At 55.6% G+C, this 57,671-nt stretch carries 56 protein-coding genes and 1 pseudogene (2 of these 57 cut by a window edge); 50 read left to right on the top strand and 7 right to left on the bottom strand.

Going from position 1 to position 57,671, the window contains the following annotated elements; translation table 11 throughout:
• From HGBM_RS28765 to HGBM_RS26600, 13 genes are all read left to right on the top strand, one after another.
• Positions 1–926 carry the 3' portion of a molybdopterin-dependent oxidoreductase gene (locus tag HGBM_RS28765; protein ID WP_019119987.1) on the top strand. The gene continues 184 nt to the left of window position 1, outside the view, so the window shows 926 of its 1,110 coding nt (coding positions 185–1,110); the start codon falls outside the window, past its left edge; the stop codon is at positions 924–926.
• 15 nt (positions 927–941) lie between these two features.
• Positions 942–1,625 carry a hypothetical protein gene (locus HGBM_RS04970; RefSeq protein WP_019119986.1) on the top strand — a complete coding sequence of 228 codons (684 nt, stop codon included), beginning with the start codon at positions 942–944 and terminating at the stop codon, positions 1,623–1,625.
• A 202-nt stretch (positions 1,626–1,827) separates the two neighbouring features.
• On the top strand, positions 1,828–3,000 hold the full coding sequence (gene spoIIP, locus HGBM_RS04965) for a stage II sporulation protein P (protein ID WP_019119985.1): 1,173 nt from the start codon (positions 1,828–1,830) through the stop codon (positions 2,998–3,000).
• Positions 3,001–3,005: 5 nt separating this feature from the next.
• Positions 3,006–3,314 (top strand): DUF3679 domain-containing protein, encoded by a 309-nt coding sequence (locus HGBM_RS04960; RefSeq protein ID WP_026074222.1) that lies wholly within the window; start codon positions 3,006–3,008, stop codon positions 3,312–3,314.
• A gap of 190 nt (positions 3,315–3,504) precedes the next feature.
• Complete coding sequence (locus HGBM_RS04955; RefSeq protein WP_026074221.1) at positions 3,505–4,473, top strand: ABC transporter ATP-binding protein; 969 nt, start codon at positions 3,505–3,507, stop codon at positions 4,471–4,473.
• An 18-nt stretch (positions 4,474–4,491) separates the two neighbouring features.
• Complete coding sequence (locus HGBM_RS04950) at positions 4,492–5,463, top strand: ABC transporter ATP-binding protein (protein ID WP_019119982.1); 972 nt, start codon at positions 4,492–4,494, stop codon at positions 5,461–5,463.
• A gap of 97 nt (positions 5,464–5,560) precedes the next feature.
• On the top strand, positions 5,561–7,228 hold the full coding sequence (locus HGBM_RS04945; RefSeq protein WP_019119981.1) for an ABC transporter substrate-binding protein: 1,668 nt from the start codon (positions 5,561–5,563) through the stop codon (positions 7,226–7,228).
• 113 nt (positions 7,229–7,341) lie between these two features.
• Complete coding sequence (locus HGBM_RS04940; RefSeq protein WP_019119980.1) at positions 7,342–8,346, top strand: ABC transporter permease; 1,005 nt, start codon at positions 7,342–7,344, stop codon at positions 8,344–8,346.
• 15 nt (positions 8,347–8,361) lie between these two features.
• Entirely contained in the window at positions 8,362–9,255 is an 894-nt protein-coding gene (locus HGBM_RS04935) for an ABC transporter permease (protein ID WP_019119979.1), read from the top strand.
• A 69-nt stretch (positions 9,256–9,324) separates the two neighbouring features.
• Positions 9,325–10,416 carry a M24 family metallopeptidase gene (locus HGBM_RS04930; protein WP_019119978.1) on the top strand — a complete coding sequence of 364 codons (1,092 nt, stop codon included), beginning with the start codon at positions 9,325–9,327 and terminating at the stop codon, positions 10,414–10,416.
• Positions 10,417–10,560: 144 nt separating this feature from the next.
• A complete protein-coding gene (locus tag HGBM_RS04925; RefSeq protein WP_019119977.1) occupies positions 10,561–10,806 on the top strand; it encodes a hypothetical protein in 246 nt (81 codons plus the stop codon).
• Positions 10,807–10,870: 64 nt separating this feature from the next.
• Positions 10,871–11,398, top strand: a complete 528-nt coding sequence (locus HGBM_RS04920) for a sigma-70 family RNA polymerase sigma factor (RefSeq protein WP_019119976.1) — start codon at positions 10,871–10,873, stop codon at positions 11,396–11,398.
• Positions 11,389–12,432 carry a hypothetical protein gene (locus HGBM_RS26600; protein ID WP_019119975.1) on the top strand — a complete coding sequence of 348 codons (1,044 nt, stop codon included), beginning with the start codon at positions 11,389–11,391 and terminating at the stop codon, positions 12,430–12,432. Before HGBM_RS04920 ends, HGBM_RS26600 begins: the two co-directional genes overlap by 10 nt.
• Before the next feature lie 43 nt (positions 12,433–12,475).
• Here the strand turns inward: HGBM_RS26600 and HGBM_RS04910 are convergent, their stop codons facing one another.
• Positions 12,476–13,255, bottom strand: coding sequence for an HAD family hydrolase (locus HGBM_RS04910; RefSeq protein WP_019119974.1), 780 nt, complete (start codon positions 13,253–13,255; stop codon positions 12,476–12,478).
• Between the two features lie 130 nt (positions 13,256–13,385).
• Complete coding sequence (locus tag HGBM_RS04905; RefSeq protein ID WP_019119973.1) at positions 13,386–13,589, bottom strand: hypothetical protein; 204 nt, start codon at positions 13,587–13,589, stop codon at positions 13,386–13,388.
• A gap of 297 nt (positions 13,590–13,886) precedes the next feature.
• Here HGBM_RS04905 and HGBM_RS04900 point away from each other — a divergent pair, with 297 nt between their 5' ends.
• The 10 genes from HGBM_RS04900 (at position 13,887) to HGBM_RS04855 (ending at position 24,320) form a co-directional block, all read left to right on the top strand.
• Entirely contained in the window at positions 13,887–14,768 is an 882-nt protein-coding gene (locus HGBM_RS04900) for a MurR/RpiR family transcriptional regulator (protein ID WP_019119972.1), read from the top strand.
• Between the two features lie 102 nt (positions 14,769–14,870).
• The gene (locus HGBM_RS04895; RefSeq protein ID WP_019119971.1) at positions 14,871–16,178 is read left to right on the top strand and encodes an ABC transporter substrate-binding protein; all 1,308 of its coding nucleotides are present in this window, start codon (positions 14,871–14,873) and stop codon (positions 16,176–16,178) included.
• Between the two features lie 70 nt (positions 16,179–16,248).
• Positions 16,249–17,190, top strand: a complete 942-nt coding sequence (locus HGBM_RS04890; RefSeq protein WP_026074217.1) for a carbohydrate ABC transporter permease — start codon at positions 16,249–16,251, stop codon at positions 17,188–17,190.
• Positions 17,191–17,251: 61 nt separating this feature from the next.
• Positions 17,252–18,076 (top strand): carbohydrate ABC transporter permease, encoded by an 825-nt coding sequence (locus HGBM_RS04885; RefSeq protein ID WP_019119969.1) that lies wholly within the window; start codon positions 17,252–17,254, stop codon positions 18,074–18,076.
• Complete coding sequence (locus tag HGBM_RS04880; RefSeq protein WP_026074216.1) at positions 18,063–19,037, top strand: N-acetylglucosamine kinase; 975 nt, start codon at positions 18,063–18,065, stop codon at positions 19,035–19,037. Before HGBM_RS04885 ends, HGBM_RS04880 begins: the two co-directional genes overlap by 14 nt.
• 5 nt (positions 19,038–19,042) lie before the next feature.
• Positions 19,043–19,957, top strand: a complete 915-nt coding sequence (murQ, locus tag HGBM_RS04875) for an N-acetylmuramic acid 6-phosphate etherase (protein WP_019119967.1) — start codon at positions 19,043–19,045, stop codon at positions 19,955–19,957.
• Positions 19,958–20,280: 323 nt separating this feature from the next.
• Entirely contained in the window at positions 20,281–21,609 is a 1,329-nt protein-coding gene (locus HGBM_RS04870; RefSeq protein WP_019119966.1) for a serine hydroxymethyltransferase, read from the top strand.
• A 14-nt stretch (positions 21,610–21,623) separates the two neighbouring features.
• Positions 21,624–22,403 (top strand): alpha/beta hydrolase family protein, encoded by a 780-nt coding sequence (locus HGBM_RS04865; RefSeq protein WP_019119965.1) that lies wholly within the window; start codon positions 21,624–21,626, stop codon positions 22,401–22,403.
• Positions 22,404–22,462: 59 nt separating this feature from the next.
• Positions 22,463–23,689, top strand: coding sequence for a branched-chain amino acid ABC transporter substrate-binding protein (locus HGBM_RS04860; RefSeq protein ID WP_019119964.1), 1,227 nt, complete (start codon positions 22,463–22,465; stop codon positions 23,687–23,689).
• Between the two features lie 88 nt (positions 23,690–23,777).
• The gene (locus HGBM_RS04855) at positions 23,778–24,320 is read left to right on the top strand and encodes a cupin domain-containing protein (protein WP_026074214.1); all 543 of its coding nucleotides are present in this window, start codon (positions 23,778–23,780) and stop codon (positions 24,318–24,320) included.
• A gap of 68 nt (positions 24,321–24,388) precedes the next feature.
• Here HGBM_RS04855 and cyoE read toward each other — a convergent pair whose 3' ends face one another.
• Positions 24,389–25,306 carry a heme o synthase gene (gene cyoE, locus HGBM_RS04850; RefSeq protein WP_019119962.1) on the bottom strand — a complete coding sequence of 306 codons (918 nt, stop codon included), beginning with the start codon at positions 25,304–25,306 and terminating at the stop codon, positions 24,389–24,391.
• 107 nt (positions 25,307–25,413) lie between these two features.
• On the opposite strand from cyoE, the gene HGBM_RS04845 reads away from it, so the two are divergent.
• The 12 genes and pseudogenes from HGBM_RS04845 (at position 25,414) to deoC (ending at position 38,491) form a co-directional block, all read left to right on the top strand.
• Positions 25,414–26,019, top strand: coding sequence for a TetR/AcrR family transcriptional regulator (locus HGBM_RS04845; RefSeq protein WP_019119961.1), 606 nt, complete (start codon positions 25,414–25,416; stop codon positions 26,017–26,019).
• Positions 26,020–26,130: 111 nt separating this feature from the next.
• The gene (gene lepA, locus HGBM_RS04840; protein ID WP_019119960.1) at positions 26,131–27,948 is read left to right on the top strand and encodes a translation elongation factor 4; all 1,818 of its coding nucleotides are present in this window, start codon (positions 26,131–26,133) and stop codon (positions 27,946–27,948) included.
• Positions 27,949–28,027: 79 nt separating this feature from the next.
• Positions 28,028–29,173: a radical SAM family heme chaperone HemW gene (gene hemW / locus HGBM_RS04835; protein WP_019119959.1), complete on the top strand. Its 1,146-nt coding sequence runs from the start codon at positions 28,028–28,030 to the stop codon at positions 29,171–29,173.
• Between the two features lie 229 nt (positions 29,174–29,402).
• A complete protein-coding gene (hrcA, locus tag HGBM_RS04830) occupies positions 29,403–30,434 on the top strand; it encodes a heat-inducible transcriptional repressor HrcA (protein WP_019119958.1) in 1,032 nt (343 codons plus the stop codon).
• A 38-nt stretch (positions 30,435–30,472) separates the two neighbouring features.
• Entirely contained in the window at positions 30,473–31,051 is a 579-nt protein-coding gene (gene grpE / locus HGBM_RS04825; protein ID WP_019119957.1) for a nucleotide exchange factor GrpE, read from the top strand.
• Between the two features lie 117 nt (positions 31,052–31,168).
• The gene (dnaK, locus tag HGBM_RS04820) at positions 31,169–33,004 is read left to right on the top strand and encodes a molecular chaperone DnaK (protein WP_019119956.1); all 1,836 of its coding nucleotides are present in this window, start codon (positions 31,169–31,171) and stop codon (positions 33,002–33,004) included.
• Between the two features lie 141 nt (positions 33,005–33,145).
• On the top strand, positions 33,146–34,279 hold the full coding sequence (dnaJ, locus tag HGBM_RS04815; RefSeq protein WP_019119955.1) for a molecular chaperone DnaJ: 1,134 nt from the start codon (positions 33,146–33,148) through the stop codon (positions 34,277–34,279).
• Positions 34,280–34,317: 38 nt separating this feature from the next.
• Positions 34,318–35,253 carry a 50S ribosomal protein L11 methyltransferase gene (gene prmA / locus HGBM_RS04810; RefSeq protein WP_019119954.1) on the top strand — a complete coding sequence of 312 codons (936 nt, stop codon included), beginning with the start codon at positions 34,318–34,320 and terminating at the stop codon, positions 35,251–35,253.
• Positions 35,254–35,272: 19 nt separating this feature from the next.
• A complete protein-coding gene (locus HGBM_RS04805) occupies positions 35,273–36,043 on the top strand; it encodes a 16S rRNA (uracil(1498)-N(3))-methyltransferase (protein WP_019119953.1) in 771 nt (256 codons plus the stop codon).
• Positions 36,036–37,394, top strand: coding sequence for a tRNA (N(6)-L-threonylcarbamoyladenosine(37)-C(2))-methylthiotransferase MtaB (gene mtaB, locus HGBM_RS04800; protein WP_019119952.1), 1,359 nt, complete (start codon positions 36,036–36,038; stop codon positions 37,392–37,394). Before HGBM_RS04805 ends, mtaB begins: the two co-directional genes overlap by 8 nt.
• Positions 37,391–37,741 (top strand): annotated as a pseudogene (locus tag HGBM_RS31555) (NUDIX hydrolase); the annotation flags it as partial. The gene mtaB and the pseudogene HGBM_RS31555, both read left to right, overlap by 4 nt.
• An 81-nt stretch (positions 37,742–37,822) precedes the next feature.
• Entirely contained in the window at positions 37,823–38,491 is a 669-nt protein-coding gene (gene deoC / locus HGBM_RS31550; protein ID WP_245552892.1) for a deoxyribose-phosphate aldolase, read from the top strand.
• Between the two features lie 131 nt (positions 38,492–38,622).
• On the opposite strand, the gene HGBM_RS04790 is transcribed toward deoC, so the two are convergent.
• Positions 38,623–39,810 carry an RNA-guided endonuclease InsQ/TnpB family protein gene (locus HGBM_RS04790; RefSeq protein WP_019119950.1) on the bottom strand — a complete coding sequence of 396 codons (1,188 nt, stop codon included), beginning with the start codon at positions 39,808–39,810 and terminating at the stop codon, positions 38,623–38,625.
• A gap of 151 nt (positions 39,811–39,961) precedes the next feature.
• On the opposite strand from HGBM_RS04790, the gene HGBM_RS04785 reads away from it, so the two are divergent.
• Positions 39,962–40,327 (top strand): CidA/LrgA family protein, encoded by a 366-nt coding sequence (locus HGBM_RS04785; protein WP_019119949.1) that lies wholly within the window; start codon positions 39,962–39,964, stop codon positions 40,325–40,327.
• Position 40,328: 1 nt separating this feature from the next.
• Entirely contained in the window at positions 40,329–40,994 is a 666-nt protein-coding gene (locus tag HGBM_RS04780; RefSeq protein WP_019119948.1) for an LrgB family protein, read from the top strand.
• 7 nt (positions 40,995–41,001) lie between these two features.
• Here HGBM_RS04780 and HGBM_RS04775 read toward each other — a convergent pair whose 3' ends face one another.
• Positions 41,002–41,949: a Na/Pi cotransporter family protein gene (locus HGBM_RS04775; protein ID WP_019119947.1), complete on the bottom strand. Its 948-nt coding sequence runs from the start codon at positions 41,947–41,949 to the stop codon at positions 41,002–41,004.
• A gap of 90 nt (positions 41,950–42,039) precedes the next feature.
• On the opposite strand from HGBM_RS04775, the gene HGBM_RS04770 reads away from it, so the two are divergent.
• The 3 genes from HGBM_RS04770 (at position 42,040) to pbfA (ending at position 46,463) form a co-directional block, all read left to right on the top strand.
• Positions 42,040–43,335, top strand: coding sequence for a class I SAM-dependent rRNA methyltransferase (locus HGBM_RS04770; protein ID WP_019119946.1), 1,296 nt, complete (start codon positions 42,040–42,042; stop codon positions 43,333–43,335).
• A 273-nt stretch (positions 43,336–43,608) separates the two neighbouring features.
• A complete protein-coding gene (locus HGBM_RS04765; RefSeq protein ID WP_051029616.1) occupies positions 43,609–44,949 on the top strand; it encodes an MATE family efflux transporter in 1,341 nt (446 codons plus the stop codon).
• A 158-nt stretch (positions 44,950–45,107) separates the two neighbouring features.
• The gene (gene pbfA, locus HGBM_RS04760) at positions 45,108–46,463 is read left to right on the top strand and encodes a (R)-1-hydroxy-2-aminoethylphosphonate ammonia-lyase (protein WP_019119944.1); all 1,356 of its coding nucleotides are present in this window, start codon (positions 45,108–45,110) and stop codon (positions 46,461–46,463) included.
• A gap of 1 nt (position 46,464) precedes the next feature.
• Here the strand turns inward: pbfA and HGBM_RS04755 are convergent, their stop codons facing one another.
• Positions 46,465–46,956: a hypothetical protein gene (locus tag HGBM_RS04755; RefSeq protein WP_019119943.1), complete on the bottom strand. Its 492-nt coding sequence runs from the start codon at positions 46,954–46,956 to the stop codon at positions 46,465–46,467.
• A 275-nt stretch (positions 46,957–47,231) separates the two neighbouring features.
• Between HGBM_RS04755 and HGBM_RS04750 the strand changes: the two genes are divergently transcribed.
• The 3 genes from HGBM_RS04750 to HGBM_RS04740 all read left to right on the top strand — a co-directional run bounded on the left by HGBM_RS04750 (position 47,232) and on the right by HGBM_RS04740 (position 50,703).
• Positions 47,232–48,353, top strand: a complete 1,122-nt coding sequence (locus HGBM_RS04750) for a D-alanine--D-alanine ligase (RefSeq protein WP_026074210.1) — start codon at positions 47,232–47,234, stop codon at positions 48,351–48,353.
• 86 nt (positions 48,354–48,439) lie between these two features.
• Positions 48,440–49,930, top strand: a complete 1,491-nt coding sequence (gene glpK / locus HGBM_RS04745; RefSeq protein ID WP_019119941.1) for a glycerol kinase GlpK — start codon at positions 48,440–48,442, stop codon at positions 49,928–49,930.
• 170 nt (positions 49,931–50,100) lie between these two features.
• On the top strand, positions 50,101–50,703 hold the full coding sequence (locus HGBM_RS04740; RefSeq protein WP_019119940.1) for an undecaprenyl-diphosphatase: 603 nt from the start codon (positions 50,101–50,103) through the stop codon (positions 50,701–50,703).
• A 370-nt stretch (positions 50,704–51,073) separates the two neighbouring features.
• Here the strand turns inward: HGBM_RS04740 and HGBM_RS04730 are convergent, their stop codons facing one another.
• Positions 51,074–52,450: a UDP-N-acetylmuramoyl-tripeptide--D-alanyl-D-alanine ligase gene (locus tag HGBM_RS04730; RefSeq protein ID WP_019119938.1), complete on the bottom strand. Its 1,377-nt coding sequence runs from the start codon at positions 52,448–52,450 to the stop codon at positions 51,074–51,076.
• A 230-nt stretch (positions 52,451–52,680) separates the two neighbouring features.
• Between HGBM_RS04730 and rpsU the strand changes: the two genes are divergently transcribed.
• The 7 genes from rpsU to yqfD form a co-directional block, all read left to right on the top strand.
• The gene (gene rpsU / locus HGBM_RS04725; protein ID WP_019119937.1) at positions 52,681–52,854 is read left to right on the top strand and encodes a 30S ribosomal protein S21; all 174 of its coding nucleotides are present in this window, start codon (positions 52,681–52,683) and stop codon (positions 52,852–52,854) included.
• A 19-nt stretch (positions 52,855–52,873) separates the two neighbouring features.
• Positions 52,874–53,320, top strand: a complete 447-nt coding sequence (locus HGBM_RS04720) for a GatB/YqeY domain-containing protein (RefSeq protein WP_019119936.1) — start codon at positions 52,874–52,876, stop codon at positions 53,318–53,320.
• A 169-nt stretch (positions 53,321–53,489) separates the two neighbouring features.
• A complete protein-coding gene (locus tag HGBM_RS04715; RefSeq protein ID WP_019119935.1) occupies positions 53,490–54,836 on the top strand; it encodes an NfeD family protein in 1,347 nt (448 codons plus the stop codon).
• A 7-nt stretch (positions 54,837–54,843) separates the two neighbouring features.
• On the top strand, positions 54,844–55,857 hold the full coding sequence (gene floA, locus HGBM_RS04710; protein WP_019119934.1) for a flotillin-like protein FloA: 1,014 nt from the start codon (positions 54,844–54,846) through the stop codon (positions 55,855–55,857).
• 9 nt (positions 55,858–55,866) lie between these two features.
• On the top strand, positions 55,867–56,388 hold the full coding sequence (locus HGBM_RS04705) for a hypothetical protein (RefSeq protein ID WP_147512804.1): 522 nt from the start codon (positions 55,867–55,869) through the stop codon (positions 56,386–56,388).
• Positions 56,389–56,518: 130 nt separating this feature from the next.
• The gene (yqfC, locus tag HGBM_RS04700; RefSeq protein WP_019119932.1) at positions 56,519–56,803 is read left to right on the top strand and encodes a sporulation protein YqfC; all 285 of its coding nucleotides are present in this window, start codon (positions 56,519–56,521) and stop codon (positions 56,801–56,803) included.
• Positions 56,804–56,828: 25 nt separating this feature from the next.
• Positions 56,829–57,671 carry the 5' portion of a sporulation protein YqfD gene (yqfD, locus tag HGBM_RS04695; RefSeq protein ID WP_019119931.1) on the top strand. It continues 372 nt past the right edge of the window, so only the first 843 of its 1,215 coding nucleotides appear in the window; the start codon lies at positions 56,829–56,831; its stop codon lies beyond the right edge, outside the window.

The raw sequence follows: 57,671 nt of genomic DNA, 5'->3' as shown, positions 1-57,671 counted from the left end.
CAGTTGTTCCCACAGTCCAATACCTTCGCCGCGACCGGCGCTGGACGAAAACCTTTCATGTCTGTCTCCAGTACCTGCTCGGGGCAGGCTGGATCGCCACCGGCATCTATCTGTGGGGGAACAATACGGAGTACTTGCGGCTGCGCCAGTTGGCCTCGTCCATCCACGGCGGCTTGAGCCTGTTCATCATCCCCTGGGCACTGGGCCATATCGCCCTTTGGTACGTCGGAAAAATCAGACAAAGAGGGGCGCTCCGGGGCCCGCACGATCGGGGCGGGCAGTTGTTTACGAGGCGGGAGGTGCTGGTTTTATTTGCCGGGGGGCTTCTCGCGCTGATGGCAGGCGGGCTGTTGCGCTGGTTCCGGCCGTTGACGGATTCTTCTCTGGCCTCGCTGGACACCGGCAAGCGCAGGGGGTATTTCCGCATTTATTCGATGACGAGCGAGATTCCGCCCTTTGATCCAGACGAGTGGCGATTGACGGTGGACGGATTGGTAGAGCAAAAGAGAGACTTTACCTTTGCGGAATTGACCAGTCTGCCGTCCCATGTGATCGTCAGCGATTTTCACTGCTCGACAGGCTGGAGCGTGACACAGGTGAAGTGGAAGGGCGTGCCGTTTTCCAGCCTCCTGGAGCTGGTAAACCCGGAGGCAGCGGGGACGTATGTCAAGATGTACAGCGCAGACCGGATGTATACGGAGACGTATGAACTCTCTCAATTGCTGCAGCAAAATGTTCTGCTCGCCTACGAACTGGATGACAAGCCGCTTCTGCCCCAGCAGGGAGCGCCGCTGCGGCTGGTTCATCCCGACATGTACGGCTACAAGTCGATCAAATGGCTCAGCCGCATCGAATTCACCCAGCAGCGCGGGCTGGGCTACTGGGAAGAAAAAGAGGGGTATGACCTGAATGGCTACATTGCGTAAGGAGCGAAGATCGCCTTGTTTGCAAGCGTCTGGGCCTGCCTGTTTGCCCTCGCTTTTTGGGGGACCGCGAGCCGGCAGGAGGAGGAGGTGCTTCGGCTGCACCGGCTCCTCGTCAGTGCCCAGAACAGGGAAGCCTATGCACTGGAAGAGCGGCTGCGGGTAGACGGGCGGGAGGAGGTCAGCTTGTCCGCCGTGGCACAGGCCGCACCGCGTCTGGCGAGAGTCACATCCCGCGTGCGGTTGACCGATTCCGAGGATATTCGCTTTGCAGTCTACTTCTCCCCAGAAGCTTTGTACATTTACTCAAGGAACAGCGGCGTGTGGAACAGAGCGGCGTACAATCATCCTGCGGCGGCAGAATTGGAGGAGCTTCGCGATCCGTTTGCGTTTTGGCTGAGAATGCTGGCTCACGCCAGCGAAGTGCGCGCCCGGGGCGGCGGACGTTTTGAGGTAACCCTGCGGCCGTTTCGCGATGACATTCACGGAATGCACGTGGAAGATGTGCTTGAGGCCAACATGCTCATCAGCCTGGACGAAGGGTCGGGGCGGCTGGACACGCTGACTCTGCGCGCACGGCTAAAGCCCTCGATCATCAAAAACCGCCAGGAAATCGAGTATACTGCGAGAGTGGTCGGCGATGCCGGGGTGCCCGCGCTGACACTGCCGGAAGCGGCGCAATCGGCGATGCCGCTGCCGTAAAACGGCGCCTCGGCCGGTGACTGTCGAGTCAACGCCCGGCCGTTTTGATAGAAGTAGAAAAAGAGAAAAGGTTCCCCGTTCTAGCTACTCTATCGGCTGCATAGTCTTAAAACATAAGATTGATAACCAGGCTTCGCCGCATCGCGCCAGGCGGGGCTGTCGTTGCCTTATGTTTCAGACAAGCGCCAAAGGAGGAGTAGAGATGGCAGCTCTTTTGCAGCGGCAATTTGCGATTCTGTCAGTCGGTACCGCCCTGCTGTTCTTGCTAACGGGGTTTTTGGCGATCAATGGAAATCGTGCTGTACTCAGCTCTTCTACCATACAACTCGCCGTGTCGGAGATTTCGACGGTGACTTTTTTGCAGTTGATGGGCAAGGAGATTCCGCTGTTGAGTGAAAAAGTACAAGCCCCTGCGGGCGGTGAGGGAAACAGTATCTCCCACTCTGTCTTTCAGGTGTTGACGGGAATTTCCCCCGGCGATCTGCACGCCGTCATCGGACGGGAGCTGCCGGGAATGCTGGCGCTCGAGCAGACCGGGTTGAAAACGCCGGAGGCAGCCGAAGATCCGGCATTTGCGTATGCAGAGTCTGCGGCTCCTTTGGGTGCAGGGGAAACGGCTGCACTGCCTGCCGATTCTGCCGATGGCACGAAGCAGCCTGAGACGGGACAGCCGACTGATTCGGCAGCAGCGAAAAACCCGAAGAAGCAAGTCGTCTTTGTGTACAATACGCACAACCGGGAGTCCTGGCTTGACGTAGCGGAGCGAAAACCCGGTTCCACTGCTGTCGATCACCCTACCCAAAACATCTCCCTAGTGGGCAAGCATCTGGCCGAGGTTCTGAATGACCGGGGAATCGGCACACAGTTTAGCGGTCACGACATCTATCAGGAACTGTTGGATCAAGGGAAGAGCTACGGCTTGTCGTACGCCCAATCGCTGAAGGTCATAACCGCCGCCACCAAGCAAAACCGCGATTTGCATTACTTTTTCGACATTCATCGCGACGACTCTCCGCGCGAGAAAACCACGGTCACCATCAACGGCAAGACGTATGCCCGCCTGATGTTCGTCGTCGGGACTCGCAACGAGAACTATCGGGAAAACCGCAAGTTCGCCAGCGAATTAAACGCGCTGCTGGAGAAAAAGTATCCCGGCTTGTCGCGCGGTTTGGATGACAAAGGGGAAAATGAGGGCAACGGCGAGTACAATCAGCATGTCTCACCCGGCAGCATTCTGATCGAAGTGGGCGGCACGGAAAACAATTTGCAAGAGTGCAAGAACGCCATCGAGGCATTTGCCGAGGTCTTTGCCGACTATTACTGGCAAGCGGAGACGGTATCGGCTCCGGCTTCGTCTGCGGCAAACGAGGGGTGATGCGGGTGAACCTGACGCTGAAGCTGGCCGGCATGCTCTTTCTTCTCCTCGTCGGGGTCATCCTCGGACTGCAAACAGCCGAACGGGGCATACACAAGGTTGGCGGCACGCCGGCTGAAAAACAGCAGACCTACTACATTACAAAAGTGGACAAAGCGAAAACCGAGGTTGCTCCGGTAGGGAACCAAGGCGGCAAACAGAATCAAATCGAGAGTGCCAACTACATCAGTCAGATCGGCAACATGACGGGCGAGTGGCTGCGGGACAGCACCAATGCGATCGCAAAGTGGATATCCGGCTTTTTCGAACCGTAAAGTAGTTTATCCAGGGGCTTCCTTCCGCAAAGGATCTTTCGGATTCCCATGATGAGGTCAGCCAGAGTTTTCTGGCCGGCCTATTTTTGTCGGTTATGGTCGAATTTTTTTTATTGAACAGAAATTTTTTTAATGTGATAATAATATATATACAATTTTGAATTTTCGGTGATTGAGTGAGGTGCGTTTTTTGACACAACCGATTCTGGAAATAGAGAACCTGCAGACGTACTTTTTTACCGACCGCGGTGAAGTGCCTGCCGTAGATCGCGTCAGTTTGTCGATCAGCGAGGGCGAGATCCTCGGACTCGTAGGTGAATCCGGCTGCGGAAAAAGTGTTACCTCCCTGTCGATTATGGGGCTGATTCCAAGCCCTCCGGGAAGAATTGTCGGCGGGCAGATCAGGTTTAGAGGGGAAAACCTGGTCGGGGCAGGCGAGAGGCGAATGCGCAAGATTCGCGGAAATCAAATCGCGATGATTTTTCAAGAGCCGATGACCTCTCTGAATCCCGTCTACACGATTGGCGACCAGATCAGCGAAGTGGTTCGCATCCATACGAAGGCGACGAAGCGGGCTGCCCGATTGCGTTCCGTCGAGATGCTGAAAAAAGTGGGAATCCCGCGTGCGGAGGCGATTGTGGATGAGTATCCGCACCAGCTTTCCGGCGGTATGCGGCAGCGGGTTATGATCGCGTTGGCGATGGCATGCAATCCCAAGCTGTTGATCGCCGATGAGCCTACGACTGCACTGGACGTCACGATCCAGGCGCAGATTCTCGACTTGATGCGCGCTTTGAACCGGGAGTCGGGCACGGCGATCCTGCTGATTACGCACGACCTGGGAGTCGTCGCAGAAATTTGCGACCGGGTAGCCGTGATGTACGCCGGAAACATCGTCGAAGAAGGCGACGTCCGCACCATACTCAAGCATCCGGCCCATCCCTACACCATCGGCCTGATCAATTCCATCCCCAAACTGGAAGAAAAAAAACAGCGCCTCTATTCGATACCGGGGAATGTTCCGACTCCCGGTGAGCTTGCTGCCGGCTGCCGTTTTGCCCCTCGCTGCGAATCCGCGATGGAGAAGTGTTGCGTACAAATGCCCGAATTGACCCAGGCAGGGGCTGGACATATGTCCCGCTGTTGGTTGAACAACTAGGCGGAAAGGAGCTTGTCAGTGGCTGCAGAACTGCTCAGCGTACAGCAATTGAAAAAATACTACCCGATCACCGGCGGCGTGTTTGGCCGACAGGTCGGACAGGTCAAGGCGGTGGATGGGGTTACGTTTGCCGTAAACCAGGGTGAGACGCTCGGGCTGGTAGGGGAGAGCGGCTGCGGAAAATCGACGATCGGACGCACGATCCTGAGGCTGATCGAACCTACCGAAGGCGACATCCTCTTTGAAGGCCGCTCCATTACCAAGCTGGGGAAGGCGGACATGCGGCAGATCCGCCGCAACATGCAAATCGTCTTCCAGGATCCGTTCGCCTCGCTCAATCCCCGGAAAAACGTTGAGAAAATCCTCGAAGAACCGTTGATCGTCCACGGCATCGGCAGTGCCAAAGAACGCAAAAAACGCATGGAAGAGATGCTGGAGGTGGTCGGCTTGTCCAGCTACCACGCCAGCCGTTATCCGCATCAATTCAGCGGGGGCCAGCGGCAGCGCATCGGCATTGCCAGGGCGCTGATGCTGCATCCCAAGTTGATCATAGCCGATGAACCGGTCTCCGCTTTAGACGTGTCGATCCAATCCCAGGTGCTTAACCTGATGCAGGACCTGCAGCGGGATTTTGGCCTTACGTACATATTCATTGCCCACGACTTGAGTGTCGTTCGGCACGTCAGCGACCGGGTCGGTGTCATGTACCTGGGTCGGCTTGTTGAGCTCGCCGACAAGGACCGCCTGTACGAAAAACCGCTCCATCCCTACACCCAGGCATTGCTTTCGGCCGTTCCGAGCGCCGATCCGGACCTGAAGCGGGAGCGGATCATTTTACAGGGGGATGTGCCAAACCCGGCTGAGCCGCCGGCAGGCTGCACGTTTCACACCCGCTGTCCCCAAGTGAAGGAGGTGTGCCGCAGTGTTCCCCCAAAATTTCGCGACATCGGGGACGGACAACACGTGGCCTGCCATTTATACACATCATGAATGCTGCGAGCAGATGAGCAAAGGAGGCGTTGCCGGCGACAAACGGGAAGTAGGCGAGGGAGTTTCAACCATAGCCATGTGAAAAGGGGGAAAATGGATGAAAAAGAGAGTTCTTAGCGCAGCATTTTCCGGAATGCTGGCCCTTGCGCTGGCCCTTGCCGGATGCAGCGGCAGCCAACAGGCAGCCCAGCCGTCCGACAACCAGGGAGGGCAGCCGGAGCAGAAGCAGCCACAGCAGCCGGCCGAAACAGGCAAAACGGGTGAAAAAGTACTGATCTACGGCCGCGGCGGCGATACCGTCAGCCTCGATCCGGCTACCATCGATGACGGCGAATCCGCCCGTGTGACGGAAAACATCATGGAGACCTTGGTCGAATACGCGGACGGTACGATGGAGATCGTTCCCGGGCTGGCCGAGAAATGGGATATTGATCCCAGCGGCCTCAAGTACACCTTCCACCTGCGCAAGGGCGTAAAGTTCCACGATGGCACCGATTTTAATGCCGAAGCTGTCAAATTCAACTTCGAGCGCTGGATGGACAAGAACAACCCGCTGCACAGCCCGGAAGGATTTGCCTACTACAACGACATGTTTGGCGGCTACAAGGGCGATCCCGATCACGTGATCAAAGAAGTGAAGGTCGTCGACGAATACACCGTCGAATTTGATTTGAACCGCTCACAGGCGCCGTTCCTGGCCAACCTGGGCATGTTTCCGTTCGCGATCGCCTCGCCGAAGGCGCTGCAGGAGCAAAAGGAGAAGTTTGGCGAGCATCCGGTCGGCACCGGACCGTTTACATTCGTCGAGTGGCAGCGAAACGACCACATCACGATCGAGAAAAATCCGGATTACTGGAACAAAGATCTTCCGAAGCTGGACAAAGTGGTATTCAAGGTCATCCCCGACAACAGTGCCCGCTTGACGGCCTTGCAATCAGGCGAAATTGACGTCATGGACGGCCTTAACCCGGAAGACGCCGAAACGGTCAAGGCGAACAGCGACCTGCAGCTGATGACCCGGCCGCCGATGAACATCGGTTTCCTCAGCTTTAACGTAGAGAAGAAACCGTTTGACGACAAGCGGGTCCGGCAAGCGATCGCCTATGCCGTCAACAAGCCGGCGCTGGTCGAAGCCTTCTACTCCGGCTTGGCTATGCCGGCGGTCAACATAATGCCGCCGATCCTGCTCGGGTACAACGATCAGATCAAGGACCGCGAATTCAACCTCGAGAAGGCGAAGCAGCTTCTCGCCGAAGCGGGTTATCCCGATGGATTCAAGACGAAGTTCTGGGCGATGCCTGTTCCGCGTCCCTATATACCCAATGGGCAAAAGATGGCGGAAGCGATGCAGCAGGACTTCAAAAAAATCGGCATTGAGACCGAGATCGTCACGATGGACTGGGCGACCTACCTCGACAAGACGAAGAAGGGCGAGCAGGAGATGTACCTCCTCGGCTGGAACGGGGATAACGGCGACCCGGACAACTTCATTTACGTCCTGCTCGATAAAAACAACATCGGCGGCGGAAACCGCACCCGCTACGCCAATGAAGAAGTCCATCAGCTTCTGCTGAAAGCGCAGACCGAAGTGGACCCGGCCAAGCGCAGCGAGCTGTACAAAAAGGTGCAGGAGATCTTGTTTGATGAGGTGCCGGTCGTTCCGATCGCACACGCGGAGCCGGGTATAGCGGCAAAGGCGAGCGTCAAAAACTACATTCCTCATCCGAAAGGAACAGAGTACCTGAAAAAAGTGGATATGGAATAAGGCTGTAAAAACTGCGGGAGACGGGCAAGGGGGGTTCCTCTCCTTGCCCGCCATTGCTTCCCATGGCGATCTCTCACACGAAGCAATGCAAATAAGAGCGAGGAGATGGTCACTTGCTAGCGTATACAGCCCGTCGGCTGCTGATGTTGATCCCTGTCCTTTTGGGAATGTCCATCGTCGTTTTTTCGATCATTCACGCCATCCCCGGAGATCCGGCGCTGACCATTCTCGGCGAGAAAGCAAGTCCAAAAGCAATCGCTGAACTCCGGGAAAGCCTCGGTTTGAACAACCCCTGGTACATTCAATACTTCGCCTATCTCAAAGATATTTTGACGGGAAACCTGGGCACCTCGCTGCACACGAAGGCGCCCATTTCCGCTGAAATCGTCCCATACCTGGCCGCAACCGCAGAATTGACGGCGGTCAGCATGTTTTTTGCGGTGTTTATCGGCGTGAATGCGGGCATCATTTCCGCCTGGAAACAGAATTCATGGTTTGACTATATCGCCATGCTGATCGCCCTGATCGGCGTCTCGATGCCGGTCTTTTGGCTTGGCTTGATGGAACAGTGGTATTTCGCCCAGGAGCTGAAATGGCTGCCTTCGATTGGAAGGGATAATCCGCGCGATCCGGTTGTCACCGTCACGCACTTTTATCTACTTGATTCGCTTCTCGCCGGCCGCTTTGACCAGTTTAAAGATGTGATCCAGCACCTGATCCTGCCCGGTGTTGCGCTCGGAACCATCCCGATGGCGATCATCGCCCGCATCACCCGGTCAAGCATGCTGGAGGTGATGCGGTCTGACTTCATCCGCACGGCGAGGGCCAAAGGGGTCGGGCAATTCCTTGTCGTGTACAAGCACGGCTTGAAGAATGCCTTTATTCCCGTCCTCACGGTAATCGGATTGCAGACGGGCCTGCTGCTGGGGGGCGCCGTGCTGACGGAGACGATCTTCGGCTGGCCGGGCGTCGGCAGGTACATCTACTCGGCGATCCTCAACCGCGATTACACCGTGATCCAATCCGGGATCCTCGTCATTGCAACCATCTTCGTCATGATCAATCTAGTGGTCGACTTGCTGTACGCCTACATCGATCCGCGCATTAAATACCGGTAAAGGAGGAGGATGGACATGGCCGAAGTAGAAACAACGACGGTCCCGCTAAACCGGGCAGCCGAGGAAGTATCTTCCCCGTGGCGGGACGCGTGGCGCACGCTGCGGAAAAACAGGATGGCGATGCTCGGTTTGGGAATTATCGTTTTTTTTGTGGCGGTCGCCCTGCTCGCCCCCGTTATCGCCAGGTATCCCTATGACGAAGGAGAACTGCTGAACCGCAACAAGCCGCCGTCCGCCGAACATTGGTTTGGGACCGATTACAACGGGCGGGACATGTTTTCCCGGATCGTCTACGGAGCGCGTATCTCCCTTTGGGTAGGCACATCCTCCGTGATCGGCTCGATCGTCGTCGGCTCGCTGCTCGGGCTGCTCGCCGGATTTTACGGCAGGTGGATTGACATGCTGATCTCGCGGATTTTTGACATCATGCTGGCCTTCCCCAGCATTCTTCTCGCTATCGCGATCGTTGCGATCCTGGGGCCCTCCCTGCGAAACGCCCTGCTGGCGATCGCCATCATCAATGTGCCTACGTTTGGGCGGTTGATCCGGTCCAGGGTGATGAGCTTGAAGGAAGAGGAATTTGTGATGGCAGCCAAAGCGCTCGGGATGACCGATGCCCGGATCATCTTCCATCACCTGCTGCCCAACAGCCTGGCGCCGATCATTGTAACCGGGACGCTGTGTGTGGCGACGGCCATCATCGAGGCGGCAGCCCTGGGATTTTTGGGATTGGGCGCCCAACCGCCGGAGCCGGAGTGGGGGAAAATGCTGTCAGATGCCAAAGAGTACATTCAAAAGGCGCCCTGGACGATGATTTTCCCGGGAATTTCGATCATGCTGACCGTCCTCGGGTTTAACCTGGTCGGGGACGGGCTGCGCGACGCCATCGATCCCCGCATGAAAAACTAGCCTTACTTCTCATCCGGGCAAGATCGTGATATGCTCGAAGTGAGTACGGAGAAAGACAGGTGAGTGCAAATGAGCGAACAGCGGATTCTCACGCTGCAATCATGGATGGAACAAAATGGGTTGGATGCGGCTGTCGTGACAGACCCGCGACACGTCTACTATCTTACGGGATTTTTGACAGACCCGCACGAACGGTTTTTGGGTTTGGTCATACCGGGCGAGGGAGAGCCGGTGCTGATCGTGCCGGCGCTTGAGCGCGAAGCGGCAGCGGCTGTCTCCTCCGTTCAGAAGATCATGACCCATACGGATACACAAGACCCCTATGCCGTGTTGAAACAGGCTTTGCCTGATCGGCTAAAACGGTTGGGCGTGGAAAAGAACCAACTGACTGTCAAGCGGTTTGAAGCGATTGCCGCGGCAGTCGGGGCGGATGCCTACATCGACGTTGAGGCGCCGCTGCAGGCGATGCGGCTGAAAAAAAGCCCGGATGAGGTACAGCGCATCAAGCGGGCGATTGAAGTGATCGAAGAGGTGCTGCGCCGCGGACTGCAAAAAGTAAAAGCCGGGGTAAGCGAACTGGAGATCGTCGCTGAGCTGGAGTACCAGATGAAAATGCTCGGAGCCGACGGCCCGTCGTTTATTACGACGGTGCTGGCGGGTGAAAAAGCGGCACTGCCGCACGGCAACCCGGGAGAGCGGAAAATCCGGCAGGGCGAACTGCTGCTGTTCGATTTAGGCGTGTATGTGGACGGATATGCGTCCGACATCTCCCGCACGTTTGCCGTAGGCGATGTGGATGACCGGCAAAAAGCCATCTATGACGCCGTGCTTGCCGCAAATCTGGCGGCGATTGAAGCGACCCGGCCGGGAGTGACGCTGGCCAGCCTGGATCAGGCAGCCCGCGATGTCATCACCGAACGCGGCTACGGTGAATACTTCATCCACCGCCTGGGACACGGCCTTGGCATCGATGTGCACGAGTACCCGTCTGTTCACGGGGAGAACCAGGAACTGACATCGGCAGGGATGGTCTTCACCATCGAGCCCGGCATCTACCTGCCCGGGGTGGGCGGCGTCCGCATCGAAGACGACGTTCTGGTGACAGACGAGGGAGTAGAGGTATTGACCCGTTTTCCGAAAGAGCTTACCGTGATCGGTTGACGGCAGCCGGCATTGCGGCATGCCGATTGAAGAATTGAATGACAGAGGCAGTTCCAAAATGGATTTTATTTCCATTCGGGAGCTGCCTCTTTTCCGGTTAATCGGCTGTCTCCCCAAACCTTGCAAAGACGTAAGGGAAATGTAATGAAAACCGATTTTTCTCCGTATTGGGGGATATCGGAGAAACCGATCGAGACAAAGAAGCCAATCGATACGCCCGATTACCTGAGGGGCTTTGCATTGCTCGGGATTGCCGGCCGCTTGTTCCATTTATTTGGCAGCATCATTACTTTCAGTTTGGTCCGCTGGAGTGGCTTTGGCAACGGGCAAAAGGCTGACAGGTACATCCCTCAATACAAAAAGTTGGGGGATATTTCTGCATTTCTGTAACCAAATCTCTGCCTGCCGCATCTAAAGTGTGAGGGCTTCGAAGGGAGTGAGAGGGCTGAACAGGTTGGAAGCGCGATTGGAGCAGACGAAGGAGGCAAGATTATCTGCGCTGATGCAGGAGTACGGGACCAAAGTGCTCCGGCTCGTCTACCTGCTGGTCGGAGACCGCAGCGCAGCGGAGGACATTACGCAGGATGTATTTGTCAAGGTATACCGCAGCCTGGACGGATTTCGCGGGGAATCGGCCATCCAGACCTGGCTGTATAAGATTGCTGTCAACGAGTCCAAGGGATATCTGCGTTCGTGGGCCCTTCGCCGGGTGTTTCCGGTTTCTAGAGTATTCAGGCAAAGCCAGACCACGGTGGAAGCGGAGGCGTTGGAAAAACTGGGCAGGGAAAATGTCGCCCAGTTGGTGATGAGCCTGCCTGCCGCCTATCGGGAAGTGATCCTCTTGTACTATTACGGAGGGCTGTCGATCGCCGAGGCCGCCGAAGTCCTTGGCGTGTCGGAAGGGACGGTGCGCACCCGGCTTCATCGCGCACGGCAGCAGCTGAAGCCGCTGCTCATCGAGGAGGGATTGGGATGGACGTAGACAAATCGCTGCAGCAGCTGCGTGACACGGCAGACCGTACACTGCTGCAAGACGTCGTCTTTTCTGCGGATTTGGAGAGGCAGGTGCTTGAGCGGGTGCGAAGAACCGGCGGCAGGCGGGGCTGGTTTTCCGGAGGGTGGATAGCGGCTGCCGCGATCCTCCTTTGTCTGATCGGTTGGGCCGGTTCTGGCAGCATCTCTGAGTGGCTGGGGCAGTCCGGCCGGGCAGCGGGCTCGCCATCTGAAACATGGCAGCCGTCCCGGTCCGTCACTGCCATATACGAGGGCAACCCATTCAGCTATGTCGGTGAAAAACCGGTCCGAATCATCGCCGGAGAGATGTATGAAGGGCAGGCCCAGAAAGTATTGTGGTTGTTGAACGGTAGTTTTGCATCGTCCGTACAGATCGTCGGCACCAGTGCTGCCGGAGAAAAGGTGGAACTGGGAAGTTGGCGTGTAGGGGGGCCGGTTTACGATGCTGACGGCAGCTTCCCGTCATCCATCGCGCTGCCTGACGCAGGCGTCTGGAAGCTGGAGGTGATCTCTGACGGTGTGCCGCTCGGCCACGTGTTTGTCAAAGTGAAGGGCGGGGTTAGCGACTCCTCAAAAGAGTGGCTGGAACCGCTGCTGATCCAATACCTGACACGCGACAAAGCATTTGACTGGATTGGCTCGCCGCGCTTTGCCAGCGTCGATATTTTCGGTGTGGAAGGCAATGCCGAGCGAAAAACGGTCTACGCCTGGGCTTTGGTCGAGTCGATCGGCAAAGAGGGAGATGAGTACGTCTCGAAGGCGGGTGTAAGCCTGCCGCTGGCGTTTCAAATTGAATACGGCTACCAACTGGCATCAAAGGGGAGCGATTACCGGGTAGTGAGCCACCAAGAGCCGAAAGACGGGAATTTGTACTGGTCCAGCATCGAGCAGATCTTTCCGGCCAAATACCTGGACAAAATCAGTGAGCGGCAAGGAAATGTGGAAGATCTGCACCAGCAGAATATAGAGAGGTACCGCCAAAGCGTGGAATCGGGCAAGTAAGGTGATGAAGGTATGCAGGCAGGAGTGAGAAACTCCTGCCTGTTTATTGTTTCTCTATGCAATCTGCCAGTTCCTTGAGCGAGCCGATTACCGCTTTTGGAAGCAGCGGGTCCGACAGCCCGGTTTTGGCGGAAGTGAGTTCAGCCTGTGCCTTCCTTGCACAATACTGTTTTCCGGCCTCGCAATTTGCCCGGACAACCGGGTTCATGTCTGCCAACTCCGGCGGCAGTCGCCGATCGATCAGCACGGAGCAGGTGCCAAACCGATTTGCCAGACAGACATCGTGGTCGATCCGGTCGCCGACGTGGGCGGCGATGCCCCCTTGCCTGCGCAGTGTCTCAAAGATCCGCACGTCAGGCTTGGCAAAGCCGACGCGATCAGGGGTGACGACGGCGTCAAACAGGTCTGCCAGCCCAAGCGCCTGCATCACCGGATACTGAAACTTGAAAAAGCCGTTGGTCACAGCAGCCAAAGCGTAGCCTTCCGCTTTCAGCCCAGCCAGCACGTCCAGCACGCCATCCTCCAAAAGGTAAACCTTTGGCGCGCAGGAGTGCTTAATCACCAACTGTTCGATGTCGATGGCCAGCGTAAGGCCTAGCCGCTCAAGCAGCCCGCAGAGGATGTCATCCCAGTCATAGGCCTCCACGTACATGTGCCGGGCCAGACGCCGCTCATGTTCGGCCACCATCTCGCCCCTGGCGTCGCACGCAATCGCGGAGCCGGACTTGGCCGCGACAGCCGCAGCGATTTCAGGAAATACCCATTCCTGGAAAGGATTTTGCATCAGGGTTCCATCCAGGTCAAACGTAATCCATCTCTTCACCCGTAAAATCTCCTATCCTCAAAGACTCTGGTATCATTCTACCATCATTTGACCTGAAGGATAGGAAAATTTCGAAAAATGCGCAAGGACCGCCGCCGGCAAAACCCCCGCTGGGCACGGGGGGTTCGAATCAGGGAAAAGCAGCGCTGAGCTTATACGGAGCGGCCCAACCACTGCTCGTAGAAGGAATGCTGTACAAGGTCTCCTGTGTGGTGTTCAACCAGAGAATTGTTCCAGCTCCGTCGGTAATCATGATCTCGTCAGACGCTTGACCCAGAGTACGGATCAGATCCGCTGGCGACAAGCTGGGCCGTTTTTCTTCCTTTTTCAGCACGGCAATCACCTCCTAAAAAAGGAACCACACTTTGTGATTCCCCCCTCAAACCGACCAATCTTACAGCGTTGCATGTGATGAAAAAACGCAATGTTCCACGGTTTGCCTGCAGACTGCCTTGTTATATCAGAATTTTCAGATGAATAAATTCCATTAGTCCGTGCTTGAATCCTCCTTACATGACGAAACATACGCAAGAAATGTGCCGATTGGCCCGAATATCAGGTTAAATGATGTAGCGAAATTTTCTGATTTTTATTGACATTTGAAATATTGTTTCATAAAATGAGCCTATGAATGATGATGAAAGCGGTGTTTTCGATGCTGAACGGGTGTCTTGCCAGCCTGCAGGCCATACTTGACGACTTGAAGCCATCACAGCAAAAAGTAGCGGAATACATATTGGCCCACCCCGAGGAAGTGGTCACGCTGTCGGTGCAGAGATTGGCCAAACGGAGCGGCGTGTCGGAAGCGACAGTGGTCCGGTTGGCCCAGTTGTTGAACTTTGCAGGGTACCAGGAGTTGAAGCTTCGGATTGCCGGAGATTTGACGAGAAGTGTCGCGATTGGAAGCTATCAGGAAATTATGATCGGGGGGTCAGTCGAATCGATCGTTCAGGCCGTCAGCACCAACAACATTCAGTCGGTACAGGATACGGTCAGCGTGTTGTCGGTTGAGGAAGTGAAGAAAGCGGCGGACGCGCTGGCTGCTGCCCGCAAGATCGACGTCTACGGAGTCGGCGCGTCTGCCGTGATAGCGTCCGACCTGAAGCAAAAGCTTACACGCATCAACATGTGGTGCGAGGCCCATTCCGATTTTCACGCTCAGCTCACCTCGGCCGTCAATTTGACCAAAGATGACGTCGCCTTTGGGATCTCGTATTCGGGCCAGACGGAAGATGTGATCCAGTCCCTTTCGGAAGCGAAACAGCAAGGAGCCCTGATTATTACCCTGACCAAATTCGGTCCTTCTCCAGTGGCAGACCTGGCGGATATCCGGCTCCATACCAGTTCCGTCGAAAAGAGCATTCGCAGCGGCGCCATGGCCTCCCGCATTGCCCAATTGAATGTGATCGACATTCTGTTCATCACGATCGTAAGCAAGCTGAACGAAAAAGTAATTCCGCTCTTGGAAAAGACCAGGGGAGCCGTCAGCCGCAGAAAGCGCGGCACAGAGTAGCCGCACATCCGGGCAATCGATTTGCGTGCCGTGGAAGTGATGTGACGAAAGTCCACTGGGCTCTACCTTAGCGGTTGTCCAAATGAAAAGGGGGAAGAAGAGATGAAGAAAAAACGCGTGTCCGTGTTCCTTTCCACGCTGCTGGTCGCATCGGCGCTGCTGGGTGCCTGCAGCAGCAATACCTCGTCTCCTGACACCGGCAGCCAAGGGGGAAAAGAAAATCTGGGCAGCCAGGGAAATCAGGAACAGGTCGTGCTCAGCATGCACAGCTGGCGGGTGGAGGACGGGGATGGCTACAAGAAGATCATCAAAGAGTTTGAACAGACAAACCCCGGCGTCAAAATCGAATTCAAGGCGTTTAAGTCCACAGAGTACAACACGATTTTGAACACCGCTCTGCAAGGAGACAGCGGTCCGGACATCATGCAGCTCCGCCCGTACCAGGCGGGGATGTCGCTCGCGGATTCCGGCTACCTCGAACCGCTTGACTCTGTGCCCGGCATCAACCATTTTGCGCCGGATGTGCTGAAGGCGGCGACAGCCAAGGACGGCAAGGTATACGGCGTGCCGCTGTCGCTCAACTCGACGCAAATTTACTACAACAAGAAAATGTTTGTCGATCAGGGCATCCAGGAGCCGAAAACCTGGGATGAACTGCTCCAGACGGCCAAGGCGCTTAAAGACAAAGGCGTTACGCCATTCGCTTTCGGAGCCAAGGAAGCCTGGCTGCTGTCGCTCAGCCACGGCGTCATCGCACCTGCCGAATACGGCGGCAACGAGTTCGTCGACAAAGTGCAAAAAGGCGAGGCGAACTTCCTCAGTCCGGAGTTCAAAAAGTCGATCGAACAAATGAAGGAACTGGCGCCTTACTTCCCGGATAACTTCGTCGGCCTGGATCAAAACGATACCCGGGCGCTGTTTGCCACGGAAAAGGCGGCGATGTACATCCACGGCAGCTTTGACCTCGACCCGATGCACAAGCTGAATCCGAATCTTGATGTCGACTTCTTCACGCTGCAGGGCCAAGACGGCAATCCGCTGATCACGACCTGGGTCGACGGTTCCTGGGGCGTCAATGCCAAGTCGCCTCATAAGGAAGCGGCGCTGAAGTTCATGGAATTCATGGCGACGCAAAAATTTGGCGAGATGTTTGCGAACGAGTTCAAGCGAATCAGCGCTGTCCCCGGCGTCAAGGTAGACGATCCGCTGGTCAACAAAATGGCGGAACGAACGGAGAAGAACGCGACGCCCTACCTGATTCTCGTGTATTTCGGGGAGGGGAACCCGACCACCAAGGCGGAATTGGAGAACAGCCTGCAGGGCATGTACCTGGATAAAATGACGCCGGATCAAGTGGCCGAGACCGTTCAAAAATCTGCTGAAAGCTGGTTTGCGCCGTTCAAAAAGTAAAGCAGACGAGGGGGAGTAAAACATCTGTTTTACTCCCCTCCCATTCTACAGGTGAAAGTTGGTGAACCACATGCAAAAAGCGACGGAGCGAGCCGGCAGGTCGAAGCCGAGACGGCGCTGGCTCATCCACCTGTTTCCGCTCCCCGCCCTGCTCGTCTACGCGGCGTTTGTCATCTATCCGATCTTCTCCGCGTTTACTTACAGTCTGTACGACTGGGAAGGGATCTCCCGCAAAGGGTTTGCCGGATTCCAGAATTTCGTCACGCTGTTTACGGTGGAGCCGTTTAACGAAATGTTCTGGAATGCAATCAAGCACAACCTGGTCTACTTCATCGTGGAAATGGTCGTCCAAAACGGGATCGCCTTTGGACTTGCGTACGTCATCTATCGGAAGATCAGGGGTTCCGGAGTGCTGAAGGCGGCTTATTTCCTGCCCAGGCTGCTGTCGGTCATCATCGTCGGTTTTTTGTGGAAGCTGATCCTCAATCCCAATTTCGGGGCGCTTAATGCCCTGCTGACCCACTTGGGGCTGGAAGCGTGGGCCCGGCCGTGGCTGGGGGATCCCAATACCGCACTCATGACCATTATCTTGATCAACTGTTGGTTCGGCATCGGTTTTGCCGTGCTGATCTTCCTCGCCGGATTGCAATCCATACCGGAGGAATTGGTGGAGGCGGCCCGCCTGGATGGTGCCAGCGGCTTGACGCTGCTGCGCAAGATTATCCTCCCGCTGGTGATGCCGTCTGTGACGATCATGACGATTCTCACGTTCATCCAGGCGTTTGAAGCGTTCGAACTGATTTACGCGATGGAGGGTTCACAGGGGGAACCGTTCCGTTCCACCGACACACTGGCCGTCTATTTCTACCGCCTGGCATTCGGCGGGCCAAGCGGCACAGGCTCCGTAGCGATCGGACTCGGCTCGGCTCTGTCCGTCATTTTGTTCTTCATCGTCGCCTCCGTGTCAGCCATCTCAGTGTTCCTCTTGCGCAAAAAGGAAATCCAGCATTAGAACAGGGGCGCGTTCTCCCGTTCCCAATCTGCCGTTGAAACGGAGATAAGGAGGGTCAAAAGTGAAAACGAGCGTCGGGGCGAGGTCTCTGCAGTACCTCTTCGCCTATTTGTTTGGGTTGATCGCCATCTATCCGATCTTCCTGATGATCGTCTCATCGTTTAAGACGAATGCGGAAATCCTTGCGGCTCCGCTCAGCCTGCCGGCTTCGTTCGGCTTTGAGTCGTACGTGAGCTTGTGGGAATCCGTGCCGTTTGCCGATTTTTTCTGGAACAGCGTGTTCGTCAGCGTCGTTTCCGTCCTGCTCATTTTGCTGTTCTCCGCGCTGGCAGCCTTTTACCTTGCGAGATATTCCTTCAAATGGAACGGGCTGCTCTACTTTTTCTTCCTGATCGGCTTGATGATTCCGATCAAGCTGGGGATCGTCCCGCTGTTCCTACTGATGAAACAGTTGGGGCTGTTAAACTCGCTGTGGTCACTGATCCTCATCAACACAGCGGGCGGCATTCCCATTTCCGTCTTTATCCTGACCGGTTTTTTTCGCACGTTGCCCGTACAGTTGGAAGAGGCGGCCCGAATCGACGGCTGCAACGACTTTCAGGTCTTTTGGCGGGTGCTGCTGCCATTGATCAGACCGGCCCTGGGTACGGTGATGATCATTAACTTTATTCAGGCGTGGAACGACTTCTTTTTCCCGCTGATCTTTATCCAAGAAGACGTCAAGAAGACGATCCCCGCCGGCATGCTCAGCCTGTTTGGAGAATACGAAACCGATTGGAGCATGCTGTTCGCCGGTTTGACCCTGTCGGCGCTGCCGATGATCATCGTCTTCTTGCTGGCGTCCAAACAATTTATGGAAGGACTGACGGCAGGTGCAGTCAAGTAACAGTGTGTTTATTGGAATTGACGGCGGCGGGACGAAGACGACAGCCGCCCTCTGTACGGCAAAGGGAGAGATTTTGGCTGCCGCCACTTCGGATGCATCCAACCCACTCTCCCGCCCGTGGTCGCATGTTGAACAGACGCTGCGGCAGCTGATCGAAGGGCTGCTGCTTTCGTCCGGCAGACAGAGGGAAGAGGTGGAGACGATCGTATTCGGCCTGGCGGGCGCCGATCGTGAAGAGGTGAAGGAGCTGATCGCCTCTGCTTTTGACGCAGAGTTCGAAGGCAGGCTGGTGCTGGACAACGACGCGATGACGGCACTGTACGCGGGTACCTGGGGGGAGCCGGGGGTAGTGCTGATCGTCGGCACCGGATCGATCGCATACGGTGTGTCACGGGATGAAAAACGCTGCCGCGTGGGGGGGTGGGGCTACCTTTTGGGCGACGAAGGGAGCGGGTTTTCCCTGGGCCGGGATGCCCTGATCGCCTGCTTGCGCCACTATGATGGAAGGGGCCCGAAGACCCTGCTGACAGAGCTGCTGCTTAGCCACTACGGCGTAAGCGACCCCGGCAAGCTGATTCACCTGGTATACAGTGCAGAAAATCAGCGGAAGCAAATCAGCGAGTTAAGCCGCGTGCTGCTGACAGCGGCCGAACAAGGTGACGAGGCGGCATGCAGGCTGGTCGAGCAGGCGGCGGACGCGCTGGCGGAGTTGGCTTCGACCTGCCTCGCCAAACTGGCGGAGCCGCTGCCGGTTGTCCTCGCCGGCGGGCTGCTCTCCTCGGACAACCCGCTCCAGCGGCAGGTGAAAGCGCGGCTGTCGACCATGGCCGCCGTCGTTTTGCCGTCTGTTCCGCCGGTGGCGGGTGCGCTTGTGATGGCCTTGAAGAGCCGCAGGCTGGCAGTTGACGAGGCGTGCAGAGAGCGCATCAGGTGCAGTTGGCCCAAACAAGGGAAAGGATGAAGGATATGCTGGAAAAGCTGCAGGAACTGACGACAGAGATGAAGAACGAGCTGGCGGAGGATCTGGACAACCTGTCTATACCGCAAATCGTAAAGCTGATGAATGAAGAAGATAAAAAGGTGGCCGGTGCAGTGGAAAAAGTGCTTCCAGATGTCGCGAAGGCTGCCGAGTTGATTGTGGTTTCGCTCAAGAACGGCGGCCGGCTCTTCTACTTTGGCGCCGGCACGAGCGGCCGGTTGGGCGTGCTTGACGCCGCCGAGTGTCCGCCGACCTTCGGCACGGACCCGTCGCTAGTCACTGGAGTCATCGCCGGCGGCCCGTCAGCACTGGTCAGGGCAGTCGAAGGGGCAGAAGACAACCGGAGCCTTGGTCAGGAAGACGTACGCAAATTCGGCGTGCGGGCGGGTGATGTTGTCGTGGGGATCGCTGCCAGCGGCCGGACGCCGTATGTGATCGGGGCACTGACGGAAGCGAAAGCAAGACAAGCCGCTACCATCTCGCTTTCCTGCAACAGCGGCTCGCTGATCGATCAGGATGTCGATGCCAGCATCAACGTTGTCGTCGGCCCGGAAGTGGTTGCGGGTTCGACCCGATTAAAGGCAGGCACGGCGCAAAAGATGGTGCTCAACATGCTGACGACCACCGCGATGATCAAATTGGGCAAAGTCTACGGAAACCTGATGGTGAACGTCCAGGCGACCAACGGAAAGCTGAGGGAGCGGGTCAAGCGCATCGTGATGGAAGTCACCGAGCTTGGCTATCGCGAGGCGGAGAGGCTCGCAGATGCCGCGGACGGGGATGCCCGCGTGGCCATCGTCATGCACAAGACGGGCCTTTGCAGATCGGAAGCGAGTCAGCTGTTGCTCCAGTCCGGGGGAAGCGTTCGCCAGGCGTTGGAGAGGTGGGCGAAGATGGGGTGATTGCGGGCATCCGCTATATTCATTTTGGGCGACGTGCCGTTTCTTGGAGTGTAGACGGACAGTTCAGCTTCCTTTTTGGCGTGCCACGAACGGAGCGAGCCCATTTTTTCTCGGGTCCACGGACAATGTTATCCAAACCAAAATGACACAGGGCTATGTACTGCACCACATTTGTTAGACATATCTAACATTTGGGGGTGCAGTTTTTTTTATTCTCAAGTATTATTCTATATTTTCAAAAAATTTTGTTGATTACCTCAGAGAGGTATTGTATTAATTATAGTATAGTAAAAATATTTTCATTTTAGTAATGGGGGGAACGTATGGATACAGCATTGACGAAGCGCTTTTTTTGGATGGAGGAAGACTCCAGAACGTATGCCGATCAGATTCAACAAACCATTCACGGCTTTTCCAATCGGGACTACGTCCGGGAAGTGCAGCACAGCATCCGGCGTTTTGCCGAGGAGATCAGTCAGAACAGCCTGCAGCTGTACGCCGGCACCAACGTGATGAGTCCGGCGGCAGAGGCCGCCCTGTCGGCCCGGATCGGAAGCCTGCCCAGCATGGGACATCCCGGAAACAAGTACCAGACCGGCCTCGCCCACACAGAGAAGGTCGAAGTCATCACGTATGAGCTGATCAACCGGGTCTTTGGCTCCGTTCATGGCGAATTTCGCCTGTTTTCCGGCACGCTGGCCAATGCAGCGGTGATTTTCTCGTATGTAAAGCCGGGTGAATCGATCATGGTGCTGCCGGAATGGGCAGGAGGCCATGCCAGCCATCACCAGGTTGGGGTAGCGGGACATATGCGGCTCGACATTCAAGAGATACCCTACGATGCGGCCAACATGACTGTCGATGTCACAGCGTTTGCCGCCAAGGTGAAGGAAGTGCAGCCGAAGCTGGTCATCGTCGGCGGCAGCCTGGCTCTGACCCGCTACCCCGTAAGGGAGATGAAAGAAATCTGCCAGAGACAGGGGGCGATTCTGCTGTACGACGCGGCCCACTTGTCCGGACTGATCGCCGGGAGGGAGTACCAGCTGCCGCTGGAAGAAGGGGCAGATGTCATGACCATGTCCACGTATAAAAGCCTGGGAGGGCCGCCCGGAGGACTGATTGTAACCAAAAACCCAGAGGTTGCCCGGCGAATCGACCGCGTCACCTATCCCGGATTTGTGGCCAACTACGATGCCAACCGGGTATGTTCGCTGGCGATTTCTCTGGCGGAAACCGCTGAGTTCGGCCAGGCGTACGCGAAAGAATGCATTAAAAACGCCCAGTCGCTGGCAGCCCATCTGGCGGACAACGGGCTGCCGGTTCTGCAGCCGGTCGCCGAATACACACAGACTCATCACGTGGCGATTGACGCCCGTCCGTTTGGCGGCGGCGGGAAGGTGGCGCGGGATGTGGAGCCTTCCGGGATTTTATTCAGCGGCATCGAACTGCCCGGCGAAAAAGCGGCAGGAGACATCAACGGCATCCGCATCGGGGTGCAGGAAGTCACCAGATGGGGCATGAAAGCGGACGAAATGAAGCTGATCGCGGAGTGGACGGCAGATGCCGTTTTCGGCCGCCGGCCCAAAGAAGAGATCAAGAAGGATGTCATGACGCTGCGGAAATCATTCCAGCAGGTTCACTACTGTTTTTAAGCGGGGGGATGCAGATGGAATCACCTATCGCGATCGAAAACAGGCAGGGGCAGAAGATGATCGGCGTGCTGCATCTTCCTGACGCCTCTGCAGCAGGACCGGCTGTCGTCTTTGCCCACGGTTTTTTGGGGGTCAAGTCTGCCCCCCACCGGTTGTTCGTCAAGATGGCGAGAGCCTTGACCCGCCAGGGAATCGCCTGCCTGCGGTTTGACTACATTGGCTCGGGGGATTCCGAAGGGGATTTCTCCGAGGTGACGATCACCGGTGAAGTAAACGACCTGATCGATGCGATCTCGCATATGGCAGTGCTGAAAGAGTACCGCGTACAGGAGCTTGGGCTGATCGGATACAGCCTGGGGGGATGTGTTGCCTCCCTGGCTGCTCCCGCCGCGCCCATTCCCGTGACGGGTCTCGTTTTGTGGGCACCTGTCTCCGATCCCTTGGATAATTTTACGCATTTGTTGGGGGAAGAGCGGATTACCCGGGGACTTCGCGGCGAATTTGTTGAATTTCAAGGGGAAATCATCAGCTCGGCCTTCATCCGAGAACTTCCCTCCCTGCGCCCCGTAGACGGCATCAGCCGTTTTCCCGCCCCCGTTCTGGTCATTCACGGTGAAGACGACCGGGATGTTTTGTTTGCAAATGGCTTGTCCTATGGGCGGGCGTTTCGCCATCCGAAAAGCCGGCTGCTCCCGCATCCCGCCGCGGGCCACCTCTTTGACAGTTTTCACAGCGAGTCGCTTCTCATCCGGCAAACGCTTGATTGGTTGAGCGAAATTTTCAAAAGCAGATGAGGTGAGGACGTTTTGTATTTTACTGAAAATTTTAACAATTAAAAAGGAGTTGGTAGTTTATGAGGAAGAAAGTCGCGATTTTCGTTGCAGCCGCCCTTTCAACCGCGCTGGTGCTCGCAGGATGCGGGGGCACAGCCGACAACGCCGGCGGAGCTTCCCCGGCACCGCCCCCGCAAGCGAGTGAAAACAGCGAAAGCCCGTCCGCCGGCGGCGAAAAAATTCTCATTGCCACGCAAAGTCCGCTGTCCGGCCCGCAGGCGGCGCTTGGGGATGCCATCAAGTCCGGGGCGGAATTTGCCCTGAACCTGAAGAAAAAAGAGTTTCAGGAGCTGGGGTTTGATCTGCAGCTGTTTCCCCAGGACGATCAGGCCGATGCAAAACAAGGCGTGGCGAATGCGGAGCTGCTCGTCTCCAACCCGGATGTGCTGGGCGTCATCGGCCACTACAATTCGGGTGTCACGATCGCCGCTTCGGTCAAATACGATTCGGCCAATCTGGTGATGATTGCGCCAACTGCTTCCAGCGTGCAGCTGACGGAGGAGGGGAAAAAGGTCGTCCACCGCATCTGTGCGCGTGACGATTCGCAAGGGCCCAGCGGAGCCAGGTACGCCCAAAACCAACTGGGCGTAAAAACCGCCTTCCTCATTCACGACAAATCGGCTTACGGACAGGGGATCGCCGACGAGGTAAAGAAGGCATTCGGGGAACTGGGAGTAGAGGTGCTCGGTTACGAAGGCATCACCCAGGGCGAAAAGGACTACAGTGCGGTGATCAACCAGGTGGTCGCCAAAGGGCCCGATCTGCTCTACTTTGGCGGGATTTACCCGGAAGGCGGCATCCTGGTCAAGCAGGCCCGCGATAAAGGCTTTCAAGGCGTGTTTATGGGCGGCGACGGGATAGACTCGGGGGAGATGATCAAGATCGCCGGTCCGGCGGCGGAAGGGGTCGTCTTCACATCGGTAGCAGGCGACGTGACGCAGACGGAGGAGGGCAAAGAGTGGGTGGCGGAGTACGGAAAAGCGCTGGGCAAAAAGCCGGAGTCGATCTCTGTCTACGGCTTTGACGCGATGAACGTGCTGCTGAATGGTCTCAAGGAAGCGATCAAGGCAAATGGCGGGAAAAAGCCGACGCGGGAGCAGGTGTTGGAAGCCGTGCACCAGACGAAGGACTTCAAGGGCCAGTTTACCACCGTTACTTTTGACGAGAAGGGCGACAACAAGTATTCCGATGTTTTTATCTACAGATATGACAAGGACAAATCGGTCTTCGTCGGCAAAGCGGAATAAAAAGGGCGGTAAAAAAATTCCTCAATTCTGATAAAATAAGGAGCGAAGATAAAGTTGAAACCAGACCAAAGGATGAAGTACCGTGGTGATGGATATTGGAGCAAAGTTGAAGGAGATTCGGCAGGGGCAGCGGATGACCCTTTCCGAGCTGGCCAAAAAAACAGGCTTGTCCACCGGATATCTGAGCAATGTAGAGCGCAATATCAACAGTCCGACGATCGAGTCGCTCAGGAAGATCGTCGATGCCCTCTCTATTTCGTTCGTCGACCTGCTGCATGACGAAAAAGAAGAAGGCGTCGTCGTCAGGAAGGACGAGCGGGTTGCGATGATCAGGGCAAAGGACGACTCGATCCTCTATGAATTGCTCTCCCCGTCGCGGAACAAAGCGCTGGAAGCGATGCTGCTCACCCTGAAGCCGGGTGCGGCATCGGGCAAAAAATCGCACGCCCACTCTGGAGAGGAGATCGGTTACATCATTACCGGCAGGCTGCTCTACACCGTCGGCCAGACGACGTATACGCTGGAAGCAGGGGATGCGATCTACTACGACGCATCGCTTCCCCACCATTACAAGAACATTGGGGATACGGATTGCGTCAGCATCTGGGTAGTCACTCCTCCCTCATTTTAAGAAGGAGCCGCCGTGCAGCGGGTTTGCACGTTCCGGCTCCTTTTTCCTGTTTTTTGAAGATCAATTTTTTATGCGTGAAAAATAACGCCCATAAGCGAATAGATAATGACCGTCGAAAACAAGACCGTCATATGAAAGAGGGAGAAAACAAACATTGATCTTGCCCATTTCTCCGAATCCATCTTTTTATAACCGAAAATGCTTAAAAGAAGCCAGGAAACACTTAAAAGCAGGGCTACCAACATAAGGCCGAGGCTTAAAGTCCCAAAAAGAAAACTTATGGCAATTAAAACGATTAAATACATGTTCGTTTGTCTATATGTTCTTCTCACACCTTTGACTACCGGAAGCATAGGAACCTTTGCAGCCTTGTACTCGTCGTGCTTCCGAATCGCTATGGCATAGAAATGCGGCATTTGCCAAATGACTGTAATCACAAAAAGGCCAAGAATGACAGGATGTGTGATATCCGGATAAATAGCAGCCCATCCGATGAGAGGCGGCATTGCTCCAGAAATACTTCCAATCTCCGTATTGTAAATGGTTCTTCTCTTGCTCCACATCGTATAGGGGACAACATAAAAAAACAAACCTAGAAACCCCAGGAATGCTGCTAGAGGAGTTGTTAATGCAAGCGCTGCTATTCCGAAGACAGACGTGAAGATCCCAAGCCATAACACTGCTTTGGGCTTTATTTCTCCTGTCACGGTTGGTCTGTTTTTGGTTCTTTCCATGAGAGAATCTATATCTCGGTCATACAAGTTGTTGAAAGCTCCAGCTGCACCCATTACCAAAATCGAACCAATCAAGGCAAAGATGATTTCTGAAAGCTTCTCAACAAGGCTGATTTGATATGTATATAATGCCAATGTTAATCCCGCAAACATCGGAATAAGGTTTGATTTAATAATCCCTGTTTTAACCGTTTGCGACAAAATTTTTGACAAACTCTGCTTCTGGGCAGCAAGGTTTTCTTCCCTTCGCATTATTCCCCTCTTTCCTTAAATGATAATTTTCATACTGAATAGAATTTATATACTATTTGGTATGTTAATTCTATATGGTATGATTGTCAAGAGAGGGAGGAAGAAGCATGGTCAGACGAAGATTAACCCAAGAGGAGCGAAAAAGGGAAACACGGCAGTTGCTCTTGGAATCCGCTGCCAGGACCTTTGCCGAGTCAGGCTTTCACGGAGCTTCTGTTGATAAAATTGCTGAAAACGCTGGATTTAGCAAAGGGGCGGTTTATGCTCATTTTCACTCCAAAGAAGAGCTCTTTCTGGCCATATTGGAACAACAAATGCGGCTGCATGTGGAGCAAATCCATCAAATCATAGAGCAGCAGCATTCCCTTTCCCATTTTATCGAAACAATGGACGAATACTTCCTTTCTGTCAGGCAGGAAAATCAAACGTGGAGCATGCTTAACATGGAATTTCTTCTTTATGCGATGCGTGAAGAACCGGTTCGCCAAAAATGGTCTAACATGATAACAGAATCGGTAGAACAAATTTCCAAGGCCATTGAGAAATTGAGGTCGAAAGAGAATCATGAGTCAAACTTGACTGCAGATGAGATGGCATGGGCGATTCTTTCGTTAGAAAATGGTATGGCCATATTTTCTTATATTAGTGAAGACTGTGTGCCCCTTCATTTATATGGAAAAGCGCTGCAAAATCTGTTTCTGTCGCCATCTTAGGCTTCCGGTATGGAAGCTTATATTGCTGTCATTTTTTTGCTTTGTTATAATCGATCATAGTGCATTTTTTGCAAAGCTTATTGTCCACAGCGTGTGGGAGGGAATTGACATATGGATCGCCGAGAAAGACAAAAACACATTCGCAACTTCTCTATCATAGCCCACATCGACCATGGGAAGTCAACGTTGGCCGACCGGATCCTGGAGTTGACGGGGGCTCTCTCGTCACGCGAGATGGAGGCGCAATTTCTTGATTCGATGGATTTGGAGCGAGAGCGCGGGATTACGATCAAGTTGAATGCCGTGCGTTTGCAATACAAGGCAAAAGACGGGCAGGAGTACATCCTGCACCTGATCGACACACCGGGACACGTCGATTTTACCTATGAAGTCTCCCGAAGCCTGGCAGCCTGCGAGGGCGCGCTGCTGGTGGTCGACGCGGCGCAGGGGATCGAAGCGCAGACCCTGGCCAACGTCTACCTGGCGCTGGACAACAACCTGGAGATCATCCCGATCATCAATAAAATCGACCTGCCCAGTGCAGAGCCGGAACGCGTCAAGCAGGAAGTGGAAGACGTCATCGGCCTGGACGCCAGTGACGCCTGCCTGACCTCGGCCAAGGCCGGCATCGGCATCGAGGACGTACTGGAAGCGGTTGTGACGAAGATCCCTGCTCCAGAGGGCGATCCCGATGCCCCACTGCAGGCTTTGATCTTCGACTCTTACTTTGACCCTTACCGCGGCGTTATCGCTTCCGTGCGGATCGTCAACGGAACCATGCGCAAGGGCATGAAGATCAAGATGATGGCGACGAACAAGACATTCGAGGTCACTGAAGTAGGCACCTCGACTCCGCACCAGACGCCTGTGGAAGAATTGACGGTGGGAGATGTCGGCTACGTTGCCGCGTCGATCAAGACGGTCGGCGACACCCGCGTCGGCGATACGATTACCGATGCGAGCCGGCCGGCAGCCGAACCGCTGCCCGGTTACCGGAAGATCAACCCGATGGTCTTCTGCGGATTGTATCCGATCGACACGAGCGAGTACAACGATCTGCGCGAGGCGCTGGAAAAACTGCAGCTGAACGATGCCTCGCTGCAGTTCGAACCGGAGACGTCGCAAGCGCTCGGCTTTGGCTTCCGCTGCGGCTTCCTGGGACTTTTGCACATGGAGATCATCCAGGAGCGGATCGAACGGGAGTTCAACATCGACCTGATCACGACGGCGCCCAGTGTCATCTACCGCGTCACCCAGACGAACGGGGAGGTGCTGGAGATCGACAATCCGTCGAAGATGCCGCCCGTGCAGAAGATCGAGCAGATCGAAGAGCCATATGTGACGGCTACCGTGATGGTGCCCAAGGACTACGTAGGCGACGTCATGCAGCTCTGCCAGGGAAAGCGGGGAGAGTTCCTGGACATGCAGTACCTGGGCGAAAACCGCGTCCAGCTGAAGTACGACATCCCGCTGTCGGAGATCGTCTACGACTTTTTCGACCTGCTGAAATCAGGGACCAAGGGCTACGCTTCCTTTGACTACGAGATGGCGGGCTACAAGCCGTCGAAACTGGTGAAAATGGATATTCTGCTGAACGGCGAAGTTGTGGACGCCCTCTCCTTTATCGTGCACAAAGACAGCGCATACGGGCGCGGCAAGGTCATCTGCGAGAAATTGAAGGAACTGATTCCGCGCCAGCAGTTTGAAGTGCCCATCCAGGCGGCGATCGGCCATAAGATCGTGGCTCGCGAGACAATCAGCGCACTGCGCAAAAACGTGCTGGCCAAGTGTTACGGCGGGGATATCAGCCGGAAGCGCAAACTCCTCGAAAAGCAAAAAGAGGGGAAAAAGCGGATGAAAGCAGTCGGTTCGGTAGAAGTGCCGCAAGAAGCCTTCATGGCTGTCCTGCGGATGGACGACAAAAAATAGGATTGGTGCGACCTGGCGAACGAAACGGCGTCAGGTCTTTGTACGTCTGTTTTTGTTTAACGGAAAGGAGCGGAGTGCAATGCCCCCCAAGTCGGTTTACATTCACATCCCGTTTTGCACCAACAAGTGCTACTACTGCGACTTCAACTCCTTTGTGACCAACAATCCGCAGCTCATCTGGGACTACCTGGATGCCTTGCGGGCAGAGATGGAGCTGACATTTGCCCGGACGCCGGCGGAGGAGATCGAGACGATCTTCGTCGGCGGCGGTACGCCCACCTTCCTGGACCAAAGACAGATGCAAGCGTTTTTGGAGATCGTACAGGCACACCTGGGCGATCGGCTGGCCCCAGGCTACGAGTGGAGCATGGAAGCCAACCCCGGCACGACCGATTACGACAAGCTGTCCCTGATGCGCTCTTTTGGGGTAAATCGGCTCAGCTTCGGCGTCCAGTCGTTTGATGACCGTCTGCTCAAGCGGCTCGGCCGGATCCACGACGTCAGCGATGTCTATGCCAGCCTGGAAAACGCCGTGCGTGCCGGGTTTGACAACCTTTCCATCGACCTGATGTTCGGCCTGCCGGACCAGACCCTAGAGATGTTTCGCGAATCGCTGGGCAAGGCGCTGGAACTGCCCCTCTCCCATCTCTCCGTCTACAGTTTAAAGGTAGAGGAAAATACGTTGTTTCATACTTTATATCAAAAAGACCAGCTCCCCCTGCCGACAGAAGAGGTGGAACTGGAGATGTACCTCACCCTGATCGACACGATGGAGAAAAGCGGCCTGCACATGTACGAGATCAGCAATTTCGCCAGGCCGGGAAAAGAAAGCCGGCACAACAAAACCTACTGGCTCAATAACGACTACTACGGGCTCGGAGCGGGAGCACACGGGTATGTGGACGGCTGGCGGCACGTCAACGCCGGACCGTTGGCCATCTACACCAGGATGGCCCATGAGGGGCTGCCGCGCGTGGAGGGGTTTGCCGTGAGCGATAGCGAGGCGATGGAAGATCAGATGATTTTGGGCCTGCGGCTGCGCGAAGGTGTCGACAAGGCGCGTTTTGCCGCCCGGTTTGGACGGACGATTGAAGCCGAGTTCGGAAGCATCGTTGCAGAGGAATTGGCCAAAGGCATGCTGGAGGAGACGGCCAGCCATCTGCGGCTGAGCAAGCGTGCCCTGCCGCTCGGCAACGAGGTGTTCGCCCGCTTCCTGCGCGACTGACGGCACCCCGGAAGCGATACATTTCCCTGTTTGAAGAAGTTGACAAACACGCAATATGCTGATAATTTATATAGTATATTTAGCACTCGATCGCTTGGAGTGCTAACAAACCGGCCGCTCTATGTTGCTTGCCTGGATACGCTCATGGTTTGCCGTTGTTTTAGCGGCCGCATCCGAGAATTGTGTTTGTGAGCGTTGGAACGTTTTCATCAAAAGGGGGCGTAACAGCATGCTGTCTGAACGACAACGCTTGATTTTGAATGCGATTGTGGATAACTACATTAGCTCCGCCGAACCGGTTGGCTCCCGGACGATTTCAAAACGCGAAGATATCGGATTCAGTTCCGCCACAATCCGCAATGAAATGGCCGATCTGGAAGAATTGGGATATCTTGAGCAGCCCCATACCTCGGCGGGCCGGGTGCCTTCGACCAAGGGGTACCGTTTTTATGTTGATCACCTGGTAAAGCAGCAGATGCTGACCAGCGAAGAGATGGGCAAGCTGAAGCAGCTGTTTACGGACCAAATCAGCCACGTCGAACGCGTGATCGAAGAGACGGCGGCGATTCTTTCGCAGTTGACCAACTACACGGCGGTTGTGCTCGGGCCGGAGATATTCGAGCACCGCTTGAAACACGTACAGATCATTCCGCTGAGTGATGCCCAAGCAGTAGCGATCATCGTGACGAACACAGGGCACGTGGAAAATAAACTGATAGACCTGCCCCACGGAATATCCGCCTCGGAGATTGAGAAGCTGGTGAACATCCTCAACAGCAAGCTGATCGACGTGCCGCTTTGGCAGCTTCGCTGCCGCATGTACGAGGAAATCGCGCAAGAAATGCGGCGCAATGTGGAACAGTATGAGGAAATGCTGCACATCCTAGAAGGGACGTTCAAAAATGAACCGACCGATCGCGTTTTCCTCAGCGGCGCGACGAAGATCATGGCTCAGCCCGAGTTTCGGGACGTGGAAAAGGTGAAGGATATACTGGAGCTCTTGGAGCAAAACGATCAACTGATCCGATTGTTTGGCGAGGTTCACACTGGTACGCAGATCCGCATCGGCCAGGAGAATGTCGTTGATGCCGTCAAGCAGTGCACTATCATTACGACCCCCTACTACCTGGATGGGAAGCCCGTCGGCATGGTGGGGATACTCGGCCCGACACGGATGGAGTACGGAAAGGTGTTTACGGTTCTCGACCATCTGGCTGTAGGGTTGAGCAAAATCCTGACCAATCAGTTTGAAGGAAAGTAAAAAGCGGGCGCTTGTCCGCTTACATAGGAGGTAAGATCGTGGCTGAAAAAGAACCAACAGTAGAAGCCCAAGAGGAGCAGATTGCCGAAGAGAAGGCAGAAGCACAAGCGGATGAAGCAAACCAGGCCGCCGAAACCGCTGAAGAAGCGGCGGAACAAACAGATCTGGCCAGCGAGCTTCAGCGCTACAAGGCTCTGGCCGAAGAAACCCAAAATCGGCTGCTGCGGGCAATGGCCGATATGGACAATATGCGCCGCCGCATGCGCAAGGAACAAGAAGACCTGGCGAAATACGCTTCCATGAACCTGGTAGAGGCCATGCTGCCGACACTGGATAATTTCGAGCGTGCGCTTTCCGTTGATAAAGAATCGCTGACTGTGGATACCCTATTAGAGGGAGTAAACATGATCTACCGCCAGATGGTGCAACTGCTGGAGAAAGAAGGCCTGTCCCCGATTGAGTCGGTCGGCAAGCCATTCGATCTCAACGTTCACCAGGCCGTGATGCAGGTGGAAGACCCTGAATTCGAATCAGGTGTCGTCGTGGAAGAACTGCAGAAAGGCTATCTGTTCAAAGACAGGGTCATTCGTCCCGCGATGGTAAAGGTAAACGCGTAGACCCGCAGCCAGGCATGTGTGCCTGTTGCCTTGTCTTGGCTGCGGCCAGAATGAAGCTTGGCACGGGTCCTGGTTTTCCAAGAAACGGTTTGAACTTTTGAAGGAGGAAATGTAGATATGAGTCGCGTAATCGGCATTGACTTAGGAACAACCAACTCTTGTGTAGCTATCATGGAAGGCGGCGAACCTGTCGTCATTCCCAACCCGGAAGGCAACCGCACGACCCCGTCAGTCGTCGCTTTTAAAAATGGCGAGCGGATCGTCGGCGAGGCCGCAAAACGGCAAGCGATTACCAACCCTGACAACACCGTGATCTCGATCAAGCGATGGATGGGAACCAACCATAAAGTAACGCTGGAAGGCAAAGAGTACACGCCGCAAGAGATCTCCGCGATGATTCTGCAGAAGCTCAAATCCGACGCGGAAGCGTACCTCGGCCAACCGGTCACGCAGGCAGTCATCACCGTACCGGCCTACTTCAACGACAGCCAGCGACAGGCGACCAAGGACGCCGGGAAAATCGCCGGGCTGGAAGTGCTGCGGATCGTCAACGAACCGACTGCTGCCGCGCTCGCTTACGGGATCGAAAAGTCTGAGGACCACACCGTGCTCGTGTACGACCTCGGTGGCGGTACGTTCGACGTCTCCATCCTGGAGCTGTCGGAAGGCTTCTTTGAAGTAAAAGCCACTTCTGGTGACAACAAGCTGGGCGGCGACGACTTCGACCAGGCGATCATCGACTATCTGGTCAGCGAATTCAAGAAGGAACACGGTATCGACCTGTCCAAAGACCGCATGGCGATGCAGCGCTTGAAAGACGCAGCGGAGAAGGCGAAGAAAGACTTGTCCGGCGTGCTGACCACGACCATTTCGCTGCCGTTCATCACGGCCGATGCCAGCGGTCCGAAACACCTGGAGCTGAACCTGACCCGCGCCAAATTTGAAGAACTCACCGCACACTTGGTAGAGCGGACGATGGGTCCTACCCGTCAAGCCCTGCAAGACGCCGGCCTGTCGCCGAACCAAATCGACCGCGTGATTCTGGTGGGCGGCTCGACGCGCATCCCGGCCGTACAGGAAGCCATCAGGAAGTTTATCGGCAAGGAACCGCATAAAGGGGTCAACCCGGACGAAGTCGTGGCCCTGGGTGCAGCTGTTCAGGCCGGCGTGCTCACCGGTGATGTCAAAGACGTGGTACTGCTTGACGTTACCCCGCTTTCACTCGGGATTGAGACCCTGGGCGGCGTATTCACCAAGCTGATCGAACGCAATACGACCATCCCGACCAGCAAGTCGCAGGTCTTCTCCACAGCAGCCGACAACCAGACAGCGGTAGACATTCACGTTCTGCAAGGGGAAAGACAGATGGCGGCAGACAATAAAACGCTTGGCCGCTTCCAGTTGACCGATATTCCTCCGGCACCGCGCGGCATCCCGCAGATCGAGGTCACCTTTGACATCGATGCCAACGGGATTGTCAACGTGCGGGCGAAGGATCTCGGCACCGGCAAGGAACAGCGGATTACGATTACTTCCAATTCCGGACTGTCGGATGAAGAGATCGAGCGTATGGTAAAAGAAGCGGAACTCAACGCCGAAGCCGACAAGAAACGCAAGGAAGAGGCAGAGACTCGCAACGAAGCCGACCAACTCGTCTTCACTACTGAAAAGACGTTGAAAGAGCTGGAAGGCAAGGTCGACCAAGCGGAAATCGACAAGGCCAACGAGGCGAAGGAAAAAGTGAAGAAAGCGCTTGAGAGCGGCAGCATCGACGAAATCAAGAGCGCGAAAGAGGAACTCTCGCAGATCGTTCAGCAGCTTTCGGTGAAACTGTACGAACAGGCCGCACAAGCCGCACAAAACGCCGGCGGCGCGGATGCGGCAGGCGGCAGCGAACCGAAGAAAGACAATGTGGTCGACGCTGATTACGAAGTCGTAGACGACAAAAAATAAGCCGAATGCAGCAGGTAAAAAGTCAAAGTCAGGGTTTGCTTGACTTTGACTTTTTTCGCTGACGAATCCAATCATTGAAGCATCGCCATCGACGTGATATAGTTACTTTTGATTTGTTTCGATACGGGAGTGATTTTATCGATGAAGCGGGATTACTATGAGGTGCTAGGCCTGGGGAAAGATGCCGGCCCGGAGGAAATCAAGAAGGCCTACCGGAAGTTGGCCCGCCAGTACCACCCCGATGTCAATAAAGAACCGGATGCGGCGGAAAAGTTTAAAGAAGTAAAAGAAGCGTACGACGTATTGTCCGATCCGCAAAAGAAAGCAAATTACGACCGGTTTGGGCACCAGGATCCGGGCCAGGGCTTTGGTGGCGGCGGCTTTGGCGGATTCGACGCCTCCGATATGGGCGGATTCGGCGATATTTTTGATATGTTTTTCGGCGGCGGACGTCGCGCCAATCCGAATGCGCCGCGGAAAGGGGCCGACCTGCAGTTTGCGCTGAAGATCGACTTCAAAGAGGCGATCTTCGGCAAGGAAGCGGAGATCGAAATTCCCAAAGAGGACGAATGCGGCACCTGCCACGGTACAGGGGCGAAACCCGGAACGGGCGTGGAGACCTGTCAGACATGCAACGGCACGGGACAGCAGGAAGTGGTGGCGAACACGCCTTTCGGGCGGATCGTCAACCGTCGCGTCTGTCAGACCTGTGGGGGAAAAGGCAAAGTGGTGAAGGAAAAGTGCGCCCATTGCCGCGGTACGGGCCGCGTCAAGGTGCGGCGGAAAATCCACCTCAACATCCCTGCTGGCGTTGACGACGGCGCCCAACTGCGCGTAGCAGGAGAAGGCGAACCGGGGGTAAACGGCGGACCGCCCGGGGACTTGTACGTCGTGCTGCGGGTCAAACCCCATGAGTTCTTCGAGCGGGAAGGAAACGATATCTACTGCGAAATGCCGATCAATTTTGCCCAGGCGGCGCTGGGGGACGAGATTGAGGTGCCGACCGTGGACGGCAGGGTCAAGCTGAAGATTCCGGCTGGCACGCAGACGGAGACGTATTTTAGGCTGAGGGGCAAGGGCGTGCCGCATCTGCGCGGCAGCGGACGCGGCGACCAGCACGTGAAGGTGAGGGTCGTAACGCCGACCAAACTGTCCGAGAAGCAAAAGGAACTGCTGCGCGAGTTTGCCGACCTCGGCAGCGGTGTACCTCAGGAAGTGCCGCACAACGACGAGAGTTTTTTTGACAAAGTGAAGCGGGCCTTTCGCGGTGAGTGACTTCGTGTAAAGAGAGCCAAGGGGAGAGTGGGAGTTTTATGTTATGGTCCGAAATCTGCATCCATACGACTGCAGAGGCGGTCGAGGCAGTATCCAATATTTTGCACGAAGCAGGTGCCAACGGGGTTGTGATCGAAGACCCGGAAGTGTTGTTTCGCGACTGGGATACGCCGTACGGTGAGATCTACCAGCTCTCCCCGGACGATTTCCCGACAGAAGGGGTATACGTAAAAGGGTATTTGCCCGTCAACAGTTACCTTGGCGAGACGGTGGAAGAGATTAAAAACCAGCTCAACCAGCTGCTCTTGTACGGTCTCGATCTGGGAAAAGGAACGGTGACGCTGACGGAGATTCACGAAGACGAATGGGCCTCGGCCTGGAAAAAGTACTACAAGCCGATCAAAGTCTCCGAGCGGATCGCCATCACGCCGATCTGGGAGGAGTATTCCCCAGAAGGCGATGAACTGGTGATTGAGATGGACCCGGGGATGGCGTTTGGTACGGGCACACACCCTACCACCGTATTGTGCATTCGTTCGCTCGAGAAGTATCTGCAGACGGGAGACAGGGTGTACGATGTCGGCACAGGCACCGGTATCCTCAGTATTGCCGCGGCCAAATTGGGCGCATCCAGGGTGCTTGCCTTTGATTTGGACGAAGTGGCGGTCCGTTCGGCCCAGGAGAATGTAAAGATCAACAAGGTAGGCGGCATCGTCACCGTCAAACAGAACAATCTGCTCGACAACGTGTCTGAACCGGCGGAGCTGGTCGTCGCCAACATTTTGGCGGAAGTGATCATTCGCTGCACGGACGATGTAGCTGGTGTGCTCACCCCGAACGGCACGTTTATCGCTTCCGGGATTATCAGTGCGAGAGAGGCCGATGTCAAGCGGCAGCTTGAGCAGACAGGACTGGAAGTAATTGAAACGATTTACATGGACGACTGGGTAGCAATTATCGCAAAAAAAAGGTAGAATAGTGGGGTTACAACTCATGCAGCGTTACTTTGTCGAGCCTCATCAAATATCAGGCCACCTCGTGACGATTACGGGCGATGATGTCCACCATATCGTCAAAGTGATGCGAAGTCGTACAGGGCAGGAAATTGTGGTCAGTGATGGGCAGTCGCGCACAGCCAGGGCGCGGCTTTCTCAGTTGGATGCTGGCCGCAATCTGGTGCAGGCAGAGGTCGTCGAATGGCTCGACGAACAGCGCGAATTGCCGATTGACGTGACGATTGCGCAGGGGCTGCCAAAGGGCGACAAATGGGAGTGGATTCTACAGAAGGGGACGGAGCTTGGAGCGTCCGCCTTTTTCCCGTTTTCATCAGAACGGGCTGTCGCCAAGCTGGATGAGAAAAAGGAACCAAAAAAACGGGAGCGCTGGCAGAAGATCGTCAAGGAAGCGGCAGAGCAGTCACACCGGACGAGACTGCCTGTAGTACTGCCGGCGCGGTCTTTTCAGCAGACGATAGAGGAGATACCGCGCTATACGGCCTGTGCGATTGCCTATGAGCAGTCGAGCGGATTCGGTCTGCACGCTGTACTGGACAGCCTTGGGCCAGGGGATTCCCTGCTCGTGTTGATCGGTCCGGAGGGCGGCTTCTCGGCAGAGGAAGCGGCCCAGGCGACAGCGGCCGGTGCTGTGGCCGTCTCGCTTGGCCCGCGCATCCTGCGCACCGAAACGGCCAGTCAGTACGTGCTTGCGGCGGTTTCTTATCACTTTGAACAGACAAACGGCGAAAGGAGGGAGAGCAATGGCTAGCGTTGCTTTCTACACATTGGGTTGCAAGGTAAACAGTTATGAAACGGAAGCGATTTGGCAGTTGTTCCAGTCAAACGGCTACCAGCGTGTCGACTTTGAAGCGGATTCGGCCGACGTCTACGTGATCAACACCTGCACCGTGACCAACACGGGTGACAAGAAGAGCCGCCAAGTGATCCGGCGGGCGATACGCCACAATCCCGAGGCGATTATTGCCGTGACCGGCTGCTACGCACAGACATCCCCAAACGAAATCGCAGAAATTCCCGGTGTCGATATTATCGTTGGAACCCAGGGAAGGGAAAAATTGGTAGAATACGTGGAGCAAATCCGCCGGGAAAGACAGCCGATCAACGCGGTGGGCAACATCATGAAAGCGCGTGAATTTGAAGAGCTGGACGTGCCGTCGTTTACCGACCGGACGCGCGCTTCCCTGAAAATTCAAGAAGGCTGCAACAACTTCTGCACGTTCTGCATCATTCCATGGGCGCGCGGACTGATGCGTTCGCGCAAACCGGAGAGCGTCATCGAGCAGGCGGAAAAACTGGTCAAAGCCGGTTACCTGGAGATCGTCCTGACGGGGATTCACACCGGCGGGTACGGCGAGGATCTGGACAACTACAATCTGGCTAAGCTGCTCGTAGACCTGCACCAGGTAGAGGGACTGAAGCGAATTCGCATCAGTTCGATCGAGGCAAGTCAGATCACGGATGAAGTGATCGCCGTCATCGATGGTTCCGACAAGGTTTGCCGCCATCTGCACGTGCCGCTGCAAGCGGGTGACGACGAGGTGCTGAAACGGATGCGCCGCAAGTACACCACTGCCCAGTTCCGCGAGCGCATGGTAAAAGTGCGGGAGGCGCTCCCTGGAGTGGCGCTGACGACAGACGTGATCGTCGGCTTCCCGGGCGAGACGGACGAGCAGTTCCAAAATACCTACAACTTTATTAAAGAGGTCGGATTTTCCGAGCTGCACGTCTTCCCGTACTCGATGCGGACAGGAACTCCGGCGGCCCGGATGACCGATCAGATCCCGGACGAGATCAAAAAAGAGCGGGTCGATCGGCTGCTGGAGCTGAATACAGAGCTGACCGTCAACTACTCGAAGCAATTTGTCGGCGACGTGCTGGAGGTCATTCCGGAGCGGCCGTTTAAAGAGGACCCGGAAAGCGGCCTATTGATGGGGTACTCCGATAACTACTTGAACGTCGTCTTCCCGGGAACCCCCCACATGATCGGCAAAGTGTGCAAGGTGCGCCTCGATGAACCGGGGTCCGAGTACTGCCACGGAACGTTCGTCCGCGTTTTGGACGACGGCAAACTCCCATTGATCAAGGAAAAAGTGGTATGAAGGAAATCTCGGCTGGCGGAGTTGTCTACCGGAAACAAAACGGTCAGGTATCGCTGATGATGATCGAGGACCGATTCGGCAAATGGACCTTGGCGAAGGGAAAACAGGAACCTGGCGAGACGCTGGAAGAGACTGCCCTGCGTGAAATTACGGAGGAGACGGGAGTGCGGGGGCGGCTGGCCGGCCATCTGGAGACGGTCGTCTACCAGTACGTTCATCCCGTCAGCGGCACAAAAATCGACAAGGAAGTCCACTACTACCTTGTCGAAGCCGTTACCGATGCGCTTGCTGCCCAGGAAGAGGAGATCAGCGCTGTCTATTGGCTCGAGCCGGAGGAAGCGTGGCGGCGCCAACGGGAGCAAGGCTACGGCAACAACGACAGCGTAGTCCAATCGGCGCTGCGCCAGTTAGGAATCGAGGTGTCAGGGATGCTGCAACTGAACAAGTACATTGACCACACGCTGCTGAAGCCGGAGGCGACGGCGGAGATGATCGACCAGCTGTGTGCGGAAGCGAAAGAGTACGGCTTCGCATCCGTGTGTGTCAACCCGACATGGGTAAAACGGTCAGCGGAAAAACTGGCCGGGACAAATGTAAAGGTATGTACGGTCATCGGCTTTCCGCTCGGAGCGACTACACCCGAGGCAAAGGCGGCCGAGACCCGCGATGCCGTCGCCAACGGCGCTGCGGAAGTTGACATGGTGCTGAACATCGGGGCGCTCAAATCGGGCGACTACGAACTGGTAAAACGGGACGTGGCCGCGGTCGTCGAAGCGGCAGATGGCGCACTGGTGAAAGTCATCCTGGAAACCTGCCTGCTTGGCGATCAAGAGAAAGTGACCGCCTGCAAGCTCAGCGTGGAGGCAGGGGCCCATTACGTCAAGACGTCAACCGGTTTTTCCACCGGGGGGGCAACTGTGGAGGATATCGCTCTGATGCGCAAGACTGTCGGCCCTGACATCGGCGTAAAAGCTTCCGGAGGAATCCGTGACCGCGCTGCCGCACTGGCGATGATCGAAGCGGGCGCCACCCGCATCGGGACCAGTTCAGGCGTAGCGATCTGCAAAGGAGAAGCTTCATCCGGCAGCAGATACTGACTTATATCATGACGAGGACCTCGGCTGGTTTCAGGCCGGGTTCCTTGTCGTCTTCTGAATCAGAATCTCCCGAAAAATTGAAGACTCCCGCCACCTTCGCTTAGAGGTGGGAGATTCAAATGTTTTCCGTCTTATACGACAAGAATACATTTCGGATGCTTCAAACACCCATTATCCCTTGCCGATTGGATCAGCACAGGACTACCTTTTCCATTAAGGTACCTTCGCAAGATATTGAGGCTCCCGTTTCCATCTGCGTTGATCTTGAATCCTGCGTTGAACAAAAAAAGGCCGCGGTGAATGCGTCGCTTGGATGCATATGCTTTTTTCGAAATCTTCTCCTCATCCAGCGCAGAACAACCGCTGGTGTACGCTTCATTCTGCTTGACCACGGTGATCCCGAGGAGTTTGGCCGTGTAGGTGATGAGATCCACAAAACGGGCATGGGGAATCTGTATGTGATGTTTCAGCGCCAGATCCACGATCTTCCGGCTCGCTTGATGCAGGAAGTTCTGGACATAGCGATTCCGTTTTCCTTGCAGGGACCGAATCCGGTGTGTACGAACAAAGTCCTCACGCTTGCCGGTTTGTTTCATGGCGATGGAAGTGAGCCGCGCGATCTCTTTGTTATAATAGCTGTTTTTGGTCTTTAAAGGCCTTCCGTTGATCAAATAGGTGTCATCACCCTCCAGGAATGTGACGGCGGCCAGATTATTGACGCCAAGATCAATGGACATCAGGTTGGTAAAGGTCGCAGGAAGTTTCTTTTCTTCTTTTTGGTAGATCATCACCATCTCCCACGTCCGGATACGATTGCGCCATTGGAGTCGGATCTGCTGAAGAGCGCTTACGTCAATCGGCAGATTGCCAGGGTGGGTGACAATCGAAAAACAGTCAACCCGATGACGTTCCTGCATCTTCTTGGACAACGAGAGCTTGAGCACATTCTCCTGAACTCGGATGGCAAAATTGGTGAAAATGATTTCGTTCTTGCGGCGGGCACCATGCTTATATCCGGGAGGTTGAGGTGTCCCTCTGTATTTCTGCGGATTCTTCTTGAAGTCTTTGCTTGCGGCAAAGTAGCTCTTCCAATTTTGTTCCACCATCTTGAGACAATGCTGATAGGTATGAGAGTGGAGGTACTCCCGGTGCCAATTGGACTTTAGTTCCTTTTCCAACTTTACATAGGAACGAAACCCTACTTCTCGGCACAAGTGATTGGCGATGTTGTAGAGTTTGGTCGTGTGAAACGCCAAATCCTCCAGAATCGCAAGCTGCTGTGCCGACCAACGGGGAACCAACTTGTAGACCCGTTTCATTTCGATTCACCTCCTTCCCCTTATTTTACCACAGAAAGGGAATGTATGTTCTGAACAGTGGCCAAAAAGCAAAAAAATCGCATTCATCTCACCGCCTAGAGGTGGGAGTCTTCTGCGAAAATGAGATAAAATAGAAAAGGAGACATGTCGCATGCGCGGTTGGCTCGTCATACTGGGATTTTACGGATGTGGCACGGCACTGCACGAGTGGGCTCGTGTGCCTCTGCCCGGAAGCTTGATCGGCATGCTGCTGCTAACGGTTGCACTCGGGACAGGCTGGATTCGGTTGGAACTGGTGGAAGGCGCCAGTTCTTTCTTGTTGAAACACATGCTGCTGTTTTTTATCCCCATCGTCGTCGGTGTGGTGCCGCAGCTGGAAACCGTCATGCAAAAACCCTTGCCGATCGTGATAGCGCTCGTCAGCGGACCGGTGCTCGTGATGCTCACGGCAGGGGGAGTCGTACAGCGGCTGCAAAAGAAAAAGCAAAGCGAATCAATGAAGAGAAGGTGTGCGTAACATGCTTGGCGCGATGGCGATCTGTTTAACGATCTTTATGTATATTTGCGCCCGCCCGCTGTCTGAGCGGCTGTTTCGGATCCAGCCAATCCTTATCGCCGCTGCCGGTGTCGGGCTGATCTGGTGGCTGTTTAGTGGCGACTGGCAGAGCTATGCGAAAGGGGGCAGTTACATCAGCTTTTGGCTGGGTCCGGCTACCGTGGCGCTGGCGGTGCCGCTCGCCAAACAACTGCGTCAACTGGCCCGAGTCTGGCGGGCGGTAGCCGCCGGAGTCGCCGCCGGAAGCGCAGCATCCATGCTCAGCGCCTGGATGCTGATGAAGCTGCTTGACGGGGGCGAGACGCTTACCCGCAGCATCCTGTCAAAGTCGGTCACGACTCCGATTTCTGTGGAGCTCACCGCCGGCATCGGGGGCAATCCTTCGCTTGCCGGGCTGTTTACGGCATTGACCGGGATTGTTGGGATCAGCATCGCCCGCCCGCTGTTGAAGGGGGCAGGCATAACCGACGACTGGGCTTTGGGCATCGCGATCGGCACCAGCTCTCATGCGATTGGCACGGCGGGACTTCTGCGCCATTCCCAGGAACAGGCGGCGGCTTCCTCCCTGGCGATGATTTTATCCGGGATCATCACCTCTGTCTACTTTATCCCGCTGCAGTATCTGTGAGCGTGCCTCAGGCTCGTCTGGACCGATCGGGAATCAGCCACTCGATCCCCGCCGCAATCCGGGAGGCGAACGGCAGGGCGGCAAGCGAGCAGACCAGGTTGAAGATGGTCTGGGAATGGGCGATCTGCATGGCCGGATCCGCTGTCAACATTCCCGATACATAGGCAAGACTAGAGAGGAAGGGAAGGAACGCCAGCGCGCCGGCGAGATTGAACAGGGTGTGACACCAGGCTACCTGTTTGGAAGCAGTGTTGGTGCCGATGCTGGCCACCAGCGCGGTGGCGCAAGTGCCGATATTGGCCCCCAGCACGATCGCCAGCGCCGTTTCCATCGACAGGATCTGATGGGTCATCAGCCCCATCGTAATCGCTGTCGTAGCCGATCCGCTGTGAATGAGTGCGGTAAAGATCATCCCGGTAACGAGCCCGATCAAGATCGAATGGCGGCTTTCCAGAAACAGCACGCGAAAGGTTTCCGACTGTTCCAATGGTTTTGCCATGATTTTCATCGTGTCAATCCCCATAAAAATGAGTCCAAAACCGGCTATGATCAACCCGGTGCAGCGCAGCACAGGCTTTGGCTGCAGCCAAAGAGCGACGCCAATCAACAGCATCGGGACGGCAAAATCCCCCAGTGACAAGGCGATCAGCTGGGTTGTGACCGTCGCTCCGACATTGGTGCCCAAAATGATCCCGACCGTCTGGGCAAAGCCGATGATCCTGGCCTGAGTCATGCCGATCGTCAGGACCGTGACGGCACCTGAGCTCTGCAGGACAAAGGTGGAGAACAGGCCGGAGAAAAAGCTGTGTATCGGCGTTTTGGTAAACCGCTGCATCACTTTCTCCATTTTTTCTCCGGCCAAGCGATGAAAACCGACGCGCATCGCATACAGACCAAGCAAGAAGTAACCAAGCCCAAGCACAAACGGAATAAGAATCGTGGAAGCAATGAACATGTTCACCCCCCTTATTTCCGTCAGATACTACTACGCTATGCCTGTACCAAGACAAGCATGACACAGACAACGAGGAGGCAAGACAGCCCAATGGCAACCGTCTATTTGCAAAAACAGCGAAAGAAGCGATTGGAAGCAGGGCACCCCTGGATTTATCAATCAGAGGTGCTGGAAATAAAAGGGGAGTATCAACCAGGTGACATCGTGGAAGTCGTCAACCATCAGGGACACTTTTTGGCAAAAGGCTACATCAATCCCCGCTCGCAAATGATCGTCCGAGTCCTGACTTACAATCCTGACGAGGAAATCGATTTGCCGTTCTTTGTCCGCCGAATGAAACGGGCGGGAGAGTACCGCCGGCGTTTTGTGGACAATCCGCAGGCCTGCCGGTTGATCTACGGCGAGGCCGACTTCCTGCCGGGCTTGATCGTCGATCGGTACAACGACATTCTCGTGGCGCAGATCCTTTCGCTCGGGATGGAGTGCCGGCGAGACCTGATCAAGCAGGCTTTGATCGAAGTGTTTGCGCCGAAAGGCATCTACCTTCGCAACGACGTCCCGGTACGGGAGCTGGAAGGACTTGCCCAGACCAAGGAAGTGCTGTACGGGGAGTGTCCGGAGGAAGTGACGATCGTAGAGAACGGGCTGACGTACGTGGTAGATATCGTAAACGGACAAAAGACCGGATTTTTTTACGATCAGCGGGAAAACCGGGCAGCGATCGCCCCGTTGATGCGGGGCTGGGGCGAGGCCCACGGCATTACCCTGCAGCAGGTGGAGACAGATGACGGCCCGGCGGTAAAACCGGTAGACAGGCGCGGCAGGATCGTGAAGAACCCCTTCTGGGACGGCGCCGAGGTGCTGGAGTGCTTTACCCATACCGGATCCTTCACGCTAAACGCCTGCAAACACGGGGCAAAAAAGGTGACGGCGCTGGATATCTCCGAACATGCGATTGCCACCGCCAAGCGGAATATTACGCTGAACGGGTTTTTACACCGCGTCGAGTTCGTCGTAGCCAACGCCTTTGACTATTTGCGGGAGAGTGCGGAGGCCGGCAAGCAGTGGGATGTGGTCATCCTCGACCCTCCGGCTTTTGCCAAGTCGCGCTCTGCCGTGAAAGGGGCGTGCCGGGGCTACAAAGACATCAACCTGCACGGGATGAAACTGGTCAGGGAGGGCGGCTTTCTCGTGACGGCGTCCTGCTCCTACCACATGTCGCCCGAGCTGTTTTTGGAGACCATCCAATCGGCTGCCTTCGATGCCAAAAAGATCCTGAGGCTGGTGGAGTGGCGCGGCGCCGGCAATGATCATCCGGAAATAAGCGGCGCAGAGGAGGGGCACTACCTGAAGTTTGCTATTTTTGAGGTGAGAGACAGAAGATAGAGGCACTTCCCGGCCAAGCTTGGGCATAATACCAGAGAGCTTGTTCGGCATCAGGAGGTGCGGCTGTTGCATTCGATTGACGAGTCACAGAAACCTGCCGGATTGGATTCAAAACCGCAAAAGATTCCGGACAAAGAGACGGAAGCGGCAGAGGAACTGGCCCCGCTCAGTGCAAACGCGGGGACGGCTGTGAAAGCGAGCGAGGCTCCCAAGTCGAGTGCCTCAGGAAGAGGGAGAGGGACGATCAACTTCGCTCTCCCGATCTGGAAGTCGATGCTCGTCTTTCTGATCCCGCTGATGCTGAGCAACACCCTGCAGTCGATCGGCGGGACGGTCAGTTCGGTGCTGCTGGGACGAGCTGTCGGGGAAGGGGCGCTGGCCTCGGCGAGCGCGGTCTTTCCCGTGACGTTTTTTCTCGTTTCTTTTGTCATTGGGCTCGGCAGCGCCAGTTCGGTCTTGATCGGACAGGCATACAGCAGCGGACAGGCGGAACGGATGAAGGCGACGGTCGGCACCTCCCTCACCTTTACGCTTTTGCTTGGACTGCTTGCAGCCGCTGTCGGCAACCTGTTTTGCCGCGAACTGCTGCTGCTGATCGGAACGCCTCCTGCGATCATCGACAGTTCCATCGGCTACGCCCGGATCATCTTTACAGGGCTGCCGATCATGTTTATTTACACCAATTACACCACGTTTTTGCGCGGGACCGGGGATTCGAAGACGCCGTTTTACTTCCTCGTGATCAGCACTGCGCTGACCATCGCGCTTAGCCTGGTATTCGTTCTGGGATGGCTCGGGCTGCCCAGCCTCGGTTTGAATGGAGCGGCCCTGGCCACTGTGCTGGCGACGCTGGTGACCTTTCTTGCACTGATCGGCTACCTTTGGTGGATACGGCATCCCCTGGCGCTGGACCGGGAGACCGTGAAAAAGCTTCGTCTCGATCGGCAAATTGTTTCCCTGCTGATCAAGATCGGACTGCCTACCAGCGTCCAGATGATCTTCGTCTCGATGGCCGAAATCGCTGTCATCGTCTTCGTCAACGCGTACGGCGCCCACGCAACCGCCGCTTACGGCGCGGTCAATCAAATCGTCAACTACGTCCAGATGCCGGCGATGAGCCTGGGGATCGCTGCAGGCATTTTCGGCGCGCAGCTGATCGGAGCGGGGAAGCAGGACCGCCTGGATGAGCTGATCAAAGGCGCGGTGGTCCTCAATTACGTAATCGGTGTGATCCTGATCGGCATCGTCTACTTATTTAATGAACACGTGCTTTCCTGGTTTTTGACGGAACCGTCGACAGCCGCTATGGCAAAGACCCTGCTGAACATTACGCTGTGGGCCTATCTGCTTTTCGGCAACAGCATGATCATCTCGGGCATGATGCGCTCGAGCGGAACCGTCCTGTGGCCGATGCTGATCACCATTTTTTCCATCTGGGGAGTAGAGGTGCCCGCTGCCTACCTGCTTTCCCGGCAAATCGGCATCGAGGGAATCTGGCTCGCTTATCCGATTTCATTCAGCTTCTCTTTGCTGGCGCAGTATGTATATTACAGGCTCTTTTGGAAAAACAAGGATCACGGTCGACTGTTCGATCCGCCGCCAAAGACGTCGTAGTCACACGCGGCAGCCCCTGCTCAGCCGGGGCTGTTCGACTTCTTGGCAGGATATAGGCCGCAGCTGAGGAGCAATCGTGAATCACTGGTTGAAAATACATACAGGTACGGCTATTATGATTCTGATAATTCAAAATATAAGACGTGGAGTGGTGATCCATGAAAATGCAGTCAGACCCCCTTAGAACCGAAGGCGACATCAATCTGTCACCGGTGCGAAAGGGGTGGCAGGACCGGCACATAGACGAGGAGACCCGGGCGATTTTGGCAGAGGATGAGCAGTACTTTCTGCATCAGTCGATGTCTACTCCCTGTTTGAACGTCATCACCAAATGCGAAGGGATTTACCTGACAGACACCCAGGGCAGAAAAGTGATGGACTTTCACGGGAACAATGTACACCAAGTCGGATTTGGCCACCCTCACGTCATCGCGGCGGTCAAGGAGCAGTTGGATGAGCTCTCTTTTTCCACCAGGCGCTACACTAACCGGAAGGCGATTGAACTGGCCAAGAGGCTTGCGGAACTTGCCCCGGGGACGTTAAACAGGGTTCTGCTGGCTCCCGGTGCGACATCGGCGGTAGGAATGGCTCTCAAGCTTGCCCGGATCGCCACGGGCAAATACAAGGTAGCCTCCATGTGGGATTCCTTCCACGGCGCTTCTTTGGACGCCATTTCGGTCGGCGGGGAGGCCGTGTTTCGCAGGGGGATGGGCCCGCTTTTGCCCGGCGTGATACACGTTCCGCCGGTTAACACCTACCGCGGCATGTTCGGGGAGAGTGTCTGCGACGATATCATCTTTGCAAGGCACCTGGAATACGTCATGGAAAAAGACGGCGAGATCGGGGCGGTCATCATCGAAACGGTGAGAAATACAGATGTCCAGATCCCGTCGAAGGAGTACTTGCAAGCGGTAAGGGAGCTTTGCGACTGCTATGGCGCCCTGTTGATTCTGGACGAGACGGCGATTGCCTTTGGCAGGACGGGAAAAATGTTCGCGTTCGAGCACTACGACATCGTCCCGGATATGGTGGTGGTCGGAAAAGGTCTGGGCGGGGGCGTATTTCCCATCGCCGCCCTGATTGCCAAGGAGGAGCTCAATCTGGCGCAGCACATCTCCCTGGGGCACTACACACACGAAAAATCCCCCGTAGGGGCTGCGGCAGCGCTGGCCATGCTGGAGGTGCTGGAGATGGAAAACCTGCTGGCCCGCGTGGAGGAAATGAGTCCTTATATCCGTGTGCAGCTTTCCGGGCTCATGGAAGAGGTTCCGCTCATCGGCGATATCAGGGGGATTGGCCTCTTGTTCGGGGTGGAGCTGGTGAAGGACCGGATCTCCAAGGAGCCTGCTGTTGAGGAAGCGGAAAGAGTGATGTACCATTGCCTGGAGCAGGGACTCAGCTTTAAGGTATCCCAGGGGAATGTGCTGCAATTGTCTCCCCCGTTAATCATTGAGCAGGGGGAAGTCGACCATGCCCTGGCGATCCTGCGTTCGGCTTTTGCCGGACTTGCGTGATTCACGCAAACTGCTTGTCGGCGAGTACGCCGCGAATGACTTCCAAGGCTTTTTTGATGCCTAATTCTTTCCCCAGCAGCACTTGTCTTTCGGCCGGTGTGTTCCCTTTTACCTTTGCAAGGATGTCCAATTCCGTTTGCAGCAGGTGCTCTGCTATGTGGAGCTGCACCCTGCCAACCGTTCGTTCGCGCTGCCGGTCCAGTTCGACGAGCTGGCGCTGTTCCCTGCTTTCCTCGACGTACTTGTCGATGTCGTCTTCCAAAAAACGGTTCGCTGTACAGATGATGTTCATGTATTCATCCGTTTGGGACGGGATGGTGCGCAGCGTATGGCCGAGGTGGTTCAGCAGGAATTTGTTCAGTACAGCGCTGTTTTTCGTATAATCGTTGTACAGCAGTGAGTATTCTCCGAGGAACTGGTTTGTCCCTTTGTCAAACGAATGCAGAAGCGTGTAGGAAGAGCAGTAGGTGCAGAACACCAGGTAGTCCCGCATAGTGCATCCCTCCATCAAAGTCTGTCTTATATCGTATGAAGCATTTTTATCCCAGGTGCTTCATCCGGCTCTTGTCATTCGCGGGGTCATCTAGTATTCTTGCTACGTGTACAAAAGCCTGGTTGCGGATGGGCGCAGAGACGAACGGTTTTGAATAGGATGGAAAGAAAACGGTCATGACCTGTTGATCGCAAGCGTTCACATCCATGATGTATGAAAGACGTCAACGGTTTTTTACAAAAAAAGGCAGCGGGGAGAAGGGAGTTTTTGGAGTCATGGCAAGCAAGATACGACTCGGGATTATTTACGGGGGCAAATCGTCAGAACATGAAGTTTCGCTAAGGACCGCCCTCTCGATTATGAAGGCGGTCGATCTGGAGAAGTACGAGGTAACCCCGATTTACGTACAGCTGGATGGAAATTGGGTAAAAGGAGCACCGATCAAGGGCCAGCTGCCCTCCGTGGAATCGCTGCGTTTGCAAACCCGGCCTGAAGCCGGCGGGCAGGGAAGAGGGGAGGACACTCTCCCGGCAGCGTCGGAAAAGAGTCTGCCTGTCCTCGCCGTCGGCAAGGAAGTGGATGTGGTATTTCCCGTCGTCCACGGTCCCAACGGGGAAGACGGCACGATTCAGGGCCTGTTGGAACTGGCAGACCTTCCGTACGTGGGCGCGGGCGTGATGGCCTCTGCGGTCGGCATGGATAAATGGATGATGAAAACAGTTTTCGCGAAGGAGGGGCTGCCCCAGGTCGCGTACATCGGCGTGCTGCGCTCCCGGCTGGAGTCGGAGCCGGACAGCGTCGCCGCCCAGATCGAGCAGCAATTGGGTTACCCCTGTTTTGTGAAGCCGGCCAACATGGGGTCCAGCGTCGGGATTTCCAAAGCCAAGGATCGCCGTGAGCTGTTGGAAGCCCTGCAGGTTGCGGCCAAATTCGACCGGCGTCTGGTCGTGGAGGCCTTCGTCAAAGCGCGCGAGCTGGAAATTGGCGTTCTAGGCAACGAACAGCTCATCACCTCAGTGGTCGGAGAGGTGATCGCCGCCAAGGAATTTTACGATTACGAAGCCAAGTACAAAGGTGCGGGAACGGAGCTGCAGATTCCCGCCAACGTTCCTCCGCACGTCACCCGGCAGATCGAGGAACTGGCGACGCGGGCCTACCGGGCGATCGACGCTTCCGGTCTGTCGCGGGTCGACTTTTTCTGGGACGATCAGGCCGACCAGGTGTACATCAATGAGATCAACACGATGCCTGGCTTTACGCCGTTCAGCATGTACCCGCTGCTGTTCGATGCAACAGGTATCCCGTACGGTGAGTTGATCGACCGTCTGGTTCAGTTGGCGTTGGAGCGGCACGCGGATAAACAGCGAAATACAGTAGCGGCAGAAGAGCTTGACTAGGGCAGGCTGCAACCTTTGATGTTTGGTGGGTGATGCAGACTCCATGTACAACCCGACAGAGAGAAATGAGTAGGGGGAGGATCAGCATGGGCAAGCAGTACATCCTTTCACTTGACCAGGGGACGACCAGTTCACGGGCGATCTTGTTTGACCAGGCGGGCGGTATTGCCGGGGTGGCTCAGAAGGAGTTTCGGCAGATCTACCCGCAGCCGGGCTGGGTTGAGCACGACGCTGAAGAGATTTGGCAGACGCAATGGGAAGTGTTTCGGACAGTACTGGAAGAAAATGGGGTTTCTCCGCAGCAGATCGCCGCGATCGGACTGACCAACCAGCGCGAAACGACTGTCGTCTGGGATCGGCATAGCGGGAGACCAGTATATCACGCGATCGTCTGGCAGAGCAGGCAGACAGCGGAGATTTGCAACCAGCTGAAAGAACAAAATCTGGAAGCTGCGATCCGTTCGAAGACAGGCCTCGTGATTGACGCCTATTTTTCCGGAACGAAGGTAAAGTGGATTTTGGATCATGTAGAGGGAGCCAGGGAAAAGGCGGAGAGAGGCGACCTGCTGTTCGGAACCATTGACAGCTGGCTGGTCTGGAAGCTGACGGGGGGAGCGGTTCACGTGACCGACTACTCCAATGCCTCGCGGACCATGCTGTTCAACATTCACCGCCTGGAGTGGGATCAGGAGCTGCTGGATGTGCTGTCTGTGCCGCCAGCCATGCTGCCTGAAGTTCGCCCGTCCAGCGAAGTGTATGCCTGTACAGCGCCAGAGGTGGCAGGTGCGAAGATTCCCATTGCCGGGATTGCCGGCGATCAGCAAGCGGCATTGTTCGGGCAGGCCTGCTTTCACCCGGGCATGGCAAAGAATACATATGGCACCGGCTGCTTCATGCTGATGAACACCGGAGAGCAGGCTGTCGCCTCAAAAAACGGCCTGCTGACGACCATTGCCTGGGGAGCCTGTGGCAAGGTGGAGTACGCCCTGGAGGGGAGCATCTTCGTCGCAGGAGCTGCCATTCAGTGGCTGCGGGATGGCTTGAAGCTGATTCAATCGGCGCCTGATTCGGAGAGACACGCCGCGGCGATCCAGGATACAGAGGGCGTCTATCTCGTCCCTGCCTTTGTCGGCCTGGGGGCGCCGTACTGGGATATGGAAGCGAGAGGGGCGATTTTTGGGCTGACCCGCGGCACCACCCAGGATCACTTGATCCGGGCCGCCCTGGAATCGCTTGCCTACCAGACGCGGGATGTCCTGGAGGCGATGGAAGCCGACGCAGGGATCAGGCTGCAAAAGCTGGCTGTAGACGGCGGGGCTGTCGCGAACAACTTTTTGATGCAGTTTCAGGCCGACATCTTGGGGACCGCGGTGGAGAGGCCGCTGGTCAACGAGACGACCGCGCTGGGGGCCGCCTTCCTGGCTGGACTGGCGGTGGGCTTCTGGTCCGACAAGGAAGAGATCGTCACCAGCAAGGTGATAGAGCGAACGTTTGCCCCCGGCATGGAGCCGTCGAGAAAGGATCGGCTGTATGCGGGATGGAAAAAGGCCGTAGCAGCGACCATGGGATACAAGTAGAACCGCCGGAAGACTCGCCGGCTGATCCGCGGGGGAACCCAGCTTCCCGTTTGCAAAGGGTCATGTGCGCTTTGTAAAAACCAGAGGCAGGTTCAGGAAAAAACGTGGAAAGTTTCCCGATTAAGCACTATAATGTTTGGGGCAAGCACGAAAATGAGGGGAGCTGACCGATGAACTACGAAGTGTTTCAACTCATCCATGGCTGGTCTGGCCATTTTTCCTGGCTGGATTCCGCGATGGTCTTCATCAGTAAATACGCTTTGCTGCTGTTTGCCATCTGTCTTGTCGTGTTGTGGCTCGGCGGCAGCAAGCAGGTGAAGCGTGCGGTCCTGTTTGCGGGATTTACCGGGATAGCAGCTCTGATCGTAAATAATGTAATCGGCCACATTTACTTTGAGCCGCGACCATTTGTCAGCCACCCTGTCAATCTGTTGTATCCTCACGATCCCGACGCATCGTTCCCGAGCGACCACTCCACCGGAGCATTTGCATTGGCGATCGCCATTTTGCTGCGCAAGCGCCTGACTGGCAGCTGGGGGATCAGCATGCTGGCTTTGGCTGTGTTGACGGGGCTCTCCCGCGTTTACGTGGGGCATCACTACCCCGGAGACGTGATCGGTTCTATTGTCGTCGCAGGCGTGATCGGGATTTTGTTTCTGGCGGGCGAAAGGTTCCTGGCACCGCTTGCCGATCTCATCATTGCCGTCTACGAAAAAGTGCTGCAAATCCTGTTTGGCAGAAAATCGAGATCGATTGGGTCAGGGCGCAACTGAACGAGGTCATATCCATGCTAGTCAAGAAAAACGCAGGGAAAAAGCGCCCTGCGTTCTTTTTTGGTTTGAGAACACTGGCTATGGAGACAGAGAAAAATGGGCTTGCTCCGTTCGTGGCACGCCAACAGGGAAGCGGGACTGGCCGTCTCCACTCCAAAAAGCGGCACGTCGACCAAAAATGACTGTAAGCATCTCAACGTAGAATTTGGTCGACAAGCGTGTGCCGCTTTTTTCTGTTCCGACTGGGTGGGCGTTGCCAAGGCCTGCGCTCGCTCCATTTTTCTCTGTCTCTCGAGCTTTTGCTCTTTAGTTAAGAAAGAACGCCAAGGAGTTTGCATTCATACCAAGCAGCCCTTTCAATTCCTTAGATCTACCCCTTCAACGCCTCGACCAGCGTCTCGAATTTCATGCCGCGGGACGCTTTGAATAGAATGGCATTGCCCGGCTGGTTTAAAGCCTTGATGCTTTCGAGCGCTTCCTCTTTGGTCGGAAAATAGCGTTTTTCGCCCGTGTAGGCGTCGTGCAGATGGCGGCTTGCCTCGCCGATGGCGATGAGCAGGTGAAAGTCCGCCTTGTATTTGTCGATGAATTGGCCTACTTCGCTGTGCATTTTCAGGCTGTCTTCACCCAGCTCGAACATGTCGCCCAATACCAGAATTCGCTTTCGCTCGGGAAAGAGACCGGCGAAGGTTTCGATCGATGCCTTCATCGAAGTAGGGCTGGCGTTGTAAGCGTCGTTGATCAGCACCCCGCCCGCAGCGGTAGGCGATACTTCGAAGCGCATCCCGGAGATGCTGACGCTCTTCAGCGCTTCGCAGATTGTCTCTGGGGCGAGCCCAAAGTGCCGTCCGATCGCGATCGCCGCGAGCGCGTTGGAGACGTTGTGTCTCCCATGCAGCGACAAAAAGACGGGAAAGTGTTCCCCCGTGCGGAAATGGACGGTAAAGCGGGTACCTGATTCGGTCGGCTCAATCTCGTCCGCCCAGATGTCGGCAGGTCCTTCTACGGAATAAAACAGCAGCTTTCCGTCGTAGAGGTGGCTGATCTTCCGCAGGTACTCGTTGTCGCCGTTGAGCAGCACCATGCCGTCAGGATCGGTATGGGAAAGCAGCTCGGCTTTTGCCAGGGCGATTTTTTCCTTCGTCCCGAAATGCTCGATATGGGCATCGCTGATATTGGTGATGACGCTGATTTGGGGTTTGACCAGTGAGGCCAACAGGTCGATTTCGCCGGCGTGGTTCATGCCGAGCTCCAAAACAGCCACCTCCAGCTCCCGCTGAAGCTGAAGCAGTGAATAAGGCACTCCCAGGTGGTTATTATAGTTTTTGTACGTTTTATAAGTAGCGAGCTGCTGACTGAGAACGTGGGCAATGACGTCTTTTGTCGTAGTCTTGCCGTTGCTGCCGGTGACGGCGACGAACGGGAAAGAGAATTGCCTGCGATAGCTGCCTGATAATTTTTGGAATCCGCGCAAGCTGTCATTGACCAGAATAAGCCCAAACGAGGCGGGAAGCCCAGCCGGGATTTTGCTTTCGTCGGTGATCAGGGCGCCGCACGCGCCTTGATCGGCCGCCTGCAGCAGAAAGTCATGGCCGTCGCGATTGCCGCCTTGAACGGCGACGAACAGGCTGCCTTCCGTGAGTGAACGGCTGTCGAAGTGAACGGAACGGATCGTCTGTGCCGGGTCTCCCTGCAGCAGCAATCCTTCCGCCATTCGGGCAACTTGTTGAAAACTGATAGGATGCATTGCCGTCTTCCCCTTTGTGATCAGTATAGAAGTATCAGTGACCTGATGCTATCACGCACAATTTCCGACTGCAAGGTGAAAATCCGGCTTCAGATAAAAAAATTTCATTATGTGCGCCTACTTGCCGCTCGAGAAGGTTGACCAGAGGTAGTCAGCTACCCTATAATGTAGTGTGACAGTCTGTGCTCGAACAGTTGTCCCACTGTTTCAAGCGGAGGGAGGGAAGACAGATGGCAGAAGTTCGTGTTCGAAAAAACGAATCCCTAGAAAGTGCGCTTCGACGTTTCAAGCGAGAGAGTGCAAAAGCCGGTGTAATGGCTGAGCTCCGTAAACGCCGCCACTTCGAGAAGCCCAGTGTAGCTCGGAAGAAGAAATCGGAGGCTGCTCGCAAGCGTAAATACTAGGAGCTGAGGAGGGCTTAGCATGAGTGTAATGGAGCGTCTCGACCAAGATCTAAAGCAAGCGATGAAGGACAAAGCTACTGTAAAACTCTCCGTTATCCGCATGGTAAAAGCCGCTATCAAAAACGAAGAGATTACCAAAGGCAGTCAGTTGTCCGAAGACGACGTGCTGACTATCTTAGGCCGTGAGTTAAAACAACGCCGTGATTCCCTCCATGAGTTTGAAAAAGCAGGACGTGAAGATTTAGCCGGAAAGACGCGGGAGGAAATGGAGATTTTGACTTCCTATCTGCCGGCTCAGTTGAGCGAAGACGAGATTCGTCAAATCGTTCGTGAAACCATCTCACAGGTAGGCGCAACCACCAAGAAAGAGATGGGAAAAGTGATGGGGGCGATCATCCCAAAGGTGAAGGGAAAAGCCGATGGTACCCTCGTTCAAAAGATTGTAAGTGAAGAGTTGCCTTCATAAAACGAGAACCCGGTCTGAAGAGACTGGGTTCTTTTACTGACCGCACTTGTTTCCCCGCTCGTATCGCCAAGAGATTCATCTCCAGATTTGTGAAACAATACCTCTCTTCTTTCGTATACCATAGTAGGCTAGCAAGCGCAGCATCCCCACTGAAGGGAGGGAAGAGATTTTGGTTACGACTGTAAGAAGATTCCTGCCTTATCGGCTTCTGTGTTACTTCCTCCTGATTTCCATTGGTTTGCTTTCCACAGCCGGCGGCGGCGTGGCCGAAGCAAAAACGGAATACCACAAACCGTTTCTGATCCCGGTGCAGCAGGGAATTGAAAGGGGGCTGGAAAGCTTTTTACAGCGGGCTTTCATGGACGCAAAGGCAGAGGGAGCCGATCTCGTCGTCCTGGACATCAATACGCCGGGGGGCGAGGTTGGCGCTGCTTTGGATATCGGCCAACTCGTTCGGGAAGCTCCGATGCACGTCGTTGCCTACATCAGCAGCCAGGCGTTTTCCGCTGGAACGTACATCGCTTTGAATGCAGATGAGATCGTCATGACTCCGGGCAGCAGCATCGGGGCGGCTACGCCGATCGATCAGCGGGGCAATGCGGCGGGACTCAAACTCGTCTCCGCATGGGCAGAGCAGATGGAGACAGCAGCCAAACTTCGCGGGCGCGATCCTGCGATCGCCCGGGCGATGGTAGAAGTAGACTCGGAAATCACCGGGTTGAAAAAACGGGGAACCGTCCTGTCGCTGGGGGCGGAAAAAGCGAAAAATTTGGGTTATGCCGATCAGATCGTTGCGAATCAGGCGGAGTTGTACCGCTACTTGGGGGTAAATGAGAGCCAGGTACAGACAATCGAGCCGACGATGAGTGAAAAAGTGGCCCGCTTTGTCACCGATCCGGTCGTCATGAGTCTCCTCTTGCTCATCGGTCTGCTCGGGATTGCGATCGAATTGATCGTCCCCGGCTTTGGCATCGCCGGAACGATCGGCGTTTTGGCCTTTATCCTGTACTTCTTCGGCCATTTCGTCGCCGGATTCGCGAGCTGGATGGACATCGCCCTGTTTGTGCTCGGCGCGATATTAATCGTGCTGGAGATCTTCCTGCCGGGCGGAATTGTCGGCGCGCTGGGATTTATCAGCATGGGCAGCGGTTTGGTGCTGGCCGCGTACGATACGGCCCAGGGTCTGACATCGCTGGCCATTGCCGCTTTGATCGCCTTGATTGTCAGCGTGATTTTGGCGAAGTTTTTAGGGGTGAGAGGGGTGTGGAGCCGGTTTGTCTTGAAGGACGAACAACGCAATGAACAAGGTTATGTCGCTCCCAAAGACCAGAGCGCACTGATCGGGGAAGAAGGCGTTGCCGTCACCCCGCTGCGCCCTGCGGGAATCGTCAAGATCGATGGGAAACGCGTCGATGCGGTCAGCGTTGGCGGCTTCATCGCTGCGGGGACGCCGCTCGTCGTCGTCGAAGTAGAGGGTGCCCGCGTCGTTGTGGCAGAAAAAGAGGTAAAGGAGTAGATCACAAATGGGTAGTTTGGTGGCTGGAGGATTCCTCCCCATTGTCTTGATTGTCATTTTGGTCTTTATCGTACTATCGGTATTCCTGTCATTTGTGCCGATCATGCTGTGGATTTCGGCACTGGCGTCCGGAGTGAGGATCGGGATCATCACACTGGTTGCGATGCGGCTGCGGAGGGTCATTCCGGCGAGAATCGTCAATCCGCTGATTAAAGCCCGCAAAGCCGGACTTGATTTGAACACCAATCAGTTGGAGAGCCACTTCCTCTCCGGAGGGAATGTGGACCGTGTCGTCGACGCGCTGGTAGCGGCGCAGCGGGCCAATATTCCGCTCGGTTTCGAGCGGGCGGCGGCGATTGACCTGGCCGGCCGCGACGTACTGCAGGCCGTGCAGATGAGCGTCAACCCGAAAATCATCGAAACGCCGGTGGTAGCTGCTGTCGCCATGGACGGAATTGAGCTGAAGGCAAAGGCGAAAGTGACGGTCCGCGCCAATATTGACCGCCTTGTCGGGGGGGCCGGAGAAGAGACGATCATCGCCCGCGTCGGCGAAGGCATCGTCACCACGATCGGTTCGTCCAAGCTGCATAAAGACGTGCTGGAAAACCCGGACCGTATCTCGCAAACGGTACTGAACAAGGGACTGGACGCAGGAACAGCATTTGAAATCTTGTCGATTGACATCGCTGATGTGGATGTAGGCAAAAACATCGGGGCCCAGCTGCAGACGGATCAGGCTGAAGCAGACAAGCGCATCGCCCAGGCCAAAGCGGAGGAGCGGCGCGCGATGGCTGTAGCGCTGGAGCAGGAGATGAAGGCGCGCGTTCAGGAAATGAAGGCCAAGGTAGTGGAAGCGGAGGCGGAAGTGCCGCTTGCCATGGCGGAAGCTTTGCGCTCCGGCAAACTGGGCGTCATGGACTACTACAACATGCAAAACATCATGGCCGACACCAATATGCGCCAGTCGTTCGGCCACTCTCCCGAGAAGAGCAAGGGCATCGACGACGAGAAGAAGATGTAGGTGCAAGGTATGGAACTGCTAGATCTTATCTTGTCCCTGACCAGCATCGTTTTCGCCCTGATCGGCAAGTTTTGGCCCCTCCTGCTTGTGCTGTTGGGATATACGGTGTTCGGCGGCAAACCAAAAGGGCAGAGACAGCGCCAGCACCCAAGGAGGGTGCTGACACCGGTAGAGGGAGGCGGAAGGGCCGCCCCTGTGCCGACGGTTACCATCCCGCCTGTTGTAGAGAAAAAACAGTGGGCAGAGGCGGAAGGGACGGGGACGGAGGGCGATCCCGACTGGACTGCCCCTCCGCTTGCGCCGGCACCGGAGTCAACCGCCGAATTGGCCGACGGCTCCTCTTACTATCTGCCTGAAGTGCAGCCCCGTACGGAGTACCAGCAGGCAGAGGTGAAGACAGACTTGGCACCGCTCGCCACCCTGCCGGACGAGAAAAGTGAACAGCTGGCAGCAGCCAGGGCGCGGGAAGGGATGAAGTGGGCCTTGATCTTCTCGCCGCCCCGTGCCAAAATGCCTTATAACAGACGCTAGCGATACCAGACAGCCCTGTTTCCCGAACCCGGGGAAGCAGGGCTGTTTTTGCATCTGGCGAAGCCAAGTTTTCTACGCATGATACCCGCCCCATACTGCATAGGGTTATTAAAGAGGGGAGGCTTACCATATGAAGCGTTGGAGCCGCCGATTGCGCCACCTGGCCGCAGGTGTATTGGATCTGCCCCAAGATGTGGTGCTCGAAGTCCCGCGCATCACAATGATCGGTCACCTGCAAATGTACATAGAAAACCATCGCGGGGTTCTCCATTTCAGCGACAAAGAGCTCCGCTTGCTTTTGACGAACGGGCAGCTGCTCGTCACAGGTGAACAGCTTGTCATCCGCGCTATTTTGCCGGAAGAGGTGCTGCTGGAGGGCAGGATAGCCAGTGTGACGTTTCTGGAGAAGACGTAGCAAGGCGGCAGGGAGGGGGATATTGATGCGAAATGCGATACGGGAATGGGTGGAAGGGCATATTACAGTTACGGTTCGCGGAAAGCGGTTTGAGCGGTTGATTAACCTGGCGTTACGCGAAGGTTTGCACATTTGGAATATCAAGCGGATAAGCGGTGAGCATGGACAGATGGACATGCTGATCCGCGATTATTTCCGCCTGCGCCCGCTTCTGCGTGAGACAGGCTGTCGCTGCCATGTGCTGCGGCGTGACGGGCTGCCTTTTTGGCTCATCCGGATGCGGCTGCGTTTCGGCTTTACCATCGGGGTGGTTCTTTTTATCATCGGGTTGTACATGCTCTCCGGCGTGGTCTGGAATGTGGAGATCGTGGGAAATCACCGGATTCCCACCGAAGAGGTGAGCCGAGCCGCTGAAAAGTTCGGGATTAAAGTGGGGGCGTGGAAGTTCAAACTAAAAGAACCGCTGGTCTTGCAGCAAGAGATACAAGGAGTTTTGCCGGATGTCTCGCGAGTAGGGGTTGACATCGAGGGGACGAGAGTCGTGATTGAGGTCGTGGAAAAAGAGAAGCCGGAGGTAAAGCCCGAGGCCGGTCCCCGCAATCTGATCGCGAAGAAAAAGGCTGTGATTCACAGCGTTCTTCCCGAGGCCGGGAAGAGCATGGTCAAGGTCAACCAGTACGTCGACAAAGGCCAGGTGCTCATCTCCGGACTGATCGGGAGCGAAACCAGCCAACAGCTCGTCTCCGCCAAGGGGAAGGTGGAGGGAGAGGTCTGGTACGTCTCCAACGTCTCCGTGCCGCTTGCCCAGACGGTGTACGAGCTGACCGGGGACAAGCAGGATGCGTACTATTTAACCGTTGGCCAGTAC

The organism is Brevibacillus massiliensis (assembly GCF_000311785.1).
Taxonomy (GTDB): domain Bacteria; phylum Bacillota; class Bacilli; order Brevibacillales; family Brevibacillaceae; genus Brevibacillus_C; species Brevibacillus_C massiliensis.
The sequence above is the reverse complement of the archived record's forward strand: the minus strand, read 5'-3'. Positions and strand labels throughout refer to the sequence as shown.

Excerpts from the sequence above, each read along its gene's own strand:
- spoIIP (WP_019119985.1), top strand. The coding sequence starts at position 1,828 with ATGGCAGCTCTTTTGCAGCGGCAATTTGCGATTCTGTCAGTCGGTACC.
- HGBM_RS04945 (WP_019119981.1), top strand. The coding sequence starts at position 5,561 with ATGAAAAAGAGAGTTCTTAGCGCAGCATTTTCCGGAATGCTGGCCCTT.
- HGBM_RS04935 (WP_019119979.1), top strand. The coding sequence starts at position 8,362 with ATGGCCGAAGTAGAAACAACGACGGTCCCGCTAAACCGGGCAGCCGAG.
- HGBM_RS04930 (WP_019119978.1), top strand. The coding sequence starts at position 9,325 with ATGAGCGAACAGCGGATTCTCACGCTGCAATCATGGATGGAACAAAAT.
- HGBM_RS04925 (WP_019119977.1), top strand. The coding sequence starts at position 10,561 with ATGAAAACCGATTTTTCTCCGTATTGGGGGATATCGGAGAAACCGATC.
- HGBM_RS26600 (WP_019119975.1), top strand. The coding sequence starts at position 11,389 with ATGGACGTAGACAAATCGCTGCAGCAGCTGCGTGACACGGCAGACCGT.
- HGBM_RS04900 (WP_019119972.1), top strand. The coding sequence starts at position 13,887 with ATGATGATGAAAGCGGTGTTTTCGATGCTGAACGGGTGTCTTGCCAGC.
- HGBM_RS04895 (WP_019119971.1), top strand. The coding sequence starts at position 14,871 with ATGAAGAAAAAACGCGTGTCCGTGTTCCTTTCCACGCTGCTGGTCGCA.
- HGBM_RS04890 (WP_026074217.1), top strand. The coding sequence starts at position 16,249 with ATGCAAAAAGCGACGGAGCGAGCCGGCAGGTCGAAGCCGAGACGGCGC.
- murQ (WP_019119967.1), top strand. The coding sequence starts at position 19,043 with ATGCTGGAAAAGCTGCAGGAACTGACGACAGAGATGAAGAACGAGCTG.
- HGBM_RS04870 (WP_019119966.1), top strand. The coding sequence starts at position 20,281 with ATGGATACAGCATTGACGAAGCGCTTTTTTTGGATGGAGGAAGACTCC.
- HGBM_RS04865 (WP_019119965.1), top strand. The coding sequence starts at position 21,624 with ATGGAATCACCTATCGCGATCGAAAACAGGCAGGGGCAGAAGATGATC.
- HGBM_RS04860 (WP_019119964.1), top strand. The coding sequence starts at position 22,463 with ATGAGGAAGAAAGTCGCGATTTTCGTTGCAGCCGCCCTTTCAACCGCG.
- HGBM_RS04855 (WP_026074214.1), top strand. The coding sequence starts at position 23,778 with ATGGATATTGGAGCAAAGTTGAAGGAGATTCGGCAGGGGCAGCGGATG.
- cyoE (WP_019119962.1), bottom strand. The coding sequence starts at position 25,306 with ATGCGAAGGGAAGAAAACCTTGCTGCCCAGAAGCAGAGTTTGTCAAAA.
- HGBM_RS04845 (WP_019119961.1), top strand. The coding sequence starts at position 25,414 with ATGGTCAGACGAAGATTAACCCAAGAGGAGCGAAAAAGGGAAACACGG.
- lepA (WP_019119960.1), top strand. The coding sequence starts at position 26,131 with ATGGATCGCCGAGAAAGACAAAAACACATTCGCAACTTCTCTATCATA.
- hemW (WP_019119959.1), top strand. The coding sequence starts at position 28,028 with ATGCCCCCCAAGTCGGTTTACATTCACATCCCGTTTTGCACCAACAAG.
- hrcA (WP_019119958.1), top strand. The coding sequence starts at position 29,403 with ATGCTGTCTGAACGACAACGCTTGATTTTGAATGCGATTGTGGATAAC.
- dnaK (WP_019119956.1), top strand. The coding sequence starts at position 31,169 with ATGAGTCGCGTAATCGGCATTGACTTAGGAACAACCAACTCTTGTGTA.
- dnaJ (WP_019119955.1), top strand. The coding sequence starts at position 33,146 with ATGAAGCGGGATTACTATGAGGTGCTAGGCCTGGGGAAAGATGCCGGC.
- prmA (WP_019119954.1), top strand. The coding sequence starts at position 34,318 with ATGTTATGGTCCGAAATCTGCATCCATACGACTGCAGAGGCGGTCGAG.
- HGBM_RS04805 (WP_019119953.1), top strand. The coding sequence starts at position 35,273 with ATGCAGCGTTACTTTGTCGAGCCTCATCAAATATCAGGCCACCTCGTG.
- mtaB (WP_019119952.1), top strand. The coding sequence starts at position 36,036 with ATGGCTAGCGTTGCTTTCTACACATTGGGTTGCAAGGTAAACAGTTAT.
- deoC (WP_245552892.1), top strand. The coding sequence starts at position 37,823 with ATGCTGCAACTGAACAAGTACATTGACCACACGCTGCTGAAGCCGGAG.
- HGBM_RS04790 (WP_019119950.1), bottom strand. The coding sequence starts at position 39,810 with ATGAAACGGGTCTACAAGTTGGTTCCCCGTTGGTCGGCACAGCAGCTT.
- HGBM_RS04785 (WP_019119949.1), top strand. The coding sequence starts at position 39,962 with ATGCGCGGTTGGCTCGTCATACTGGGATTTTACGGATGTGGCACGGCA.
- HGBM_RS04780 (WP_019119948.1), top strand. The coding sequence starts at position 40,329 with ATGCTTGGCGCGATGGCGATCTGTTTAACGATCTTTATGTATATTTGC.
- HGBM_RS04775 (WP_019119947.1), bottom strand. The coding sequence starts at position 41,949 with ATGTTCATTGCTTCCACGATTCTTATTCCGTTTGTGCTTGGGCTTGGT.
- HGBM_RS04770 (WP_019119946.1), top strand. The coding sequence starts at position 42,040 with ATGGCAACCGTCTATTTGCAAAAACAGCGAAAGAAGCGATTGGAAGCA.
- HGBM_RS04765 (WP_051029616.1), top strand. The coding sequence starts at position 43,609 with ATGCTCGTCTTTCTGATCCCGCTGATGCTGAGCAACACCCTGCAGTCG.
- pbfA (WP_019119944.1), top strand. The coding sequence starts at position 45,108 with ATGAAAATGCAGTCAGACCCCCTTAGAACCGAAGGCGACATCAATCTG.
- HGBM_RS04755 (WP_019119943.1), bottom strand. The coding sequence starts at position 46,956 with ATGCGGGACTACCTGGTGTTCTGCACCTACTGCTCTTCCTACACGCTT.
- HGBM_RS04750 (WP_026074210.1), top strand. The coding sequence starts at position 47,232 with ATGGCAAGCAAGATACGACTCGGGATTATTTACGGGGGCAAATCGTCA.
- glpK (WP_019119941.1), top strand. The coding sequence starts at position 48,440 with ATGGGCAAGCAGTACATCCTTTCACTTGACCAGGGGACGACCAGTTCA.
- HGBM_RS04740 (WP_019119940.1), top strand. The coding sequence starts at position 50,101 with ATGAACTACGAAGTGTTTCAACTCATCCATGGCTGGTCTGGCCATTTT.
- HGBM_RS04730 (WP_019119938.1), bottom strand. The coding sequence starts at position 52,450 with ATGCATCCTATCAGTTTTCAACAAGTTGCCCGAATGGCGGAAGGATTG.
- rpsU (WP_019119937.1), top strand. The coding sequence starts at position 52,681 with ATGGCAGAAGTTCGTGTTCGAAAAAACGAATCCCTAGAAAGTGCGCTT.
- HGBM_RS04720 (WP_019119936.1), top strand. The coding sequence starts at position 52,874 with ATGAGTGTAATGGAGCGTCTCGACCAAGATCTAAAGCAAGCGATGAAG.
- floA (WP_019119934.1), top strand. The coding sequence starts at position 54,844 with ATGGGTAGTTTGGTGGCTGGAGGATTCCTCCCCATTGTCTTGATTGTC.
- HGBM_RS04705 (WP_147512804.1), top strand. The coding sequence starts at position 55,867 with ATGGAACTGCTAGATCTTATCTTGTCCCTGACCAGCATCGTTTTCGCC.
- yqfC (WP_019119932.1), top strand. The coding sequence starts at position 56,519 with ATGAAGCGTTGGAGCCGCCGATTGCGCCACCTGGCCGCAGGTGTATTG.